Source organism: Pseudoalteromonas sp. (genome assembly GCF_018402495.1).
Classification (GTDB): domain Bacteria; phylum Pseudomonadota; class Gammaproteobacteria; order Enterobacterales; family Alteromonadaceae; genus Pseudoalteromonas.
Genome location: NZ_JAGYIU010000003.1, coordinates 115,343 through 173,013 on the forward strand (window position 1 = coordinate 115,343; position 57,671 = coordinate 173,013).

A 57,671-nucleotide genomic window follows, 5' to 3' on the forward strand; every position below is an offset into this window, starting at 1 on the left:
TTCCCCCTCCGGCTATTGTTGAGCTAGGTACAGCAAATGGCTTTAATATGTTTTTGCAAGACCGTGTAGGTTTAGGTCATGATGAGTTATTAAAAGCACGCAATCAATTATTAGGTATGGCGAGTCAAAGCCCAATTTTGGCAGGTGTTCGTCCTAATGGTCAAGAAGACATGCCTGAATTACAGCTTGATATTGATCTTGCAAAAGCAGAAGCACTCGGCTTATCGCAAGGTGATATTAATAATACGCTTTCAACGGCGTGGGGTAGTAGCTACGTTAATGATTTTATCGACCGTGGTCGCGTTAAAAAGGTGTACCTGCAAGGTCAAGCCGATGCGCGTATGGTGCCTGAGGACTTAAATAAATGGTATGTGCGTAATAAAAACGGCGATATGGTGCCATTCTCTGCATTTGCCAGCTCTCACTGGTCTTATGGTTCGCCTCGTTTAGAGCGTTATAATGGGTTTTCAGCAATGGAAATTCAAGGCAGTGCGGCGCCTGGTTACAGCACAGGCCAGGCTATGGATGAAATGGAGCGATTAGTTAGTCAGTTACCACCAGGGTTTGCCTCTGAATGGACTGGTATTTCATATCAAGAGCGTTCAAGTGGTGGCCAAGCACCTATGCTATATGGGCTATCCCTTTTATTTGTATTTTTATGTTTAGCTGCGCTTTATGAAAGTTGGTCAATACCCTTTGCGGTAATGATGATTGTTCCGCTGGGTATTTTAGGTGCAGTTTTAGCCGCTTTTATGGGGGGGTTATCAAACGATATTTACTTGCAAGTAGGGTTATTAACCACCATTGGATTAGCGTCTAAAAATGCTATTTTAATTGTTGAATTTGCCAATCATAAAATTGATGAGGGCTTAAGCTTAGCTGACTCGGCTATTGCGGCGGTACGTCTTCGCCTACGCCCTATTTTAATGACCTCAATGGCCTTTGTGTGTGGTGTACTGCCATTAGCCATTGCTTCAAGTGCAGGCTCAGGCGCACAAAATGCTTTAGGTATTTCAATTATTGGTGGAACACTTGCTGCTTCGTCACTGGTGGTTATTTTTGTTCCGTTATTTTTTGTTTTAGTACGCAGACTCTTTTCGGGTAAACGTAAAACGGCCTCGCAGGAGCAAGTGTAATGAGTTTAAAAGCAATCAGTCTTAGTGCCTTAACGTTAGTCATTTTATCTGGATGCCAATTAGCACCTAAACAAGAAACGCTTAATTTACCTGTCCCTGATGCGTATGCATCAGAGACAGGGGATGAGCAGGTATCCTCATTAAAGTGGCAGCAGTTTTTTAATGATGAAAAGCTCATAACACTGATATCACAAAGTCTTGAGCATAATAAAGATCTACAAATTGCCGCTTTAAATGTGCAGCGAGTGCGAGGCTTATATCAGATCGAAGATGCCGCGCTATATCCTTCACTCGATTTTAATGCATCAGGCAATCGTCAGCGTTTACCCGGTGATTTATCAGCAAGTGGTCAGCCCCAAATTAGTTCTCAATACAGTGCCACTGTAGGTATGACAGCTTATGAGCTAGATTTATGGGGAAAAGTGCGTAATCAGTCAGCGCAGGCTTTACAAACGCTTTACTCCACACAGCTTAGTCAATACAGCATGCAGGTATCGTTAATTTCTGAGCTTGCTAACGCGTGGCTAAATTATGCGACCGATCAGCAGCTACTGGCGTTGGCCAAAGAGACGTTATCTTCGCAACAGGCGTCTTTATCTTTAACACAAAAAAGTGTTGATTTGGGCGCTGCTTCGAAAATTACTCTCGAGCAATTAAAAAGCACCGTGGCAACGGCTAAAGTCGATATTGCTAAATATCAGCGTTTGCTCAAGCGCGACAAAAATGCGCTTGATTTATTAGTAGGTACAACGGTTAGTAATGAGTTGCTGCCGTCAGTAAAGTTAAATACCCTGCTTGACTTACCTGAGGTTCCAGTTGGTTTGCCTTCTGATTTACTAACACAGCGACCTGATATAAAAGCTGCTGAGCATCAATTATTAGCCGCAAATGCCAACATCGGTATTGCACGTGCTGCTTTTTATCCAAGTATTAGTTTAACTGCCAATGCGGGTACTGCATCAAATGATTTAAATAATTTATTTGATGCAGGCTCTGGCACATGGAGCTTTATGCCATCAGTAAATTTACCTATTTTTAATATGGGTCGAAATCAAGCGAATTTAGATGTAGCTAATGCTCAGCGGCAAGTTGCAGTTGCAACTTATGAGCAAAAAATTCAGCAAGCATTTCGTGAAGTAGCTGATGTACTCGCTAATAGAAAAGGGTATAACGCACAGTTAATGGCTCTTGAGGAGTTATTACAAAGTCGAAAGACAACCTTTGAATTATCGCAAGCGCGTTACGATAAAGGGGTTGATAGCTTTTTACAAGTGCTCGACGCTCAGCGAACTTGGTATAGTGCACAGCAACAATTGATTACGGGTCAACAAGCATTGCTTGCAAGCCAAATCAACTTATATAAAGCCGTTGGTGGTGGCTGGGAAGCTACAAACACAAATATTGAGTAAAGTAGTCTGATAAGGCTTGTTGGCTATGGCAGGTTTTATGCGAGTAAAGTAATGCTGTTTAACGTTTAGCTTTGTTACTACAAGATAAACGTTAAACATTTCGAGTTAAGTAGCTCGGTGGTGGAGTTTTAAATGAGTCCTAAAGGTAAAAAGCACCTTGATCCGGTGCAAGCACAAGCGCGTCGTGATCAAGTATTAACGGCTGCGGCTGATTGTTTTCGCCGTAAAGGCTATCATGGTGCGGGCATGGCAGAGATAGCCCGAACAGCAGGGATGAGCGCCGGTCATATATACAATTACTTTGATAGTAAAGAAGCGATTATTGAAAGTATTATTGAAAAAGACATGCAAGAGATGTTTTCAATATTTCAAGAGTTTGAAGATCAACCCGGTGATATTTTAACGGTATTACTTGATGGTTTGCATCATGGTGTAGAGCGCCACATGGATACAGGTGCTTGCGTTGTTGACCTAGACATGATGGCAGAGGCAAGTCGAAATAAGAAAGTTGCTTTATTACTGCGTGAGGCTGACACACAAGCACGTAACAGAATGCGTGATTTATTAGTCAGCGAAAGTAGTTTAATTAAATCACATTCAGAGCAAGAACTAGAAAGCCGTATTAATGTGATTTTTTCGGTGATGGCAGGGCTTTTATTACGCAAAATGCTGTTTCCTGAATTGACCGAAGAAACAGTTTTGATTGCGCTGCGACCGGCAATGAAAACATTATTGATGCCATTTAATAACCAATGAGACAGCTCATTAGTATGAATATTTGACTGATCTTGTTGTAAATATGAAAGAGTTACCGTGTTTTAAAACGGGTTTAATTTAAGCTTAATAAATAAAGCTAAGTGGGCTGCTGTAAAGAAAAGTACCTGCTTTTGCTGTTAAAAGCCTGTATTAACAAAGGCTTATTTTTAGTAATAGAGTACTAGCACCTTAGGCGTAACGACACCATGTAAGATAAGTTGCTTTTTTGGCGTATTACTTGCTAATTAGGGTTGGCGCTAATGTGGCGCTGCCAATACAAAGGAGAGCATATGTGGGCTGCAATCGGTTATCTTTTAACAGCATTGGTCTTTATAGCTATGGGGCTGGAAGTTAACTCTGTTTACTTCGCAGTGGCTTTTTTTTGGGCGGCTTTGTCGTTGCTTTTAGTCAGCGGTGCTTATTTTTTTAATGCCGGCAAAGTATTTAGAAAGCGTGAAAACGGCGTTATCCCTTTTTATATCCGCTGGGCATTTGTTCCTTTTTTACTCGGGGCGCAAATTTATAATGCATGGTCGCGTAAACACGATAAAGTACCACCTATACAGCAAATAAACGATAATTTATTTTTAGCCTGTCGTTTATTTCCCTCCGATATAGATACATTAAAAGAAAACGGCATTACCGCTGTTTTAGATGTAACCTGTGAATTTGACGGTCTAGAATGGACCTCTACCCAAGAAAATATTAACTATTTGAACATACCTGTACTTGATCATAGCGTCCCTACGCGTTCACAACTAAACCAAGCGATTAACTGGATCCATCATCATATAAAAAAAGACCGCCGTGTTGTGGTGCATTGTGCGCTTGGTCGTGGTCGTTCGGTTTTTGTGATGGCTGCGTATTTATTGAGTCAGAATAAGGAGGCTGATGTTCATGATATTCTTGCGCAAATCAAAGAAACACGCGAAACAGCCAATCTTAACAAACGCCAATTACGCCACTTGGTAAAACGCCATCGAAGCGGGGAGTTGCTGATAAAAAACAAAGCGTATTTAATTGCTAACCCAGTGTCGGGGACTAAGTTATGGTCTGAAAAAGAACATTTAATTGTGGCGCGTTTATCCGCTTATTATGATTTAACTGTTTTAAAAACGACACCTCAAAACAATGGTATTACACTGGCTAAACAGGCTATTGAGCACGAGCCTGATATTGTTATTGCCTGCGGTGGTGATGGAACCGTGACAGAGGTTGCAAGTGTATTAGTAAATACGTCATGTCATTTAGGAATTATACCGCTGGGTACTGCAAATGCATTGGCGCATGTACTGATGGGCATAAAATCTAAATTTATACCCGTAGAGCAAGCCTGCGATTTAATTATTGATGGTCAAACCAATCTAATTGATACCGCATATTGTAATGATGAGTTGATGTTATTGTTAATTGGTATCGGTTTTGAGCATGCAATGATTGAAAAAGCGGATAGAGAGTCGAAAAATAAATCGGGACAGCTAGCTTACATAAATGGTTTTTTACATTCATTTGGTGAAAATAAAGCGCAACAGTTGACAATTAAACTCGATGACAATGAGCCAAAAGCGATTAACACCAATAGTTTTATTGTGGCAAATGCAGCGCCATTCACAACCCTTTTAGCACAAGGGGGTGGTCAGCCGGATCACCGTGATGGTTTATTGGATGTAAACTGGTTAACACCGAATAAAGATAACGAAACCACTGTATTGAGTATCGCTGAGCTGCTGTTTAGTAGCATTACGCAAACACATTTAGCCATAGATTCACATTATACTAATGCAAAACGGGTCGAAATAAGCGCTGATGAAACACTTAAGTACGTAATTGACGGTGAGGTTAAATCTGCCGATAAAGTGGTGGTGAGCATTAACCCAGGGTCACTTAATGTTATATGCCAAGAGCAAAATTAAATCACTAAAAAGGCGTAAATGTTACGCCATTTGGCACTTATTTACTTTTTAATAGAAGGCCACACAAAACCCGATGCATCAGGTTGCGTGGGCTTAGCGTGTTTTAACTTATTTTTGGGCTTACGTAATGGTTTGTTGTTAATAGTATGAATATAAAGTGCTTCAACTTTATCTCTTGCCCATGGGGTTTTACGTAAAAACTTTAAGCTTGATTTTATGCTTGGCGAATCGGTAAAACATTTTATATTTACTTGCTCGCCCATTGTTTTAAAGCCTAAACGTTGCTCAAGCTCAACAAGTATTTGCTCTAGGGTTACCCCATGAAGCGGGTTTTTTGGTTGATTATTCATAGTTACACTGCTTTTTTAAACTGTGCACATTGTAACGTATCCCGCTACATCTTGATAGCTTGCAGGATCGTGCGCTAAAGTGACTAATTGTTAATCAAAATTAATTAACGGTAATGGTTGCAGGTTTCTTTGGGTAAATAAGGTTACCTTGCTTATCGAGCTTTAACCACATTAATTGACTGTTGTTATGCTGAGGGTGCTTAGTGGCGCATACTAGCGTAATTGAATGAACTTGCAGCAAAGCCCCTTCGCTGTAACGTTTATTATCATACCAGCACTCAGTATGAGTGCTAACAAGTTGGGTTGCATCAACGAATGGGCGTGTTTTTATTGTATTAGCGCTGCTTAAAGTTGAAAAACATAAGTATGCAGTACCAATAAAAAAATTGAAAAAATAACGCATGAATAACCTCAAGGTGTTTAAAATAAGCACACTTAGCAAAAAAAACATGCTAGGGTAATATAACAAGTAAAACACAGAACAATAAAAAGGTGAACACATATGCTATTTAATCAAACCATGATTGACGAATTTACACTCTTGGCAAAGTTTCCACGTGAAAGCAAAATGCAGGGAATTAAACTACATTCTGATGCTGAACCTGCTTTATTAAGCGCAGCACAACGATTATTCGAAAAGGGAATTATAGATAGCCCAGATGGTGGTTATTTAACTGATCTGGGCTTAGATTTAATTGATCACGTCACTGTTATACACAGTGCGTTAAAAAGTTAGTTTGCATCAGCTTGGTTCTCAGGCGCTGCATCAATAAAGGCTGATAATTCATTACAACGCTGATATACGGCTGTTATTTTAGGGAAAGCAGCCATATCAACGTTAAAACGAATGGCATTAAATACCTGCGGCACTAAACACACATCAGCTAAGCTTGGTGAGTCGCCTGCGCAAAATGTATTTTTGCTATCAAGCATACGCTCTATTTTTTCAAAGCCTACTTCAACCCAGTGTCGGTACCATTTATTTTTTGCATCATCATCAACATTAAGTTCACTGCTTAAATATTTAAGCACGCGCAAATTATCAATAGGGTGAATATCACACGCAATCGCGTAACTTAAATTGCGAATGTGCGCTTTTTGCCATGCATTACCTTGCAGTAATGGGACTTGTGGGTATTGATCTTCTAAGTATTCTAAAATAGCTAAAGATTGCCCTAATACGCCGTCTTCAGTTTCTAAAGCAGGTAACAGTCCTTGTGGGTTTTTCTGCAAATAATCTGCGCTTTGTTGCTCAGATTTTAATAAATTAACGGGTACTAATTGATGATCAATATTTTTTAGGTTTAATGCGATGCGCACACGATATGCTGCAGATGAGCGAAAATAAGTATAAAGCTTCATGGTTCAATTATCCTTGTGGGCCACTGTAGTGTTTTTTAATCGTACGCCAGCAGTCTGTGTAGTTTGGTTGGCGCTCTTTGCCATCTAGTGCGTATTTTGTTGGTGAAATAACGTAACGTGATTCAAACATAAATGCGAGGGTATTTTCATAGCGTTGCGGTTCAAGCTCAGCGTTAGAGGCCTTTTCAAATACATCCGCTTCAGGACCATGCGGCGACATACAATTATGTAAACTCATACCACCAGGTACAAACCCATGCTCTTTGGCATCGTACACACCTTCAATTAAGCCCATAAATTCACTCATAATATTACGGTGATAATAAGGCGGGCGGAAGGTGTTTTCAGCCACCATCCAGCGTGGTGGAAAAATAGCAAAATCTATATTAGCAACGCCTTCGGTGCCTGACGGCGAAGTGAGTACTGTAAAGATAGACGGATCGGGGTGATCAAAGCTCACTGTATTCATTACATTAAAGCGCGCTAAATCATATTTATATGGCGCACTGTTTCCTGTCCAAGCAACGACATCTAAAGGGGAGTGGCCAATATCACAGCGGAACATATTACCGTTGAACTTAGCAACCAGTTCAAAATCACCCTCAATATCTTCAAAGGCAGCTACCGGGTATTGAAAATCGCGGTCGTTAGCGTAGCCGTTGGCGCCCACCGGACCACGCTCAGCTAACACATAAGCATGACCATAGTTTTCACAAATATACCCACGCGCTGTATCACTTAATAATTGCACCTGAAACTTAATACCACGTGGAATAACTGCAATTTCACCGGCTTTAATACTTAAATGCCCAAGTTCTGTTCTCAGTAATAATTCCCCGTGTTGTGGTACAAATAACATTTCGCCATCGGCGTTATAAAAAAAGCGCTTATCCATCGATTTATTGGCAACATAAACATGAATGCCAATACCGGCTTGCCCATTGGCACTGCCGTTTGCAGCCATCGTTATTAAGCCATCAATAAAATCGGTTGGCGTAGTGGGAATATCAATGGGATCCCAGCGCAGCATGGTTGGTGGAGTCGGCACTTCAGTAATGGGAGCGGTTCTAATTAAGCCGTTGTCTATGGCTCTATAATCGCCTTGCACAACCGAGGGGCGAATACGATACATCCACGTGCGGCGGTTATCGGCGCGAGGAGCGGTAAATGCAGTGGTACTGAATTGCTCTGCGTATAAATCATATTTTACTTTTTGCGGACTAAATTGCCCAATCGGTAATGCACCAGGCAGCGCTTCGGTTTCAAATTCATTGCCAAAGCCGGTCATGTAGTTTAATTGTGTCGCCATTACTGACTCCTGTGAAAGTGGGGGAGTGTTATATTTTTGTTATTTACGCTAAGATACTCTCAAGTGAGAGTAATATCAAATATGCTGATCACGACCGTTGTAAATAAAAGTGAACAGATAAAAGTCGTATGTAAATAAATAAGTGATTCAATATGAAAATAGATTTAGCGAGGTTTTTACCTTATCAACTAACACACTTAGCAACACAGGTAAGTAATGACTTTGCTTGCGTTTATAATACTGAGTTTGGTCTAAGTGTTCCACAATGGCGAATACTGGCTAATTTAGCGCAATATGGGCAAAGTACCGCAAAGCAATTATGCAGCCAAGCAGATATGGATAAATCGACGGTCTCAAGAGCGGTAAGGGCGCTGAGTGAGAAAGGTTATATCCGCTGTAAAGTGAATGATGATGATAAGCGTGCCACACTTTTAGTACTTAGCAAAAATGGAGAAGCATTGTACGAAAAAATAACGCCACAGGCATTGCAATGGGAGCAAGCATTATTAAGCTGTCTGTCGAATGATGAACAACACCAGCTAATCGCTATTTTTGAAAAGTTAAAAAATAAATTACAGGCATAAAAAAGCCCACAATGTGGGCTTTTGAATACACTAATTTAATTAATCAAATTAGAAGGTGTAACGAACACCTACACGCATTTCCCATAATGACGCACCAGTTTGCACTGAAGTATTTGCGTTATTACCGTTAAAGCCTGAGTAAACGTAACGACCTTGGTCATCTAAAGATGTTGATATCATGCTTGCGCCAACGAAAGGACCTTTCTTAAGTACGCCCCAGTCATCATTTAGCATATTTGTAAGGTTGTCGATTACGAAGAATGCTTCACCTTTATGGCCTTCCATAAAGCCTGGTAATTCTTGTGTAATCTTAAAGTTAAACTTAACAAACCAATCTGAATTTTGTTGGTTACGGCCTGCAATTTCACCGCGTTTAAGCCCTTCAGAAGCAATGAAGTCGTTAAACTCATTGATTTCATCAGCCGACATGTCGTAAACAACGTTTGGATCGTTTTCAAGTGGAACGTAAAGTAATTGACGGCTACCATTCCAGCTATCATCACCCCAGACACTGTCACTTCTATTATATGTAAAGCTGTAAGGTAGGCCTTTATATGCTTCACCGTAAAGGTTAAAGCGTGTTTCAAAGCCGTCTACAAACTCATGCTTGTAACCAAGCGTCATAGTAAAACGATGCGGAATTTCATAATCTGAAGATGCAACACCAGGGTTACCAGGGTTTGAAAGCGCGATGTTACCGTAGTTAGAACCTGCGGTAGAGCTAGTCATTGGATTTACATCGTCTGCATCAGTGTATGCATAACCAAAGCTAAAGTTAATACCATTGTCATACATTTTACTGATTGCAGCAGAGATAACTGAAGCATCACCACTGTTACCACTTACGTTGGTAAGTAGTAAATCACCACTGCGACCATCGATTTCTTCATAAATAGGGCGGCCATCAAAAGTGGTCTCGCCGCTATCTTGAAGTGAAATATCACGCATTACTGCAGCATCTTTTTTCTTTGAGTATAAGTAATCTAAAGAGATTACGTACTCGTCTTCAGTTGTGTATGTAGCACCAAGTGAGTATTTCCACTCTGAAGGAATTTCGAAATCAGGGTCTACAGCATTAACTGTTGCATCGCCTACGCCAATTTCAGTATTTGCAACAATATCGAACATTTCTTGAGGTACGTCAAAACCAGGGGTACCGCCATTTACGTTAGCTGTATTAAATAAATCTACACCACGAAGCTGTGTACTAATATTTGTAATACCGTCGTTAGAGTATGAGTTAGATAGCCAAACGTTAGGGTTACCACCAGAGAACAAGCCTAGACCAGCACGCACTTCAAGTTCATCTGTTGCATACCACTGAAAACCAACACGTGGTTGCAGTAAGTCAATACCATCAAATGTTGCTTGGTTACTGTAACCGTAGCGGTTAGTGAAGTTTTGGTTAAAATTAGGAACATCGTCGCTTGTGTACTTATCATAACGTAGACCAAACTGAATTGTTGCGTCTAAGTCAGAGAATGCGTATTCATCTTGAACGTAGAAAGTATGCTGAGCATATGAAAAACTAGCCGCTGCATCATTTGGATCATTTGTACCAGCCGCATTGTTGTAGTAAATACGGTCAGCTATACCAGCTTCAAAAGCATCGATACCACTAGTGCCTGCATCATTGTCATTGAAGAAGCGCCATTCACCTTGCGTATGCTGAACAAATAAGTTGAATACAGAAAGTTCCTCAAACTCATAGCCAGCAGTAATAGTGTGTTGGTCTAAGTAGTAAGTACCAGCAACTTTAAATGTAGTTGTGTCGTAATCTAAATCGTTTGATTGACGAGAATCATCTGGGCCAATGAATACAGTACCACCTTTAGGCGTACTAATTTGCATTTCACCAAAACTACTTGCAGCGTCTAATGATTGAACAGTGGCATCTAGTTCTGATTTACCTAAACGAACTTCAGTAGAAAAATCATCTGACCAATCAGAATATACAGAACCAATAATTGAGGTAAACTCTGCGCTTTGATCATAGAAGTGGTTTGATAATGAAACGCGGCTAGAACCTGTGTCCGACTGAGAAATTGTATTACCGTCGTTGTAGTTATAAATTAAGTTTGCACGGTGATTTTCGTTGATGTTCCAATCTAGTTTTACTAAGATTTTTTCATCTTCAACAGGCATACTAGAAGGCATACCACCTACATCGTAACCGTATAGAGATTGGGCAATATCCGTAATACGAGTAATATCGTCAGCTGTTACGCTGCCAGTGTTTAAACCGTCGTAGTTAAACTGGCGGACACCTTCAAACTTTTCGTAAGAAGTAAATAGGAATAATGTGTCTTCAACTAAAGGTAAGCCAACGTTGAAACCGTAACGTTTTTCAGTGTAGTCACCGTTATCAACGTCGTTGCCTTCAATCTTGTCGCCTTTCATTGAGTCGCTAGTGTAATCGTAGAATACGCCACCATGAATGTCGTTGCCACCAGACTTTGTTACAGCATTAATGTTACACGATGTAAAACCACCGTATTGCACGTCAAATGGAGCTAGTTCAGCTGAAACCTGTTCAATTGAATCAAAAGAGAATGGTGCGCGAATAGTAGGATAACCATTAGAGCTTAAGCCAAAGTTGTCGTTCATGCGAACGCCGTCAAGTGTTAAGCTGTTGTAACGAGGATTACCACCGCCACAGTTTATTGAACCACGGCTGTCATCAATTGTAATACGCGGGTCAATACGAATAATATCTTTTAAATCGCGGTTAATAGCGGGTTGATTTTCAAGATCGCTTAACGTAAATGTAGATGCAGGGCCTGTGCCGCCAGACATAGCACTAATTGGAGCACCTGTTACTACTATTTGTTCCATATTTGATTGCGGTTCAAGTGAAACATTTACAGGGTAGTCGCTACCAATGTTCAAAATAATATTATTGAACTCTTGGTCAGCGTAGATGTCTGAGTCTACGATTACTTTATAAGGGCCACCAACACGAAGACCTTTAGCAGTAAAGTAACCGGCGTCATTTACTTGTGTAGTTTTAACAGAACCTGAAGGAACGTGTAAAATAGTAATTTTAGTTCCTGCAGCGGGGTTACCGTTTGGTCCCATTATTTGACCTTTAATTGCAGAGGTAGTTTCGTTTGCAATTGCTGCACCACTTACACCAACACATGCTGCAATAGCAAGTGATAGTGCTGTTTTGCGAAGTTGAAATTTCATTTTATTTTCCCGTGTAATTAAATAAACTTTTAATAGCTTTTTATTTTAATTTTGAGTAAAGGGATCGAAAAATCCAATTAACCAAAATACTTACATAGTGTACCTCATTTGTTTGTTACAAATAAAATACAACTGTAATCATTTTATTATAAAATACTTTATTCGCTAGTTTTAGCGTCATATCTTTGCCTTAATATTTTATTTATAGATAGTAAGTAGATTTTATGACAAACATATGAAAAGTTGTTTTTTTTTTATAAAAAAGCCATTACATGCATGCAATGGCTTTTTTAATTTTATGAGTTTTTGATGTATAGGCTATGTATTAAAACTTATAGCTAACACCAATTTTAGCTTGCCAAGCTGATGAACTAGTTTGATATTGGCTATAGTTGCGAACGTCAGCCCCATTATATCTACCGTTGATGATGTATCGTCCATCGTCATCTAACCCAGCAAGGTCATAAACCGCTTGATCAGAGAAACCCAAACGTTTTTCAACACCCCAATCACTGTTCAGTAAGTTTGCAAAGTTATCAATCATTAAGTAAACCTCACCGCTATGACCTTCTGCAAAACCTGGGATTTCTTGTTTAATGCTAATGTCCATACTGGTAACCCATGGTTGTGTACCTGAATTGCGATCTAGAATTTGACCACGTTCAGAAATACCCGCACGATTTAACAAGGTTTCAAGCTCTTCCCAAGATAATTCAGAACGATCCCAGTTTACGTTTGTATCATCTGGACCGGTAGGAATATACGCTAAGTAAGCTGAACTTGAGTTAAAGTCACGTGAGTCGCCTAAATCCCCATTTCTGAACATTCCCATGGTGTAGCTAAATGGACGACCAGAACGACGTTCAAAGTAAACATTAAACTTAGTTGCGTAGCCACTAAATAACTCAGTGTTATACGCTAAATTTACTTTAAAGCTATGTTCTACTTCATATGCACCACGGGCAGCAAAGTCTTCATTACGGCTCTTTGTAGTGTTGTATTGGTAGTTGCTTTGCGCACGTGATGATGAGCCTATAGATGCTTCTGTTACATCTTGGTGAGCATAACTTGCTGAAATATAAAGGCCATTTTCCCACTCTTTAGCAAGTGCTGTTGAAATAACTACAGAGCGACCGTCTTCAGCTGAGTTAGTCATTGCGATATCAAAGTTATCAGCTAAATCACCACTGTAAATACTTTCAAAGATAATACGTTCGCCATCAGCTGCTACACCTACAGGCTTAATAGCAGTGTTATGCCACACAGCCTCGTTTTCTTTTTTGTGATAAGCAATTTCTGCTTGCCATTTAAAGCCTTCACCTAGTAATTCAGAATCAAAGTCGTATTCAAAACCTAGTTGTGCACGAATGCTTGATGGTAGTTTAAAATTAGGGTCGACATAGTTTGTGCTACCTGCACCTTGAACTAAAGAGTCTTTTATAGCGCCCGGTACTTGAGTAATATCTGCTTGATTATTCGCATAATAATCGTCAATAGCACTTTGTGGTGCATCTACAAACGTAATGCCATCATTTTGGAATGAGTTATTGTACCAAACGTTCGGAATACCACCCTGGAAACGACCTACACCACCATTGACCGTTAATGCTTCAGTTGCGTAATACTTAAAGCCAATTCGCGGTAGAATGATATCTAAGCCATCTAGGTTTTCTTGGTTGCTAAAGCCATAGGTGCTTAAAAAGTTTTCATTTAATGTTGGTTTATCGTTGGATGATAAACGTTCATAACGAACACCCGCCGTTACCTCTAAATCGTCACCAACATAAAAAGTATCTTCGACGTATAGCGCTAACTGATTACGAGTTGCATCGTAAGCAGTATCGTTTGGGTTATTTGTATAAGCATTACTGTAACTAAAGTCATACTCGTCTCTGAAGTTGCCTACTTCACGGTTTTCAAAACCATTAAAGCTATCAAATTCCCATGAACCCAGTGAATTAGCAGCAAAAAGGTTGTATAAATTTAACGACTCATATTGCAAACCAAAGTTTATTTCATGCTCGTCCAATAAATAAGTGGCATCAAGAGAAAGTGTTAAATTTTCTGTCGCTGAGCTATTTGCATGGCGGAATTGGTCTGTTCCAAACTCATAAGAGGGACCCCGGAAGTATTCTTCAACTTTAACACTACCAATATCAGAATTAGTTAAGCTTCTTGATGATACATCTTTGTATGCAATACCGATTTTAGTTGAAAAATCTTCGTTCCAATCTGAGTATAATTTGGTAGCAAAGTTGTTAAACTTGGTGGCGTATGTATAACGACTTGATGCAAACTGAACTGAGTTGCCACCAGTTCCGAAGTTTGTTTCATCTTTGTCATCTTGCCATTGATAGGTAAAATCTAAACGATGATCATCAGTAATGTTCCAGCTTAACTTTACAAGTAATGTTTCGTTGGTATCTTTAGGGTCGCCACCAAGTGAGTCTGTTAAACCGTATTCGTCATTTAGAATGTTAAGAAAACGGTTATAGCTTTCTTCGCTTACATTATATTCGTTAGTGGCGCCTGAGCCTTCAAAGCCATAGTCCAAATCTAATTCACTTGACCACTTATTATAATTAACAAAGTAAAACAAAGTATCGTCAATAAGCGGGCCGCCAACATTAAAGCCATAGCGTTTTTCAGTTTGGTTAGGTTCTACTTGTTCAACAATATATGTACGGTGGCCATCGTCATCTAAAACAGGGCGGTTATCAGCAAATACTTGAGATATTCTGTCTACATCGCCTGCAATATCAGGAGTTGATGTTTCGTAAAAACCAGAAAATTTAAGTTCGTTAGTACCTGACTTAGTTACCGCGTTAATTGTACCACCACCAAAGTTACCTTTAGAGGCTGAGAACGGAGAAACGTCAACAGAGATCTGCTCAATTGCATCAAGGGCTACTGGAGGTTGCGAAGTAGGGTAGCCGCCAAAACTTAAACCAAAGTCATCATTTTGGCCAATACCATCTACGGTTAAACCATTCGTACGTGGGTTACTGCCAGCAAAAGTAAGTTCGCCATTACCGTTAATGCTTGCAAGCGGGTTTAAACGCGCAATGTCTTTAATGTCGCGGTTAAAGCTAGGCATGTTATTAATGGTATCTTCACCAAAGGTGCTACTAGAACCACCTGATTGTTGTACTATTTTATATCCAGATACTTCAATCTTTTCAATATTTAATGGTGCTAATTGTGACGTAAGTCGGTAAGTTTCACCTAGGTTTAAAAAGATATTTTCAACCGTAGTATCGTTAAACGTATCAGAATCGATGATTACCGTGTAAGGCCCACCTACACGTAAACCGTTAGCAATGAAGGTACCACTTTCATTAGTGGTTAGTTCACTGATTGTACCGGTTGGTAAATGAACGACTTTAATTTTAACATTTGCCGCATTTGCACCTGAAGGCGTTGTAATTTTACCACGCATTGCAGATGAAGTGTCAGCGGCCATAGCACTTGCAGAAACACCCAGCGCTAAAATTACAGCGCCAGTTAATTTCGAAAGGCGAAGCTTGGTCATAGTGTTGATTTCCCGTTTAGGTTATTTATGTTAGATACTGTGTTTATTTTGTTATTTTTAGTGTTAATGCTGTTTTTGACTGTTTGCTAGCAGGGTCAAATAATGTATTTAACAAGCCAGCTAAGCGAATTCCCGCTTGTTGCAAGCGCGTTTTCACAATAGGAGTGTTGTGGTAGATATAGCTGTAACTAATCTCTTGTTCGGTTGATTCATATATTTTTAAAGCCAGGTTATGTGACTCTTCAAGCCAGCTTGTTGGGGTACTTTGCAAATACTCACTAATTAGCTCGCTGTTGTTAGTATTTATAAATTGCGCGTATTCAGTAAACGATAAATTTTCGTTCTCTACTAACTTAGTATCCCATAGGCTATGAAGGTTGGTTTGTTGGTTAAAAAAAGAAACTTCAATGCGATTACCGCCTCTATCTTCCGCTTTGCCTGCATGAAATGGTTGGTGGCTGTCACCGACTAAATGCACCAAAAAACGTAAACTAAACTGTTTAGCTGCAAGGCTTGACTTTTCATCCTGTAACACTTGGATTGAATAGTGAATACCTTCTAATATGTTTGTTACTGATTCTTTGTGTTTAGTATGGTCATGGTTAAAACTAAAGGTCGCGTTTTCATCTGCATTAATATAGTGCCAACGAGATGATTTTTTTTGCCAAAACTCACCCGGTGCAGAGCGCATTTCATCAGGCCATGTTGAAATCTGAGCTAATGACTCGCCGTTAAGATAAGGAATTAACGCTGTTTTTGTGGTTTCGCTTATATGAGACTCGGCGATTTTACCGACTACACGATGCCCGTTTTGGCCCCACGCATTACAATCTGTGCTTGCAAATATTGCACTAATTAAAAGTGTGAAAGAAAGCGAATATTTTACATTTTTGTACATTGAAGCATCCTAGTTAGTGTGACATTTATTTTGTAAACGCTGATAAGGTCAATTGTCCTCATTTTTAGGTTGGGAGAAAGGACTCAATAAAATTCACATTTTCTTGTTTAAAAGCTATATTTATCAATGGTTTATTTTTAACAGGTAAAATTACCTATTGTAATAAGTAACTAAAATTGTTCAAATACACTATTACTTTAATTTTATCAGGTGTTTTTTGAATATTATTAGCTTAATGTTGCATAAAACAGCAATTGTTGCATTTGTGTTTATAGCGCTGTTACTTAGTTGGCTCGCAGGTCAAATAGTTGTGAGCGAAAAAGAGATAACATTCCCTGTGATGATAAAAACATCAACGACATGCCAAACAACGGCAACCGCTAATCAAAGTCAACTTATTGTATTTACACCTTCAAAATACGCGGCTCAATTACTCTCTGAAAGTCTGTGCGATGATAAGGTGGTAGCAAAGCAATATGGCTCAGTTATTGGTTATTGGGGATATAGAACCGTGGATAGCTTGGAGTTTGTAGGTAAAGGTATTGCGGATTTAATTTTAGCAAAAAATAACATTATGGACGCGTTTAGGGCTGAATCTACTTACAATTATCAGCCAGTGGTGGGGTTTTCTGATTACACGGCGTTTTTTATTTCTTCTAAGGAGAAACCTCAGATCACTAAGCAATACTTTTTAGATAAAAAAATAGCCTTGCTGGATTACCCAACTAGTCGTTCAGGGTATATTTTGCCTAAACAGACTTTTAAAGAGTTAGGCATTAACATTGCTCAGTTAGACATAACCTATGTAGGCTCACATAATGAGTTGAGGGCATTACTGGCAAACGGCAAGGTAGACCTAATCGCTTCTTTTTGGAGAGAAAGTGATAGTGAGCGTTTTTCAAAAAATTATATTACTCCTATCCGCAGTAATGTGGCAGGTACTCGTTGGTACTTAAAAATGCAGCATAACAATACCGATTTACTTTGTGCTGTTCAGTCTCATTTGTTGAGTATGTCTAAAGAGCAATCGTTTCGCTATTATCAAGATGTTGAGCCATTTTGGAACTGCGATAGCTACCCTGTTACTTTTAAAGGGGAGTTCTAATGAGCAGAACGGTTATAGGAATATGCTCTATTGTGTTGTTCCTAATTTTTTCATTAGTATTTTATTTTTCGACGATGCACAAACAAAAACAGGTAACTAAACTACAAATAATACAAATAGAAAAGCAAATAGCGTTAGATTTACCTTTGTTAGATTTATCAAATGAACTGCTCAAACATTCAGGTAATAAAACCGCACTACTTAATTATGTTCGAAAATTGAATACCTATATTGAAAAATCAGGTATTCAAGTTGTAACAATAGCGCCGCAGCATGAATTTAACTTATCTTTAAACCCCTCAGAGTTTATTCGAAAATTAACCAGTAATAATGGTGTTGTGGTTATTGTTTTAACTCTAAAACAACCTTATTTAACGCCCAGTGTAATGGCTATTCATTTTATGCTTTTTGTTCTTAGTGCATTACTTACGTATTTAATAAACCAAACGGTTATCACCCAAATTGACAAAAAACGGGTAATTCACGCGGAGTTAAATCCTATAGAGCCAAAATCATTAACATTGACGATTAATTTAATAAATAAAACGTTATCAAGTAGTTTTTCCCCGGATCAACAGGTTGCTTTAGCAAATAAGCCCTTATGTTTTTATTTGGCGCTTGTTGAGTACTGCACTAACAACCCAGAGATTAAACTAAATCACAATAAAAATGTGCCGGAGGAACTAATTGATCTCGCAAATAAATATTTTTATCGTTTAGTAGAGCTGGGTCATACCATTAGAAAGCGACCAAACTTTAATAACAGCTTAGAAAAAACCTTAAGTGAAATACGCGCAGCACTTGATGATGTGCTAAATGATTGTCCAGAGCAAAAGGCGTTATATTACCCACCTAAAGCATTTGGTGAGGGCTCACGTTCACGAATGCACAGTTATGGATTAGCAAATGTAAGCCAAGGTAATATAGAAATAATAGGAAAGTAATCTTACAGTATGGCATTAAAAGGGCGGGTGTTAGCGTGAGGTATGTTTGGTGTAATCTAACTTAAATTAGCGAGGCGATAAGGTGGCATTGATACATTAATGCCACCTTATAATTGTTTAGAACAGGTTAGTTTTTAGGAGTAAATTTACTTGCATCAACGGGACTATGCTCAGCAAAAAAACGTTTTAATGCTTGCGAGTCCGTTTCATCGGTACTGACAAACCCCTTCGTTTGTGTCAGCTTAGGGTAACTATCGCCACCGGATGCGTTATATTCATTAATACTCATGCGGTATGTTTTGTTTATATCAAGCGCTTTACCAGCGATCTGAACCTCAGTGACTTGGTCATCTTCAAGTTCAAAAGCTAGGTTGTGGTATTGCATATACGCACCAGAATCAGGTGGAAAGCGGGTGACAATATTTAAATAAGTTAAAATATCACTGCCTTTGAAATCGATATAGGCAATACGGTTTTTAAAAGGCTGCACTTTGAGTATATCTTTATAGCTCACATCACCTGCATTGATACTATCGCGAACACCGCCACCACTAATAATGCCAAAATCGGCACCTACGGTATTCATTTGTGCTTGAATAATCACGCGTGCTAGGTTGGTTTGTTCAAAGCGTACTTTATTTCGATCACCCTCAAGCCTCTCGTTAACAAACCCAATTTTCCCTTCAATTTGTTTTGCCCCTTTTTGCTGATATACGGCTAGAAAGCTCTGTAATTGAGGATCTGGTTTAATATAGTTATTTGCAAGCACAGATTTTACGCTGCCGTCTGACTGCTTTTTATCTACGTATAAATTGACAGGTAATAATTGATAATCGAGCAATGATAATTGACCGTTCTCTAATTTAAATTCAGCTTTACCGACATACTTACCCCATTCATGCGCTTGCATTATCCAGGTTCCATTTTGCTGATCAGGCTTACAGGCTAAACCCGGTTTAAAGTTTTCATCAGCTACATTTTCTTTTGCCATACACACGGGCTCTTGCGAATGGCCACCTATAATCATATCAAGGGTGTTTTTATCTAAAGAGCGAGCAAGCGTAACATCACCGGGCGCATTTATACCGTAATTGGCATCTTCAAAATGTCCCATATGGGTAACCGCAATAGTGATGTCTGGATTATATTTTGCTTGTATTGTTTGAGTAAGCGAGGCCGTTATTTCAACTGGATCCTTAAAATCTAAGTTGCCAATGTATTGCGGGTTACCAATTTTAGCGGTGTCTGTCGTTGTTAACCCAATTACAGCAATGGTTAAGCCGCCTTTGTTGAAAATTTTATAACGTTGAAAAATGGCTTTATTGGTTTGTTTGTCAAAAATATTAGCAGATAGAAGCGGAAAGTTAGCCCATTGCTGTTGCTGTTTTAATACACTTAATGGGTTATCAAACTCATGGTTTCCCAGTGCCATTGCATCGTAGCCAATTTTTGACATACCTTTAAAATCGGGCTCAGCAAATTGCAGGTCGGATTCAGGAATACCGGTATTAATATCACCGCCTGATAATAATAACACCTGGTGACCTTGCGCCGCTGCATCAGCTCTGAGTTGGTCAATGAGGGTTTTACGCGCGGCCATACCATATTCACCTTTTTCGTTATGCCAAAAACGGCCATGATTGTCATTGGTATGTAAAACGGTTAAATATTGCGCTGCAGGTTTGTTGACAGAATCGCTGGCACAGCCATATAAACTAAGAAAAAAAATAAACAGAAGAACAGTACGCATAAAATACCTATCAATTAAAAACTCAAAAATAGTAGCTCGCTAGTTTAAACTAGTTCTTTGCTAAAAAAACGCACTTCTTTAAGTTTTTTCAGACAGTGAAGCTTCACGTTGCTGCTCTACAACCTTTTTTCTGCGCATGAGTTCATCATGGGCAAACTGAGACTTTTGGTGGTTTACATCAATCATCCATTTCAAAAAGCTGACGGGAAGTTGAGTGTAAGGTTCACCTTTGTGTAGTCCAAAGTCACAAATAGTTGTGTTGTTAGTCATTATTATCTACTCCTACCTTAGTACCAAAAAGACGGCTGTAAATTCAACCTGAAAGGTCAACAGGCCCTAATTGATAATAACAAAAAAAGAGTTATTGATAAGGGACTTTTTAAATGCAGTATTACTAACGCGCTAAATCTAAGGTACTAACCTCGCACAAGATGATTAAAATAAAAATGTAAACAGGTGTAATCACAATGTAATTACTTTGATATGAATTGTAGTGTTACGTGTTTCAGTATCGATTTGTTATTTGATTATTATTACTCTATGACGCACAAAATATAAACTCCGATGATAATAAAAATAGGAATACTAATGAAGAAGCTTATCTTAGCGTCAATTTTAACTGCGGCGAGTTTTTCAAGCGCAGCAACCATAATAGAAATGCAAACGAGCCAAGGCACAATAGAAATTAATTTATTTGATCAACAAACACCTAAAACTGTAGAAAACTTTTTAAGTTATGTTGATGATGCAGCGTATAACCAAACTGTTATACACCGTTCGATTAATAAGTTTATCATTCAAGGAGGGGGTTTTACTTTTTCTGACAAAATGGATGCAATAACGACTAAGCCTGCCGTTGTAAATGAACCTGTTTTTTCAAATGTAAAAGGCACTATTGCAATGGCAAAGCAGGGAGGCAATGAAAACAGTGCCACCAGCCAGTGGTTTTTTAATATGAGTGATAACAGCCAAAACTTAGATCTACAAAATGGTGGGTTTACAGTTTTCGGGCAAATCACAGCACAAAGCCAAGCAACCTTAGATAAAATTGCTGCGTTAGTACACTGTTCAGAAGTACCATTGGTTGGTATTACCAAAGAGCAATGTTCAGATGAGAATTTGGTTATTAGCAATGAAAACTTAGTTTCAATACAAAATGTGGTTGTGCTTGATGATGATCCAAATTCAGCTCAAAATTTAGCACCGGCTGAAAATACCTTGATTGATAATGTAGACGTTACACCACCGAGCTCTGATTCCAGTGGTAGTATGGCGTGGTTATTGACAGCTCTATTGCTAGTAATACCTAGGTTAAAACGCGTAAAATAGCATTAAAAAATAACGGCGATTTTTACTTAAGTCGCCGTTGTTTTAGTTAGTTATAAAGTACGCTGAACAGTAACAGTATCCACATTACGAATACAGCCAAACAGCCTAATAAAAATACCCTAAAACGGGCTCTTAAATGATTACTACCAAGGTGAATGATACTGTGAACAATGCGTGTAGCTACAAATAAACAGGCTAATACTGCGATAGCTGTACTTGCCATATTAAGCTGTAAAGCAAGTAAACAACCCGCATAAAAAAGCACAGGTATTTCAAATTGGTTGGTAAAATTTCGATCGGCTACTCTGACATTATCCCCCGCCTTGTCGAGGCGCATTGCAGCAAAGTCAGCTAAGTGTATTTGTTTGTTTTTAGCCGCTGCAAAACGTCGTTTTCCCATTATTACCATCACAACTAATGAAAGTGTAACCTGAACGAACATGGCTATTATTATTATCTTTTCCATAACTTACCTTATTATTTCTTTTGAGTTTTGATTGCTATTCACAATGTGTTACATATTTGAATGCTTACTAGTAGCATTTTATTATTTGATAATGTTAATTTATGGCTGACTCAGTATTTTATATACGCTAATCCCATATTGTATAGTAATGGATAAAACTAAAATGAAACACATAATCGGCTTAAGTGCAATTGCATTGGCAATATTAACGGGTTGCTCTAACACAGCTACGCTTTCACAATCATCACTTTTATCAGACACGCTGATTGTTAGCCCTAACGATAAGCGTGAATATAAAACACTAACACTTGCCAATGATATTGAAGTGATCTTAGTCTCTGACCCAAGTGCTGAAAAATCGGCTGCCTCATTAAGTGTCGGTGTCGGCTTATTACACGACCCAATGAGCCAGCAAGGTATGGCGCATTATTTAGAACACATGTTGTTTTTAGGCACCGAGCGTTACCCTGACACAAAAGGGTATTCAGATTTTATGACTAAAAATGGTGGCGCGCACAATGCCTATACGTGGCTTGATATCACAAACTACATGTTCAAAATTAATAATGATGCGTTTGATGAAGGGCTAGACCGCTTTTCAGACTTTTTTAAAGCCCCTAAGCTTTACCCAGAATACACTGAAAAAGAAAAAAACGCAGTGAATGCTGAGTGGTCAATGCGACGTGAAATGGACTTTTTTGGTCAATTTAAACTGGCACGTAAAATGATGGGTGAACACCCGGCTAATCGTTTTTTAATTGGTAACCTTGAAACATTAGGCGACAAAGAAGGCAGCTCCCTACATAAAGAAACTGTTGATTTTTATAATAAATACTACTCTGCTAATATTATGAAAGTGGCGCTAATTTCTAATTTACCGATTGCCGAAATGCAGAAAAAGGCACAGAAATACTTTGCAGATATAGAAAATAAAAATATTGAAAAGCCTGAAGTATCAGCCAAATTAAATTTTGATAATGCCGGCGGAAAACGTGTTTTTTATTCACCAAACGAAGACGTTAAACAACTGCAGCTCGACTTCACAATTACTAATAACCAAAGTGAATTTGCGGTAAAACCTAATCGCTTTGTTGCCTATTTACTTAGTAACGAAATGCCTGGCAGCCCTGCACAAATACTCCGCGATAAGGGCTGGGTATCGCAGTTATCAGCTTCTGCTTCACCAAATCAATATGGTAACTATGGCTCTTTAAATGTGAACATAGAGCTGACTGATGAGGGCATGAAAAACCGCGAGTTAATTGTGGCGACTATTATGCAATACATTGACTTGATTAAGCGTGAGGGCGTTAATAGTAAATATTTTAATGAAATTCGCACATCGTTAAATAATCAGTTTACCTTTTTAGAAAAAGGCGATGAGTTTAATTACGTCAGTGCGCTAACTCAAAGTATGCAAGACTATCCGCTAAATCACGCAATTAACGCACCTTATTACTATGCTCAGTTTGATGCGGATGCGGTTAATAATGTACTAAAACAACTTAACGCAGATACCTTACGTGTTTGGTATATTTCGCAACAAGAAGACACTGATTCACAGTTACATTTTTATGATGGCAAATACCGCATTAGTGACATAAGTGCTGAAGAAATTGCAAGCTGGGATACGCCAAGTGAGTTTAATTTAGCCCTACCCAGTGTGAATAACTTACTACCAGAGAGTTTCGCCATTAAAACTCACGCTTTTAAAAAGCAAGCGCAACCCGAGCTTAGTTATGATAAGAATGGGGTGAAAATTTGGCGCCAAGCGAGTCAAAAGTTTGCAGAGCAACCTAAAGGTTTAGTTGAGGTATACATCAACACGCAAACAGGTTTGCAGGATATTAAATCAACAGTACTTTATTCTGTATGGGCTGATTTATATAACACCCAATTAAGTCAGTTACGAACGGAAGCAGCCGTAGCTGGTATGAACGTTAGCTTAAGTGCTAGCAATGGCCTAGTGCTATCGTTAAGCGGCTTTACTGATAAACAAGATATCCTCCTTAAACAAGCATTAGCTGGGTTTGATGATGAAATTTCAACGACGGCGTTTGATCAAGCGATTGATCGTTACCAACGTGATTTACTAAACAAGCAAAAACAATTTCCGTACGCACAAGCGTTTGGTGAATATTCAAAGCTGACCCGAACAGGTAGCTTTGATACTGACGCGCTTATTAAGGCAGCTCAATCACTGACACTTGCTGATTTACAAGCATTAAAGCAAAGTACGCTAGCAAATAATAACTTACGTGTATTTAGCTACGGTAACTACAATCAAACTGATATTGATTCAATTGCTGCTGAGTTAACAGCTATTTTACCAAGCAATCATATTCAAACTGAGTTTGCTCTTAGTAAAGCATGGTTACCACAACCTGGTGAAGCGCGCGTATTACACAAAGATATTGAGGTAGCCGACGTAGCGGTGGTAGACATGACTATTCACCCAACCCCAGGTTATAAACAAAAAGCACAGGCCGCAGTACTTCAAGGTCATTTTAGAACAATCGCGTTTGATAAAATGCGTACTGAAGAGCAATTAGCCTATGCAGTTGGTGCCTTGGCGCGTCCTATAGAAGATTACTCAGGTATTGGTTTATTTATTCAAACCCCGGTGAAAGGGCCAAAAGACATTCAAGCGCGTTTTGATCAGTTCAAAAAAGAGTACGCTTCTGAGCTTAATGCTATGAGTGAGGAAACATTTGCACAACTTAAAAACGCAACTTTGGTCTCACTAAAAGAGCAGCCAAAGAACTTGAGCGACGAGATGGGCCCATTGATTAACGATTGGTACCGTGAGAACTTTGCTTTTGATTCAAAACAAAAGTTAATTGCAGAGGTGGAAAAAGTTACTCTTGATGATATTAAAGATTATTACCAGCAAACCATGTTAAACCCAAATGCAGCACGTTTAAATGTGCAGTTGCGTGGCAGTAAGTTTAGTGATAGCGAGTTTGCTGATTTACCAAACCAAACTAAAGTGACAAGCTTAGATGCTTATTACAGCGATATAAAATTGCAAAAATAAGTCGAAATTAACCTGTAATTAGGCAAAACCCAGCTAACAATGGCTGGGTTTTGTTTTAACGGCGTCAAATGAGTGGTTAATTTTGGCTAGTCACGTTAAGCCATTAGTAAAAAGCCAATGATAGCAAAGCCTGCAGCAATGAGTGTATAAGGTAATTGAGTTACAGCATGACTGATTAAATTACATCCTGAGCCTTGAGCTGCCAGCACGGTTGAATCAGAGTAAAAACAGGCTTGGCTACCAAATGAAGACGCTGAGAGTAACGCGCCTATAACCAATGAAATATTCGCATCAACAGCACTAGCAAGTGGCATAACAATAGGGATAGACACTGCAAAAATACCCCAACTTGACCCCGTCGCAAACGCGAGTATCGACATGGCAATAAATACCACCGCAGGTAAATAGCCAGCGGTCATATACGGACTTAAGTTGCCAATTACAAATTGTGGTAAACTAATTAAGTCACATACGTCTTTAAATATAAAGGCGGCTATCACAGTCCCAATTGCCGGGATCATACTTTTAAAACCATCCAGCATAGCTCTATCATTTCGCTAAAGCTCATTAATTTTTGTAACGCGTAAAATGGTAACGTAACAGCCATTGTCGCTAAAAGGCCTTTGTATACGTCTATTTCAAAGTAAACAGTAAATGCCACTAACAAAATAATCGGCAATAAAAAGTTATATAACTTACCTTTGGGATCAGCATCTTTAAAGTGTTCTTCTGCTGCTTTAACTGCGTATTCATCCGCCGTTTGTACCTCAGTATAAAGCGCAGGCTCTAAAGATGGAGCTTGAGTAAGCGCAAGTTGTTCTGCTTTTTTCATAGGGCCAAAAGTCGGGATCACACCTGCAATAACAAGCACCACAGTCAGCACCGCAAACCATGCATAAAACATGTAAGGAATAGCCTGAATATAAACGGCAATGCCTTGGCCTTCCTCTGCAATACCGTTATCAACTAATAAGCCACCAAAAAATACAGCCCATGTTGATAGAGGGACGAGTACACAAATAGGCGCAGCTGTTGAGTCAATCACGTAGGCGAGCATTTCACGGCTTACTTTAAATTTATCGGTGATCCGTTTCATGGTTTCACCCACTGTTAGTGCATTGAGGTAGTCATCGATAAAAATAACCAAGCCTAAACAAAAAGTCATCAATAATGATGAGCGCTTGCCACGCGTATACTTTAACGCCAAAGTACCAAATGCAGAAGCGCCTCCTGTACGCACCAACAACGCAATTAGCGCGCCAAAACCACCACACACTAAAATAAGCCAACCAATGGTTTCGTCTGTCATTACTTTTAAAGAGGTATTCGCAAAACTGGTGAGTATTTGTTTAGGATCGGCTATTAACAGCCCAACTAAAGCACCAATCAGTAACGATAAAATAGGACGGCGTAATACCATAGCCAATACAACCACTACCGCAGGCGGCAGCAAACTTAACGCAAAAGGTTCAAGCATTTATAAGATCACAAAATTAAAAGCAAATTGCTTATACAAAAACAAAGAAAATGATAAGTTTGTTGTTAAATCATTTTCCAAGTCACTGCTTTTGCACGCGTGGAAGGCACTTAAACGGTTATGTTAAATTAATAGTTTGAGTGAAACGCGTTGGCTTTGGCGCCAGACGGAGCAAGGAATGCATGCCGCTATTGTTGTGCCTTTAAAAACATCGGCGCAAAAACAATCTTCTTTTTTATTTCAGTCAATAAAAAATATCGGATCGCTAAAAAGTTTTATCAGGTGCCACAGTGAACAGGGTGTTTAAGCGAATACTTTACACAAATAGCAGACGCGACCCAATGGCTTAATTTAATAAGGGATAGAAGGTTTTTGCGCAATTACATCAGTTGTCAACTTAGCGTTTCAAAAGGCATAAAATCGGGGGTCATTTAGGTAGGTAAAGCGGTCATCAATACCGGTAAAACCCCATTAATGCGTTTATTTATTATTAAGCCTTGTTTGCTCAAGTGTGTTAGCCACATTTGAATTTATCTCTAGCCACATTTTTTCAAGGGTAGAGACTAATGAATTGTAGCCATCTCCATCTATTGGCATAACATGTGAAAAATTATGTATACTTATTAAACGTCTACCTGATTCTGGATGGGTATAATACAGACGCCATAGCCCTGAAATATCTGCATTACCTTGCAGATCACCGTTAAAGTGGTGTAGTTCGTATTCTAATTCGTAAAATGTTTGTTGCTGTTGGTCGGTAATAACGGGTAAGCCTTTAATAACCATCCAGTTTGTCATGGTATTAAATAATGTTTGTTGTGCGCTGGCACTGAGCATGATATCTGGCGATTCCCCCCAAAGATGATAATTAGCGGCATGTATTTGGTTATTGTCAATTTTCATTGCAATACCACGGTTATTCAAAGCTCCTCTTAAGGTGACTGTTTGCACCCTGAGCTGTGCCTGTGTATCTTGCACATTTCGCGAAGAGTCATTAATGGGCTGCTCAAATTGGTAATATTGAGTTGCCGTTTGAATAGCAGAGCTGCAACCACTGATAAAGATCACACCCGTTAAAAGTAGAAATAGTGCTTTCATTATTGCTTCCTCGGTTGTGGATCGTTAGGTAGTGATTTGTCAAAAATGAGCATATTAGGTTGCTCGTTTAAGCCACGGGTAAGAGGCTGAAATTCTTCTGTTAAACGTTTAATTTGTAGCAGTGTTTGCTCAAGTTGGTAGTGCATTTGAGAGCCTGCTTGATAGCTTGCCATGGTTTTGTCAAACTGGCGCATGGTTATTTCAAATTGTTCCATGCTTTTAGTTATTTTTTCGAGATTACGATTAAAGTCGCCCGGTAAATTTTGTGTATCGGGCTTATTTAATAACGTGCGCATCTCACTGGCTAATGCCTGATATTCGCTAAAGGTCGTCTGCATTTGGGCTAAACTATCTTCAATTTTTAAGTTATTCACTTTATTAAGTACATCCGATACTTGATCGGCAAGTACCGTTATACCGCTCGATACACTAGGAAACACATCGTATTGAGCAAGTTTTTTAAGCTCGCTTTTTGGGGTGTCGGTATAAAAGTCAAAATCGACGTAAACTGCACCGGTTAGCAAATTACCCGGTTTAAGTGATGCCCTCATGCCATTTTCAATCCACTCGTTAACGCTTGTTTCCCAATACTCTTTTGCTACCGAGGTGATATGGTATAAACGACCATATTCCACTTTAATTAATACCGGTACTGCAGTGTTTTTAGCACGAAAATGAGCAGGTTTACCGTCTATTATTACGTTGGCGGGGGCTTCGACCACTGTGCCTACGCGTGTGCCGCGATACTCTACTGGCGCGCCAACACGGAGTCCTCTAATCGATTGTTCGAATTCAATAAGGTAATAATCAAAATCATAAAAACGTTCTTCTAAAGCTTTCTTATAACTTTGACTTAGTGAAAAATTATGGCCATCTTGTGCTAAATCGCCAGGGGCTTGCTGATCAGGTAAACCAACAGAAATACCGCCTTTTAATAATTTGCTTAGTGAACCGGTATTAATATTTATGCCATCAGCAGAAAGATCTATCTCAATACCTGAGTTAACCCAAAAAATAGAGTTTAAAGTGATCAAATTTTCATAGGGGGCTTTAATAAAAATACCGTATTGCATTGCTTGATTTTTCCAATCAAAGGTGGCGGTCTCTATTTGGCCTATTTTGTAGTTTTTAAAAAATATGCCCGTACTGACATCCAGTACTTCTGTATTATAACTGAGTAATTTAAAGCGCCTACCTTGAACATCTTTCCCAATGAGTGCAGGTTCTTCTTGAAGTGAAAATTGCTTTTTTAATTGCTTACTTTCACCAGGCGAAAACTCTAAATATACCCCTGAAAGTAATGTGTTCATACCACTAATACCGGTTTCATCAATGCGCGGTTTAACGACCCAAATTTTGGCATCATCAGTGAGCAAGTTATCATAATTTTTATCAATTTGTGCTCGTGCTATTACACTATCTTGACTGTCGGATAGGCGTACATGATCAATTTGTCCTATTTTAACACTGCGCACCTTAATTTCTGTTTTACCGGCAATAATACCTTCGGCTTGAGGCATGGTGATGTAAATTGTTTGTCCTTTATTTAATTGATACTGGTACAGCATCCAAATACCAACAAATAAGGCAATAACAGGAATGATCCAAATCGCAGAAATAGGTGTTTTTTGTGCTACGTTGGCTGTTTTAGTCATGCTTTATTCTCTGTGTTTTATTTTTGGTGAATCCCACAGTAAGCGAGGATCAAATGCGTGTGCGGCCATCATTTGGCATAATACCATAACAGTAAAGAAGACGATGCCTAAACCTGGAATGACCGACATTAAGTTTCCTAGTTGTACAAGTGCAACTAATATAGCTACAACAAAGACATCAATCATAGACCATTTGCCAATAAATTCAGTAAGTTGATATACTTTTGTGTAACCTTTTGTATGAAGGTTGGCGGGTTTTGTAACCATAAAGCACAAAAAACTTAAAATAAGTGCTTTTGCTAAAGGGACCACGACACTGGCAAAAAATATAATGATTGCAATCGGGTACGAGCCGCTATTCCATAGTGTAATAACACCCGAAATAAGCGTTGCAGGTGTTTCATCCCCAAGGCTAATCGTGTACATAATTGGCAGTACGTTTGCGGGGATATAGCAAATAAGTGAAGTAACTAGCCATGCAGCCGCTTTTTGAACACTGTAGGGGTTTCTTAAATAGGTTTTACTATGGCAACGAGAGCAGATTAAGTCAGTACTGAGCTGGTGGCAAACATGGCAGGCTTTAATATTGTTATCAATCGCCCGCTCTGCGCCTGTACTACTTTGGACGCGAGTCGTCGGGCTCACCTCAGACCAAAGCCGTGCACGATTTAATCGCGTTAACGCACTGACATAAAATATAACAAAACCGACATAAGCATAAAAACTAGTGCCAAAGCTGACCTCAGCCAACGACATTATTTTTACCATACTAACCAACACACCAATTAAAAATATCTCTGACATGATCCATGGCTCTAGTGTTAAGGTGAATTTTAATAGTCTTCTTGCAACTGCTTGCGGCAGGGCTTTGAGTGCGCCTAAATGCAAAGGGATCAAAATAATCAGCAAGCTCATGGGTAAAACAATAATGCTAATATCAATAAAGAGCCCGAGCAGATCACTATCATAATTAAATAGAATGCGGGCAGCATCGGGTAGGGTAATAGTTTGGGTAATGCCATTGCTACTAAAAGAAATAAAGGGATAAAACATACTACTGAGTAACATTAATAATGCGCTTAAGCTCAAGGCAACTATTTCAGTGTCATGATTTATATTAATACCGCGGACTTTATGGCCACAACGTGGACACAGCGCCACTTGTTTAGCGTTAATGTTAGGAACTTCAATGATAAGATCACAGCTTGGACAGGCAGTTTGCAAATTGATAGCTTATAATTAAATCAAGAGGTTAAATTTTGCTACAATTAATGCTTAAATACAAACACTATGGTTAAATTAATAACAAAAATAAAAACGGATTAGGAGATTATGTGAAAGCTGTATTTTCACTCATGTTAGTGTGTTTAAGTAGCAGCTGTTTTGCCTTTGCTAATAGTATAAAGCAGCAGTCAGTTATTATAGCAGCCAATCCAACCGTTGCACCTTATGTGATAAGGGAGCATGACTCAGGTATTCAACTTGAGATTGTAAAAGCGGCGCTTAGTAATCAAGCTATTAATCAGGTTGACGTACATTATATGTCTAATCAGCGAGCAGATGCTTCATTGAATCAAGGCCGTGTTGATATCGCTTTAAACTACTCCGGTCACTTAATCGCGGGTATTTACAAAAGCCAATCGGTAATTAGTTATGAAAATGTGGTAGTGAGTCTTAAAAAAAGTAACTTCGCTATTAATTCTATTTACGACTTGGCAACCAAAAGTGTTTTAGCATTTCAAAATGCGCCGGCTTATTTACCTAAAGAGTTTGGCTACAACTTAAGAAACTTAAGAGGCTACGAAGAGGTACTTAATCAAAATGCGCAAATACACCACTTAATGGTAGGGTGGGTAGATACCATTATTCTAGATAAGCGTATATTTCTTCATTATTTAAAAGAATATCAAAAAAACCACGCCATTGAAGACGTTGTTATCCATTCTATTTTTCCGCCTGCTAAAAGGCCTGCTTATTTTAACGATGATTCACTAAGACAACGTTTTGATATAGGGTTGAGTAATATAATTGAAAGTGGGGAATATGACACAATCATGCTTGATTTAGATAATCACTATACCCTGCGTGATATTAACCGCTTTTAAGGGATACTAACTGTGTAGATTAGGGGCAATTTAATCGCCCCAATATGTTAAACCAGCGTTCAGGTTAAATAGTCCCTAATTATTTTTAATCAAATAAGGCAACCGTTTGGCGGGTGAGTGCAATAAGCTCCCCCGACTGTGACCAAATACAACCATCTTCTAAACCATAACCATCTTTTGAATGGTGAGTGATTGCTTCAAACCCTAACCATTCATCAGGCGCTAAATTAGGCGCTTGTACAAACTCTAAATACCAAGACATGCTACTAGCCGGTGCTGGTTGTTTAAACATTTGCAGTAATGTAGGCGGCCATGCGTCGGTAAGCGCAATAACATGGGCTTCTGTAATCTCTTCAGGCGTGTGTTTAAATCGCATCCAACCACCTAGATGAGAGGTTTCTGCACTGCTAAACGGCATGGCTCCTTGTTGTGGGCATAAATCAACATGTTGAAAAAATTCTGGCATTTGCCCTGGCACAAACCCTAAGCAATGACGTTCGTTTACTGGGTGTAAGGTTAACGCTTTTGACACAGGCACATTAATGGACGAGTGACGGTTTTTTGCAAAACAGGCTTGTACAATAACGCATACTGCATCGTTTTGAATCGCTTTGGCGAGCACTTGGGTACTGCTTTTACCTTCACGTAATATTTCTACGGATAAAGAAAATGGTTTTTCAGCCAGTAAAGGCCCAACAAAGTTTGTACTTAAAGAAAGTAACCTTCTTGATGAATCTACTTTATTGCGCATCGCTTGATAAAGTAGTGCCGCTGAAAGCCCACCAAATGCTGTACGACCTTGGCACCAATTAGCGGGGAACTGCATTGTACTGGTTTCTTGGTTCGTTTGTTGACTAGCTTGAGCTGCTTGTTGTAATAATTGTTCAAAGTGCACAAATAATGTCCTTTTGATGTTATTTGCTAAATTTATATCACACACAAACTCATCAGACCAGACAATAAGATAAGCGACTAAATAACAAAAAACGAGCAATCCTTACTCTTTTTAGGGTTATTTAGTAAATAAATTTAAAAAAATGAATTTTTTTTCAATTTTACAGTTGAATTAAGTTTGTGGCATCCCTATTAACTAGTCATCGAACGTATTAACGAATTTAGAAGTTGGAGAAGATTCATGGGTAGAATTATTGGGATCGATTTAGGTACTACTAACTCTTGTGTTGCAGTACTTGATGGTGACAAAGCACGTGTTATTGAAAATGCGGAAGGCGATCGCACAACCCCGTCTATTATTGCTTACACGCAAGACGGTGAAACGTTAGTAGGTCAACCTGCAAAACGTCAAGCGGTAACTAACCCAACAAATACTTTGTTTGCAATTAAGCGTTTAATTGGTCGTCGTTTTGAAGACGAAGAAGTACAACGTGATATTGGCATCATGCCTTTTAAAATTATCAAAGCTGATAATGGCGATGCGTGGGTAGAAGCAGGTGGCGAAAAACGCGCTGCACCACAAATTTCTGCTGAAGTACTGAAAAAAATGAAAAAAACAGCTGAAGACTTCTTAGGTGAAGAAGTTACTGAAGCGGTAATCACAGTACCAGCATACTTTAACGATTCACAACGTCAAGCAACTAAAGATGCGGGTCGTATTGCGGGTCTTGAAGTAAAACGTATTATCAATGAGCCAACAGCTGCAGCGCTTGCATACGGTATGGATAAAAACCGTGGCGAAAACGTAGTAGCGGTATATGACTTAGGTGGTGGTACTTTCGATTTATCAATCATTGAAATTGATGAAGTGGAAGGCGAACACACATTTGAAGTACTTGCAACTAACGGTGACACTCACTTAGGTGGTGAAGATTTCGATAACCGTGTAATCAACTACTTAGTAGCTGAATTCAAGAAAGATCAAGGTATCGACTTACAAAATGATCCACTTGCAATGCAACGTGTTAAAGAAGCCGCAGAGAAAGCAAAAATTGAGCTTTCATCAGCACAATCTACAGAGGTTAACCTTCCGTATGTAACTGCTGATGCGTCAGGTCCTAAGCACATGAACGTGAAACTAACACGTGCTAAGCTTGAGTCTTTGGTTGAAGATTTAGTCACTAAGTCAATTGAACCGCTAAAACGTGCCCTTGCTGATGCAGACCTATCTGTGAACGATATCAACGATATTATTCTAGTGGGTGGTCAAACGCGTATGCCACTTGTACAAAAAACAGTAGCAGAGTTCTTCGGTAAAGAGCCACGTAAAGACGTTAACCCTGATGAAGCAGTTGCTGTGGGTGCTGCGATTCAAGGTGGTGTACTTGCTGGTGACGTGAAAGACGTATTATTACTAGACGTATCACCATTATCTCTAGGTATTGAGACGATGGGTTCAGTAATGACGCCGTTAATTGAGAAAAATACCACGATTCCGACAAAGAAATCGCAAACATTCTCAACAGCAGAAGATAACCAATCTGCAGTAACCATTCATGTGTTACAAGGTGAGCGTAAGCGTTCAAGCGATAACAAATCACTAGGTCAATTTAACCTAGAAGGTATTCGCCCAGCACAACGCGGTACTCCACAAATCGAAGTAACATTCGATGTTGATGCCGATGGTATCTTACATGTATCTGCAAAAGATAAAGATACAGGTAAAGAGCAAAAAATCACTATTCAAGCATCTTCTGGTTTAAGTGATGAAGAAGTTGAAAAGATGGTTCGTGATGCAGAAGCGCATGCTGAAGACGATAAAAAGTTTGAAGAGTTAGTAGCTGTACGTAACCAAGCTGACGCTCTTGTTCACGGTACACGTAAGCAAATTGAAGAAGCGGGTGATGCACTGCCAAGCGAAGACAAAGACGCGATTGAAGCGGCGGTTGTAGACCTAGAAGCAGCGATTAAGAGTGACGACAAAGCAGAGATTGAAGCGAAAACGCAAGCGCTTGCTGAAAAGTCTCAAAAGCTAATGGAAATTGCCCAAGCTAAAGCACAACAAACTAGTGGTGATGCGGGTGCAGAACAACAAAAGTCAGCTAAGCAAGACGACGATGTTGTTGATGCAGAGTTCGAAGAAGTTAAAGACGACAAGTAATTGTCACTAACGCTTCTCGCTAATTTAAAACACATGACCAAATGAAGTGTTTAAGTTAGGATGAACACCTGAGGCGCGTAGGCTAAAGCTTAACGCGCCTTTTGCATGTAAGAGAAGTAATACCAATTTTATTAAAAAATGATCATTTTAGCGTATTAAATAACTCGCTACTTGCGTTAAAAAATTATTCATATAGATCAACTATATATCATAATTTTCGCCTTGTTATCGACTTATTTCTCTGTCGCTATAATAGCCCACTAATTTAATGCAGTTGGTATGAACAAAACGCTTTAAAAATTCAATGATAAATCGATATGATTTATCGGTTTGTCCAGCAGCGAACGCTGCACATAGAAAAGAGTAGTGTGATAGATATGTCAAAACGCGATTATTACGAAATCCTCGGCGTAAGCAAAGATGCCAGTGAGCGAGACATAAAAAAAGCGTACAAACGCTTAGCGATGAAATATCATCCCGATCGTACCGCCGGTGATAAAGACCTTGAAACCAAATTTAAGGAAGTAAAGGAAGCTTACGAAATACTAACAGATCCACAGAAGCGTCAAATGTATGACCAATACGGTCATGCAGCCTTCGAGCAAGGCGGTGGCGGTGGTCACGGCGGCTTTGGTGGCGGACAAGGTGATTTTGGTGATATTTTTGGTGATGTGTTTGGTGATATTTTTGGCGGCGGTGGTGGCCGTCGTCAATCACGTCAACAACGAGGCTCTGATTTACGTTACAACATGGACTTAAGCTTAGAAGAAGCGGTTCGTGGTAAAGACGTTGAAATTAAAGTACCTACTTGGGTTAGTTGTGAACCATGTGATGGCAGTGGTGCTAAAGCGGGCTCTAAACCAAAAACATGTACAACCTGTCATGGTGCAGGCCAAGTACAAATGCGCCAAGGTTTTTTTGCTGTGCAGCAAACCTGTCCGACATGTCATGGCCAAGGTCAGATCATTTCAGATCCTTGTAATAAATGTCATGGACAAGGCCGTGTAGAAAAAACTAAAACGCTATCGGTTAAAATCCCGGCAGGCGTAGATACAGGCGATCGTATTCGCTTATCAGGTGAAGGCGAGGCAGGCATGCATGGTGCCCCAGCCGGTGACTTGTACGTACAGGTATCTGTTCGTGAACATAAAATATTTGTGCGTGAAGCCAATAACCTCTACTGTGAAGTACCAATAAGCTTTACCACCGCAGGCCTAGGTGGCGAAATTGAAGTGCCTACACTTGATGGCCGTGCAAAACTTAAAATACCGTCAGAAACACAAACGGGCAAAATGTTCCGTATGCGTGGCAAAGGTGTTAAGTCAGTACGCAGTGGCGCTCAAGGCGATTTAATTTGTAAGGTTGTGATTGAAACGCCAGTTAATTTAAACGAGCGTCAACGTGACTTACTTAAAGAATTAGATGAAAGTATGGGCAAAGACAGCTCAAAAAACCGCCCTAAAGAACAAGGATTTTTTGATGGGGTTAAAAAGTTTTTTGATGACTTAACTAAATAATTAGTCGGATCAATAGACACTAGTAAAAACGGCGCTTTTTTAAGCGCCGTTTTTTATGTTTAATGTGCTAAATTATTAGGGAGATTTATTTTGGGCTTTATCAGATGACCCCCGCTATAGAGCAGCTAAAAAAATGCGCTATTAAATTTGACATACTCAGCTACGAGCACGATATAAACAATACCAATTACGGCCTTGAAGCTGTTGAAAAGCTTAATCTTAATAGTGCGCAAGTATTTAAAACCTTAGTGCTAGAAACCTCAGAGCAACAGCTTATTGTAGCGGTGACTCCCGTTACTCAGCAGGTTAATTTGAAACAGCTTGCGAAGCTTTGCGCAGTAAAAAAAGTGATGATGGCAGACCCACAAAAAGTGCAGGCAAGTACGGGGTATATTTTAGGAGGGGTTAGCCCTTTTGGCCAAAAAAAACGGCTTAAAACATATATTCACTCAAGTGCGTTAGAGTTTAAAGCAATATACGTTAGTGCCGGAAAGCGAGGATTAGAAGTAACACTGACTACAGAAGATTTAGCGCGTTTAACGCAGGCTACGTTTGGCACGTTTTAAACGCTTTTTTTGAGCCGATTGTTAAAACTTATATAGTGTATATAAAACTGATTACTTGCCGCAACAGACATTATTAACTAATGTTGGTATCACTCATAACCGTTTTTGTTAATACCTTCTAGGACAGGCGCGTCGCCTTTACTTTGATTAATAAAGACTTGTTGTCATCCACGTTGGTAAATTATACGCATGAAAATTTTAGTTGTTGATGATATGCCGTTAATGCGTCATGTATTAATTAATATGTTAAGGAAGTTAGATTATAAAGATATTGTTGAAGCCACCGATGGACTTCAGGCATTAACAATACTAAAAAGTCAAACGATTGACTTGGTTATAACCGATCTCCATATGCCTAAAATGGATGGCATTACCTTACTTGATAATATTAGAAAAGATGCCGAATTGGCAAACCTTCCTGTACTTATGGTGACCTGTGAAGATAACACAGAGACGGTAAAAAAAGTAATTAGTGCTAAAGTGTCAGGCTTTATCATAAAACCCTTTAATATGAATGTATTATCAGCTCAATTAACGCGCTTATCGAAAAAAGGCTAAAGCCAACTGTTTATTAAATAGCAGTATTGCCTTAACATCGTTTCATCATTTTTGCCTGTGCTGTGATAGCATTAGGCTATAAATTATAAAGTAATCATAGAGGTAGTGTGGCTAAGCCCAATAAAAAAGGGCCGACAAAAACGGTCGATATATTCTGCTCTGCGTGTAAGGCGCCATTATTCAAATACCGAAAAGGTGGTAAAGGCGCGTTAGTAAAATGCTTTATAGAAAGAATAACGCAAGATCACACTCATACTGAATGTGTGTGCCCGGGTTGTAAGCGAGCCTTTGCCCGCCCTGCAATTATAAGAGGGGCTCCTGCCTATAAAATGATTGGGGGCAAAGTCACCTTTAAATAAAGCGGGAATTTAATCTGGGGCGGACATAAGCCCTTGTTTGCTTTTTTCCCACTGGTAAAATTTGCTGGTTTTGCTGTTTCAATGATTGAAAAAAACCCTCCCCATGGATTGGGCCAGTGTATTGGGTTCTACACGCATAGGATACGCACGTGGTTGGAATATTATTTGATATTATTGGTATGACGGGTACTTTTTTAGTGGTAGGCTCATTTTTTTTGCTGCAATTAAATAAAGTTTCACCTAAAAGTCTAGTTTATAACTTAATGAATTTAAGTGGCGCTATTTTGTTACTTATTAGCCTTTGTTATAACTTTAACTTAGCAAGTTTTGTGATTGAAATATTTTGGATTGCAGCCTCATTAATTGGTTTGTATAAGTATTTTAAAGACAAGCCTAGCGTTGTAAAAGCATAAGTTAAGCTAAAATAGCATCCCCTTAAAGATTATAAAACCGTGGAATGCCTCAGTTTCACGGTTTTTTAGTACAATTGTTAACAAAAAGTTTCTTCATCAAAGCACTATAACTCGATACAATAGTGGCTATTAATTATTATTGGCATCCTAGGTGTCATAGGCGTTTATGTTTTCCATCCCTAAAAAAGTTATTTTTGCTTGCATACTCTTGGTTCTATTATTGGTGGTTACATTTTCATTTGGCCGCGCTTATGATTTAGGTCAAGCTAAAATTCAAGCTGATCAACAAGTCATCCAACTAAATAATTATATTGATAATGAGCTGGCTCGGTTTGCTGCGATCCCCCAGTTGCTAACGAATAATAATTTATTGATTCGCTTTACTCATAATAAGTCTGAACACTTTAATGCAATTAATAATTATCTTGCTGATATTCAGCAAGCCAGTGGTGCGTCAGATGTATATATACTCGATACTTATGGCGATGTGATTGCTAGCAGTAATTGGCAAACTGATTATACATTTTTAGGTAGCAACTTTGCATTTAGGCCTTATTTTAAACAGGCTTTTGCGGGAGAAAAAGTTGCCTACTTTGCGCTTGGTCAACGCTCCAAAGAGCGTGGTATTTACTTCTCTCAAGCTATTTACTTAAACGGTAAAGCTATTGGTGTGGTGGTTTTAAAAATTAATGTGGCTAAATTTGAAAATGATCGTTCGTTATTAAATACCTCAAAAGGAAGCCATTTTTATTTGCAACTTGCCGATAATATTATTGCCATGTCGGATGAACCCGCATGGCGTTTAAATAGTTTTACAGAGCTTGATATTACCGCGCGTCGTGATATTAAGCAGCGCCGTGCTTACTTAGATCATCAACCGTTACAAATTAAACAACAGCGCTACAAAAGCCAAGGCATTGAGCAATTTAAAATTGCTAAAGATGAATACGTTGCCGCCTCAAGACCCTTAACTCACCTTAATGCCACTATGACGGTACTGGTTGATATTTCAAGTATTAATGCGATGCAGTTACCGAGGTTGTTATGGTTAGTGCTTTTTTATTGGGTGTTTATCTTTGTTGGGTATAGTTTATTGGCACGTTTTGCTGGATATAAAAAACTACTTTATTCTCGACACAGTTTAGAGCTTGAAGTGTTAGAGCGCACGCAAGCCTTGGAAAAAGCTCAAACGGCGTTGGTACAGTCAGCAAAATTAGCCACCATTGGACAATTGAGTGCGGGTATTAATCACGAAATCAATCAGCCGCTTAGTGCAATGAATAATTATTTGGCCAGCGCTAAAATTTTGCTCAAAAAAGGTAAGCTCAATGCCTTAAGTGAAAACTTAATCATAATCGAAAATTTAGTAGAACGAGTGCATAAAATAGTGGCACAGCTTAAACATTTCAGTAAACCCGCGACCATGCAACTGCGGCCTCATCCTTTGTCAGCATTATTAAACAATGCGCTGATGATCACTCATCCGCAACTTAAACAAGACAATGTTATCGTTAGTGCACCGCAGTTTTCGCAAGATATTATGGTGTGGGTAGATGCATTAAAATTTGAGCAAGTACTCGTTAATTTAATCACCAATGCATCACACGCAATGAAAGGTGAGCCCAAAAGAGAGCTTAGTTTTGATGTTGAGTGTTTTGAAGATCGCGTTAAGCTCTCTATATTAGATAGTGGTCCAGGTATTGAACATCACCTGTTAGGGTCTATTTTTGAGCCGTTTTATAGTACTAAGTCAAGTAACGGTTTAGGCTTGGGCTTATCGATATCAAAGCAAATTATTGATTCATTCAATGGTTATCTAACCGCCCATAACCGCCCTGAAGGCGGTGCGCAATTTATTATTAGTTTATCAAGCACAGAGACGCCAAAAAATGATTGAAGCCGTTGTTTGTAAGCAAGTTGTTGTTATTGACGATGAAGCGATGATCCGCGACTCGCTGAACCAATTACTCACTCTCGAAGGGTATGAGGTGCAGTGCTTTAGTGATGCGACGGTTGCTTTAAGTCGTTTAAATCGAAATTTTACTGGTGTTGTACTAAGCGATATAAATATGCCTACTATGGATGGTTTAACCTTTATCGAGCAAGTTAAAGCATTCGATAGCGAGCTTCCTGTGATATTTTTAACCGGTTATGCTGATGTTTCGGTTGCGGTAAAAGCGATGCAATTAGGCGCGTATGATTTATTTGAAAAACCACTTAACGAAAACTTATTAGATTGTATTGCCAGAGCATCAGATAAACGTGCTTTAGTGATGGAAAATAGAGCGCTTAAACGCGCGGTTGAAAAAACGTCGGCGCCCGGTGTGCGTATTTTAGGTGATACCCTCAAAATGCAGCACATGATGACCCTGCTCAATACAGTCATAGATACCCCTGCAGATGTGTTGATTGAAGGTGAAACCGGCACAGGTAAAGAATTAGTGGCTCGCTATTTACACGATCATAGCAACCGCTCAAGTTGTCAATTTGTGGCTATTAACTGTGGTGCAGTTCCTGAGCAATTAATAGAAAGCGAACTGTTTGGTGCAATTAGTGGAGCATTTACAGGTGCAACACACGATCGCAAGGGTAAATTTGAGTTTGCACAAGGCGGAACTGTTTTTTTAGATGAAATCGAAAGTACGCCCTTGTCGTTACAAGTTAAGTTACTGCGGGTGCTTGAAGAGCGTAAAGTAACTCCGGTTGGTGCTAATAAAGCGATAGATCTTGATATACGTATTGTTGCGGCAACCAAAGTAGATTTACTTTCGCTGGTAGAAAAAGGTGAGTTTAGAGCCGATTTATATTATCGACTGAGCTTAGTTAAAGTTAGTATTCCAGCGCTTAGAGACCGAAAAGCAGATATACCTTTGTTGTTTAAACATTTTAGCTCTATTGCTGCGACCCGCTTTCATAAACCGTTAGGGGCGCTTAATATTGAACTACAACAACGTTTACTAGCGCATGATTGGCCTGGCAATGTGCGGGAATTGAGAAATCAAGCAGAACGCGCGGTATTACTAGGCCCTGATCTAGCGTTTGGGCAAAGTGATGCGAGTAGTAGTGCGTTATCACTTGATTTGAGTTTAGCCGAAAAGGTGAGCTTTTATGAGCAGTCTCTTATTGAGGAAGCGTTAGAGCTTAATCACGGCAGTATAAAAAACACCATGGCAACGCTGCAAATTGCGCGCAAAACGCTCTACGATAAAATGAGTAAATATAATATTAATCGAGATATGTTTACCGATTAATGGGTGGAAAAGGTGATGTTGAATATTTTTTGTGTGTGGAAAACCGCACATTGTGGTGTGTGTTTTTTGTTCTTTTACACCTTAACCGCTTGAAATTAATTGTTAATTCTTAGTTGGTCATGTTCTTGCTGTGTAGTTACTGACAACAAGTAGCATTACATAATTAGGACACACAATGAGAAACAATTTATTCCAAGGTTCTGTATTTACTGTATTATGCAGTGCAGCCACCTTACCTTTAACAACATTGGCTGCAGATTACACTGTGTATGGTAAAGCCGAAGTACAAATTGCTAACACCGATACAGGCATAATGCGTTACGCTGACGAAGGCACGCAAATAGATGCCCCTTTTTCGCGTATTGGCATTAAAGGTGACCATAAATTAAATGCGTATTTCACCGCGGTATTTAAATACGAAGTGCAAGTAAAAGGGTTTGAGCACGACGACACCAATGAGCCTTTTACAGCACGCAATACTTACTTGGGCCTAAAAGGGGCTTTTGGTGAAATGGTGGTTGGGCGAAATGACACGCGCTTTAAATATTCAGAAGGTAAACTGGATAATTTTAACGAAACCCAAGCGGATATTTCACAAGTAATTGCAGGGCAAGACCGCTTAGGCGATACCATAACTTATACCTCTAAATATTGGCATAACGCCCAGTTTTCGTTTACCTATGCGCCAAAAGATGACAACAAAGATAACGAAGCAGGATTTGCAGCCACCCTTATCTATGGCGACCGTAATTTAAATAATACCCCATACTCTATTTCAATCAGCCATGTTGATTCGCTTAATAATATTAAAGCAAGTCGTATCGCAGGTGTTTATAAATTTGAAAAATTACAATTAGGGGCCTTGTACCAGCACTCAGAATCAATTGACGGCGCTAAATCTGGCAATGGGTATGTGCTAAGCGTCAGCTATAAGTTAGACCAATGGGTACCTAAAGTGCAATTTGCAAAAGATGATTCAAAATTACGTCAAACATCACAAGCCACCCAGTGGACTACGGGTGTAGACTATGTATTTGACAAGCAAACTACAGCGTACCTTTTATACACTGATCTCGACCTAGAAGAAAATGCTGATAGCAGTGTTGCACTTGGTCTTAAATATAAATTTTAAGGGCTGAACAAATGACAAAACGTATTTTAGATAATAACGCGAATAAAAAGCCATTTATGCAATGGCTGTTATTGTTACTTGGCCCATGTGTCATGCTACTTACTTGCTTAGTTGAACCGCCAGTAGGGATGTCGGCTGCAGCGTTTAAAACCGCAGGCTTAGCATTTTGGATGGCCTCGTGGTGGGTGAGTGAGGTAGTGCCTATTCCTGCTACTGCGTTACTCCCTTTAGTGATTTCGCCGATTGTTGAAATAGCCGCGATAAAAAATGTTGCAGCGCCTTATGCGCATCCACTCATATTTCTATTTTTAGGTGGCTTTTTAATTTCAATTGCGATGGAACGATGGGGGTTACATAAGCGAATTGCCTTAAAAACAATGCTTTATGCTGGTAAAAAGCCAAGCTTACAAATTTTAGCGATGATGCTAGTGACTGCATTTTTATCAATGTGGATGTCTAATACCGCCACCGCTGTAATGATGCTGCCTATTGCCTTGTCTGTTACGCATTTAGTTAAAAGCTCCGATCCAAGTAATGAAGGGTTTGGTAAAGCCCTTTTACTCTCTATTGCTTATGGCGCAAGTATTGGTGGTGTTGCTACTTTAATCGGTACTCCACCAAATGCATTAATGGCGGCGTACTTATCAGACAGCTATCAGATTGAGATTGGTTTTGCGCAGTGGATGATAGTGGGTGTGCCATTAGCACTTAGTATGCTGATGGTGAGTTGGATTTGGCTCACTAAATTCACGTATAAAGTTGATGCGAATGTTCAAGCGAACAAGCGTATTGATACTAAAGCGGTATTTTCATCACAACTAAAAGACTTAGGCCTCATGCAACGAGCTGAAAAAGGCGTGTTGTGTGTATTTGTGTTGGCGGCTGTTTGTTGGATATTTCGACCTTTATTAGGCGATGTTACTGGCCTTAAAATTTCAGATACGGGTATTGCAATTGCAGCCGCATTACTTTTATTTGTACTGCCTGCTAATAAAGGCAGTGGTGAGCGAATTTTAGAGTGGGAAAGTGCAGCCAAAGTGCCGTGGGGCGTGTTGCTTTTATTTGGTGGTGGGCTAACACTTGCCTCACAAATAAAATCATCAGGATTAGCTGATTACATTGCCAATATGATTGAAGGGGCGAGTACCATTCCATTAGTTATGAGTATTCTTGTTGTGGTTGCGCTGATCACGTTTTTAACTGAAATCACTAGTAATACGGCAACAGCCGCAGGGTTTTTACCCTTGTTAGGCCCTGTTGCTGAGTCAATCACAGGCAGCCCGTTAGTGTGGGTTATTCCAGCCGCCATTGCGTGTAGTTGTGCGTTTATGATGCCAGTAGCCACGCCACCGAATGCAATTGTGTTTGGCTCGGGTGAAATAAAAATGAAAGACATGATCCGTGCAGGTTTTGTGTTGAACATCGTTGCTATTGTTTTAATTACCTTAGTTACTATGACCATTGCAGCGCAGGTTTTTGGCTTTTAATAAAAAATTACCGATGCTCAATTTATTGGGCGTCGGATTTAGTTCCAACCAACCACGTTGAGTGGTTTTGTATTGCTTTTACTGTGCTGCAAAATCACTCTTTATTGCTCGAGAAATAGAACAAGGTTATAGTCGTTGTAACGTTATACTCGAGTAGCTAATTTTGAACACACATACTTCTTCTATTGATTCGATTTATTCGCAGTTTAGTTATTTAAAGCACGCCTTTTATGAAACGCCCTATTTACCAATAGAGCAACGTATTGCAGTGTTAAAAAAAGTGCGTTCGAATGTTGCTGCACTTGAGAATGAGCTAATAGCGGCGGTATCTAAAGACTTTGGCTATAGAACGGCGTTTGACACGCTAGTGGGTGATATTTTACCAACCATGCAGGGGCTTGCGCATACTATAAAAAAACTTCCTCAATGGGCTAAACCCAGTCAGCGAAGCGCAGGTTTGAGTTTATGGCCCTCAAAAGTGAGTGTGACCTATCAGCCAATTGGTGTGGTTGGTGTGATTGCACCATGGAACTACCCTATTCAACTTGCGATTGTACCTGTAATAACAGCACTTGCGGCAGGGAACAGGGTGATGTTAAAGCTCAGTGAATTTACCCCTAACACTAATGCTGTGCTTGAAAAAGTATTCGCTGGTGAATTAAGCCAACACTGCACAATTATTCAAGGTGACAGCGACGTAGCGAGGGAATTCTCATCATTGCCGTTTGCGCACATGCTGTTTACAGGTTCAACTGCTGTTGGCAAGTTAGTGATGAGTGCTGCCAGTAAAAATTTAACGCCAGTAACATTAGAACTCGGCGGAAAATCGCCCGTTATTGTGTTAGAAAAAGCTGATATCAATAAAGCCGCGCGTGCTTTATTATTTGGAAAAATGGCCAATGCAGGGCAGATATGTGTAGCGCCAGACTACGTGTTTGTCCCGCAGGCGTTAGAACATCAACTTATTAAAGCCTTGTGTACGCTTTATAAAAAACATTTTAAACAAGGCGTAGAAGGCAAAAATCTGACCTCGATTATAAGCTCTGCGCATTACCAACGATTGCTAGGTTATTTAGAGCAAGCACAAGCGCAAGGCGCTAAAATTACTAAACCGCTTGAACAAAACCAGCAAGATGGCGAAAAGCACCGCATGGGTCTGCATATAGTCACGCACGTAACAGATGAGATGACATTAATGCAAGAAGAGCTATTTGGTCCCATTTTACCCATTATGAGTTACGACAAATTAGAGGACGTGCTTAATTATATTCGATTACGCGACCACCCATTAGCCCTTTACATTTTAGGCCAAGACAAACAAGCGCAACAGTACATTATTAAGCAAACACATAGCGGAACGGTTGCTGTAAACGACACCTTAGTTCAAGTGGCAGCTGATGATGTGCCGTTTGGTGGTGTTGGGCATTCAGGCATGGGGCATTATCACGGCAAAGAAGGTTTTTTGACCTTTAGTCATGCAAAAAACACTTTAGTGTCTGGCTCGGTTAATCCGCGTATTGGATTATTGCTTAAACAAAATAAATTATTGATCAAGGTACTAAAGTGGTTGTATGTAAAATAGCCTGCAGGGCTTAAACAAAAAAGCTGAGTGAATGATTTCACTCAGCTCGTTAGTTTATTGGTTAATTTAAAACAATCGACCTTCGCCTGCATAGGTGCCAGCTAAGATCTTCTCATAAATTGCATCTGCTTTTTCTTTTGCTCGTTCAACTTCTTTTGGAAGCATGGAGCGCTCGTCAAGTTTACGGCTATGGCTTGCTTGCATGTTGCCGTTATATTCAGCAATGGTATTCCAGATATAGGACATTTCGAGGTTTTTAGGCATGCCCAGTCCCTCAAAATGCATAAGCGCTAAATTAAATTGTGCTAAGGTATAATTGTTAGCGGCTGCTTTTTCGTACCACTTTCTAGCGGTTTTGTAGTCTTGAGTTACGCCAGTGCCGTTTGCATACATTACGCCTAGGTTAAATTGTGCAGCAGGGAGGTTCTTCTTAGCTGCTTTTTCGTACAAAGAAAACGCCCTTTGTTTATCAAGTTTAACCCCTTTACCCTCATCGTATAATACCGCCAAGGCAAACATTGAATCAGCATGGTTTTTCTTTACACCTTGCTGATATAGCTCAGCTGCTTTGCGGTAATTGCGGGTAACACCATGGCCGCCTTCATATAACTTACCTAATTCGTAAATACCGGGGGCAAAACCTTTTTCAGCAAGGTAATTAAATTCTTTTAGCGCCTCGTCAAACTGACCTGCATTAGCGGCTCTTATTCCTTCTTCTAACCCCGCATGAGCGAAAGGAGTCGCAATGACAATACCTGCAAGTAACAGTGCTTTTAAATTAAACTTTGACATGAGTATGTCTCCAAATTAGTTGTCGTTTTATGTAAACATCATAAAAGTAAAACTTATCAAGTAATTTTATTAAAAATTATGAGCTAAATTAATAACGCCAACGTTTATAACTTAGGTATTAACATGTAGCCTAACTATAGCTCAAAAGTTCCAAACTTATGCATATAGTCACGATATATATTACGTTTGGCTACGATTCTATAGAAAAATAAAAAAAATAAAAGCGAGCAATAGCTTACATCATTATTTATGATTATTTTAAGCCGCTTAAGCATCACACAACTGGGTGGATTCATGTTAAATAACTTAAACAAATTAACACTAAGCAAAATGATTTTTATAATTAGTTTATTGTTTCTTGCCGGTTGTTCTACCTCATTTGCTTATAACAACCTTGGTTGGTTATCTTCGTTTTGGGTAGATGATTACATTGACCTAAATAAACACCAATCAACGCAGTTAAAAATGATCATTAATAACACCCGAGATTGGCACCGAGAGGTTGAGTTACCAAAATATAAAGCCGATTTACTTGACTTAAGACAGCTGCTTGATAAAGAAGCAGATACAGCACAGTTAATGGTAAAAATAACGCAGGTAAAGCAGCATTGGCGCAATTTACTTTTGTACGCGAGTGATCCCTTAATCGAGCTGGCAAAAACATTAACGCAACAGCAGCGCGACCAATTGGTCGATAACATTCGCAAGCAAATTAATGATGAGATACAAGAGCATCAGTCTTTAAGTGAGAGCGAATATAAAAAAGAGCGCTTAGATACTCAGTTAGCGTATTATAAAAAGTGGCTCGGAAAACTTAGCTCTGTGCAAGTAGAGTTGGTTAAGTATGGTAATGATGCGCATATAAGCACCGCTGACTTGTGGTATGATTATAAACTTACCCGGCTCGCTGCACTAGAACAGCTTTTTAATAGCCCGCAAATAAGCGATGCTTTATATGCCCAGCAATTGAAAACCATTATGACTGAACGAGAGCAGTATATGAGTGCAGAGCTCATCGCTGCTAACGAGATAAATTTAAAGGCATACGCACAGCTACTTGTTGAGTTAAATAAAACACTCACAACTAAACAGCAAAGCCACATAGATCAGCAATTTAATGAGTTGGTTGGTACTGTTAACAAGTTAATAGAACAATAGTTAATATTGAATTGGTACCTTTTTCGTATTTAAGATAAAGTTAATCCGCTCTGTTTGTGATTGTTAAGTATCAAGGGTAGAATTTAAATATTATACGTTATTTAAGTTTTGAATGGACATAGCAGCACTTAACAGCACTAAAACCATACGTAATCATGTACTCAAATGGATGTGTGTGTGCCTTGGTTTTTTGTCATTAATTTTTGCAGTATTTAATTTATCAATTAATAAATCCTACTTAGTTGGGGGGCTGGAGATTGCCTTTTCTGCTTTGTGTTTTTATATATTCAATCAATTGACCAAGCACTATCAAAAAGATTGGTATGGCGTTGCTTTATGTCTAACATTATCTTTTATTATTTTATTTGGCACATATTTAGCGCCATTTGAAAATGGTTTGTTTTTATGGTCTTTTGTTTTACCAATTTTGTATTATTTGCTACTTGGTAGGCGTTTGGGCTTTATTCTATCTGCAACTTTTTTAATGTTGCAGTCAATTTTACTAGTTTACAAATCGCCACTTCTGCCATTTGTCTCAGTTAACCTTATCCTTAATTTATTGTTTATTTATATTAGTTTATGGACTGTTTCACATATTTTTGAGGGTAACCGAGCGCAGTTTTCTAAGCGGTTAAAAAATTTAGCATTATTAGATCCTCTAACCGAAGCGGGTAATCGCCTTTCAATGAGCCATTACTTTGAAATTGAACTCAAAGATAAATCGAACCTTTATCTATTTTTACTCGATTTAGATTATTTTAAACAAGTGAATGATAAATATGGCCATGATATTGGTGATAAGGTATTAGTTGAGTTGACCTCGCTATTGAGAGACATTTTCCCCTCAGGCTATATTTTTAGAGTAGGTGGGGAGGAGTTTTCATTAATGGGCTCTTTTACTAGTGCTGAATCTGCACAAGCCATGGCTGACAAGCTCATTAAGGAAATTGCCAAAAAGCAAATTGAAATCATTGATGAAACAATTACCTTAACTGCAAGTATTGGGCTTGTGAATTATCAACAACATCAAAGCTTATCAGAATTTGTTAACCTTGCAGATAAAGAGCTTTATAAAGCAAAAGCGGCAGGCAGAAATTGCGTATTTACTAATATTAATTAGGGTCTGCTGACCTTTGCGAATTACAATTTGTTCAAACTAGGGTCGGTTTAATCGCCCCAAGAGGTTTGTAACCTAGTGGGCTAAAAACCGAGCAAAGCTTCCGTGTCCTGCTTACGCCCCTAGGCAGAACCCTTTGGGCAGCGCCTGTTTGGCATTGATGCTGCGTTATCGCCTATTTATAGGCTAGGCGCGCTTAATACATCTTATCGAAATCAGGGATACTGTTTTCCCAAATAGGGGTATCTTTACCTATGTATTCTCGCACCGCATCAAAGAATAACCGTGTTCTAACAGGTAAGTCGCGATGAGGATATACCGCATACATAGCACTGTACTCCATGAGTTTTATATCGGTGAGTAGGGGAATTAAGCGACCATCAATTACTTCTTTATCTAAAATAAATGCCGGCGCTAAAAAGTAGGTGGTGCCAGAGAGGGTTTTCATCAGTAATACTTCTGCATCGTTTGCTCTAAACACACTTTTTATTTTTTGCTCGCAGTGTTCGCCAGTGTGGTTGTAGTAATTTATGCCTTCTACCCGCAGTGAGTTGCTTGCATAGCTAGCCGCTGGCAGTTGTGCCAAATCAGAGATTGTTGTTGGCATACCGTATGTTTCTATAAACTCAGGCGCGGCTAATAGTAACAAACGATTACGGGCAATTTTACGAGCAATTAATGATGAGTCTTTGGGTTCACCCACTCTAAACGCTAAATCAAATCCCTCAGATACAATATCAACCAGTCGGTCATCTAAACGCAGTTCAATCTCAACTTGCGGAAAGCGTTTTTGGAAATCGTTGATCACTGGCTGTAAGTAGCGTCGACCTATTAAAGTAGATGCGGTCACTTTTAATACGCCGCGTGGCTCTTGGTGATAGTTTTCTGCCATACGCACGGTTTCGCCCAATAAACTTCTGAGTTCACTGGCCTTTTTAATCATTTCGGCACCCGCTGCAGTCAGTGAAAATGAGCGTGTTGTTCTATTTAACAGCCTTACCCCAAGTTCATCTTCTAAACGACTAATTTGTTTGGAAATCACTGAACGATCGATATTTCGCATTTCTGCAGCTTTGGCAAATGATCCTTGCTCAACGACTTCAAGCAGCATTAATAGTCGGCTGGTTGTATCCATTATTTCATCTCATAACGAGTATTGATGCCATTTTGGCACTAATGTATTTAGAAATCTATCATTTTTGTCCTCATGTTTGTTCCGTATTATGCAATGCTAAATTAAAAGGAGCGTCGTTATGAACAAACACTTTATTGCTGTTGCAATAGCTACTGCATTATTTACACTCTCTGGTTGTGCAGATGAAAAGACAGCGCAATCGGCATCTACGCAACAACATCAACCTATAGATGTGGCAGAGGTTTTAGTAAAGCCGGTACAAAATTGGCACACTTACACAACGCGATTAGAAGCGCCGCAAAACGTGGCTTTAATGCCTCGGGTGTCGGGTATTATTGAGCGTATTGAATTTAATGAGGGTGATAGCGTTAAGCAAGGCGATGTGTTATTTCGCTTAGACGATCGCTCATTTGCTGCCACGGTTGAAAGTTTGCAGGCTCAGGTCAACAGTGCTCAAGCGGCACTCGAGCAAGCAAAAAGCGAAGCATCCCGTGCGGTACGCTTAACTGAGCGAAAAGCCATATCAACTGAGCAAGCACAGGCGCGCACTTCAACACTGCGTCAACGTGAAGCGCAACTTGCCGCACTTAAAGCGCAGTTAAGCTCGGCGCAGCTTGATTTAGAGTTTACCTCAGTGGTGTCGCCAATAGATGGCGTGATTTCTCGCGCAAATATCACCAAAGGTAACAATGTACTTGCAGGGCAAAGTGTGCTTACTTCTATTGTTTCTAATGACCAAATATACGCGTACTTTGATGTAGATGAGCGTACTTGGAATAGCGCATTTGACGAAATAACCGCTGCAAGCAAACAGCCGGTTGTGATGCAAAAAGTAGGGCAAGACGATTTTAACTATCACGGCCATATTAACTTTATAGATAACCAAATTAATGCCTCTACTGGCACCTTACGAGTACGTGCGGTGTTTGACGATCCTAGTAATGAACTGCGCTCGGGCTCATTTGCACGCATTAAGTTAGCGGCCAATGCGGTACGTGAAACTGTCATTATTCCAGATAGAGCCATAGGCACAGATTTAAAAAACCGCTTTGTGTTAACGGTAGGCGATAACAATGTACTGCAGTATAAGCTGGTTACGGTCGGTGAGCGCTATGGAGCGTTACGCGCCATTACATCAGGGCTTGAGCAAGGCGATGTTATTGCTGTTAATGGCCCAGCTCGTGTAGGTCCTGGCATGCCAATATCACCCAATAAAGTGGCAATTAATACCCAAGGCATTGCATTTACGCTAAATGCTAACCCTGCGGATTTAGTTGCTAAGCAATAAGGTTATTAGATGAAATTTTCACACTTTTTTATACAGCGTCCGATTTTTGCGGCTATGCTGTCGTTGATTATTTTAATTGCCGGTAGCATTTCTTTATTTCAGCTGCCAGTTAGCGAATACCCCGAAGTCGTTCCACCAACCGTTGTTGTGACCGCCAGTTACCCAGGTGCTAACCCGACAGTTATTGCACAAACCGTGGCAACCCCGCTTGAGCAAGAAATAAACGGCACCGAAAACATGTTGTATATGTTTTCACAAGCAACCAGTGACGGGCGCATGACGCTCACGGTGACATTTGCGTTAGGCACTGATTTAGACCGTGCCCAAGTGCAAGTGCAAAACCGAGTTAATAGTGCGCTGCCGCGTTTGCCACAAGAAGTGCAACGTTTAGGGGTTGTTGCTGAAAAATCATCACCCGATTTAACCATGGTGGTGCATTTATACTCACCCCAAAACAGCCATGACACTGCGTATTTATCAAATTATGCCGATTTAAATATTAAAGATGAAATAGCGCGTTTACCTGGTGTGGGTGATATTCGTTTATTTGGTGGCGGTAAATATGCAATGCGGGTTTGGCTTAACCCAGATGCGCTAGCATCACGTGAGCTTACTGCAAGTGATGTGGTAAATGCACTGCGCTCTCAAAATCAGCAAGTTGCAGCGGGTAGTTTAGGTGCGCAACCAATTTCAAATGACAGCCAGTTCCAAATTTTATTAAACGTCAAAGGGCGTCTTAATAGCATTGAAGAGTTTAAACAAGTCATTATTAAAGTGGGGGAGCAAGGGCAACTTACGCGTTTGTCAGACGTGGCACGTGTAGATTTAGGCCAAGATTCTTATGCACTGCGTGCTGAGCTTGACAATCAACCTGCTTTAGCAATGCCAATATTTCAACGCCCAGGATCAAATGCTATTGAGCTTTCTGATCAGGTGCGTGAAACTATGGCACGCTTATCAAAAGACTTTCCTGCAGGTGTTGAATACGACATTGTTTATGATCCAACGGTATTTGTTCGTGGTTCAATTGATGCGGTGATCGCCACTTTACTCGAAGCCATTGTGCTGGTGGTGATTGTGGTTATCGTATTTTTACAAACCTGGCGTGCATCGATTATTCCACTTATTGCAGTGCCAGTATCGCTCATTGGTACGTTTGCAGTAATGCAGTGGCTTGGGGTGTCTATAAATACCTTATCGCTATTTGGTTTAGTACTGGCAATCGGTATCGTGGTTGATGATGCAATTGTCGTGGTGGAAAATGTTGAACGAAATATAGAAGATGGCTTATCACCGCTTGAAGCCACCCGCGTGGCAATGACTGAAGTAACCGGTCCTATTATTGCCATTGCATTGGTATTGTGTGCGGTATTTATTCCGACGGCTTTTATTACGGGGCTTTCTGGGCAGTTTTACAAGCAATTTGCATTAACCATTACTATTTCTACGGTTATTTCAGCGTTTAATTCATTAACGCTGTCGCCAGCACTGGCTGCTTTATTGTTAAAACCGCACGATGCTAAGCCTGATGCGTTTACTCGCTTACTTAATAAATTATTTGGCCGTTGGTTATTCCAACCCTTTAACCGCGTATTTGACCGTGGCGCTAAAGGGTATGAAAAGCTGGTACAAAAGCTGATTCGTATGAGCGTTGTGGTTATGGTTGCATACATTGCCTTAGTTGGCGGTACGATTAAATTATTTGATGCGGTACCGGGTGGCTTTATTCCACAACAAGATAAGCAATATTTAGTCGCCATTGCGCAGCTCCCTGACGCCGCCAGTTTAGACCGTACAGAAGCGGTGGTAAAACAAATGCAGCAAATAGCGCTAGAGATCCCTGGAGTTGCGAACACAGTAGCGTTCCCTGGTCTTTCAGTAAATGGTTTTACTAATAGCCCAAATAGCGGCATTGTGTTTACGCCATTGGCGCCTTTTGCAGAGCGAACCGATCCGAGTATGTCGGCTTCGGCCATTGCGGCGCAGTTAAACCAGCGTTTTGCAGCCATTGATGAAGCCTTTGTGGCTGTGTTTCCACCACCGCCTATTCAAGGCCTTGGCACCACAGGGGGGTTTAAACTGCAAATTCAAGACAGAGCCAATAAAGGCTTTGAAGCCCTATTTAACAGTTTGCAAGCAGTGATTGCTGCGGCGCAAAAAGATCCGGCGTTAATGGGGCTGTATTCAAGCTTTAGAATTCAAGTACCACAAATGGATATTGATATTGACCGCGAGCAAGCGCTTATTCAGGGCATTCCATTAGATGAAGTGTTTAACTCGTTGCAAATTTATTTAGGCTCAGTGTATGTAAACGACTTTAATTTATTTGGTCGTACTTACCAAGTTAATGCCCAAGCCGATGCTGATTTTAGAGTGGATCCCGAGCAAATTCTTAACTTAAAAGTGCGTAATCGTGCCGGTAATATGGTGCCGTTAGGCTCAGTATTAACGGTAACACCTACTATTGGCCCTGATCGTGTAATGCATTACAACGGCTACCCAAGTGCAGAGCTCAATGGCAGCCCAGCGCCCGGTTATAGTTCTGATCAAGCGCAACTGGCGATTGAAGCTGTACTAGCAAAAACATTGCCTACTGGCATTGAATATGAGTGGACTGAGGTAACGTACCAGCAAGTATTAGCCGGTAATACCATGGTGTATGTATTCCCGTTAGTGGTATTGCTGGTGTTTATGGTACTGGCCGCACAGTATGAAAGCTTACGTTTACCACTGGCCATTATTTTAATTGTACCTATGACCATTTTCTCGGCGTTATTAGGGGTGTGGTTTGTAGGCTCAGACAACAATATATTTACGCAAATCGCCTTGATTGTATTGGTGGCATTGGCTGCTAAAAATGCCATTCTTATGGTCGAATTTGCTAAAGATAAGCACGACACTGGGTTATCGCACCTTGAGGCGATGTTAGTGGCGTGTCGATTACGTTTACGCCCAATTTTAATGACCTCCATTGCGTTTACCGCAGGTGTTATACCGCTTGTATTGGCCACCGGTGCTGGAGCAGAAATGCGCCATGCCATGGGAAATGCGGTGTTCTCGGGTATGATTGGGGTCACTGTATTTGGACTATTATTTACACCGGTGTTTTATATGCTGGTGGTAAAAAAGCAGCGCGTTGAGGAGTCTTCACATGACTAAATTTAAGCCAAGCACCCTTAAATTATCGCCATGGTTAAGCTTTGTATTAACGGTTGCTGTGTTATCAGGTTGTGCGAGTAAAATTGACACAGCCGCTGGGCAACAACAGGTTAATGAGTTTGTTGCCAAGGCGCTATCTGCAGAGCAATTTATAGGTGAAGATGAGCAAAACTGGTGGCATAAGCTGGGCTCAGCGCAGCTAAACCAACTGGTGAGCAACGCACTTGCTAATAATTACGACTTAAAAACGAGTCAGCTGGTATTAAAAAGCGCTTTGGCGCGTATTGGCGAGCAACAAGCGCAATACTTACCGCAAGGCGGTATTGAGATTGGTGCAAAGCGAAGTGGACTAGGTGATATCAATAGCCGACAATCAAGTGCTAATGTAGCACTTGATTGGCAGCTCGACTTATTTGGCCGAATTACTGCGTTAGTCGATGCCGCGAATTCACAAGCAATGAGCCAAGCTGAGCAAGTTAGGTTATTGCAAATTGAAGTGGTGTCGGCTGTGGTTAAAGGGTTTGTGAGTTATCAAGGTAATCTGCAAAAGCAGCAAATTATTGAGATGCAAATAGACGCGCTTGCACAAAGCATTCAGGTGCTACAGGCTCAAGTTGATGAAGGTGTGGCTAATGAGCTCGACTTAAACCGCACTATGGCGCAACTTAGACAGCAGCAAGCCTTGGTGCCGGCCATTGAATATGCCAAGTACCGTGACTTATCTACTTTGGCCGTACTAAGTGCGCAAACCACGCAATCACTGAGCATTAATGATGAACGTACTATATTAACTAAGGCATTTGCGGTGTCATTGGCAAAGCCTAATGCTGCAATAGCACTGAGACCTGACATAAGTCGTGCTTTATTTGATTTTAGCCAAGCAAATAGCCTGAGTGTGGCAGCCAGCAAAGCTTTATTGCCAGATATCAGCTTAAGCGGCTTTGCAGGGGTGTTAAGTTTAGGAAGCAACGGTTTTAGTGACACTCAGCAGCAATGGCAAGGTGCGCCGCAATTGCAGTGGTCATTATTAAGTTACCCGGCACTTTTAGCACAACGCGATGCGCAGCAGTTTTTAAGCCAAGCGGCGTATACTGACTACCAGCAAGTGGTATTAAAAGCGATTAACGAGAGTGAACTTTCTCTGCAATATTTGGTCAATCAAGCACAGCAATCGCGCTTTGCTGAGCAGCGTTATCAATTTGCTAATAATGCATTTTTACAAGCACAAGCAATGTACGAAGAAGGGCACATTCCTTACTTAGCGTTGTTAGATGCGCGTCAGGATGTTTTAATAGCACAAGAAAATGCCGTTGATTCAACTATTTCATCGCTACTTGCCAAGGTAAATGCTTACCAGTCATTTAATGGGCGATGGAGTTACGCGTTAAGTAATACTAACTAGTAGAGTTTTTGATGCCTAATACTGCAGATACAAACCCAAATACTATTCCTACGTTAATGCGCTCTATTGTGTTAAATGAGCCTAATGAGGATATTAACTTATCGGATACTCAGTTACCTGTGCCTCAGTGCACAGGGAATGAGTTATTAGTAAAAGTAGAGTACGTTGGTTTAAACCCGGTGGATGCACAATTTGCCAAGTCTGGCTTTTGTTTGTGGCAATACCCGCATGTTTTAGGTTTAGATGCCGTGGGAACTGTGGTTAAAGCGGGTAAAGGTATTTTTCCGGGGGTAGGGGAGCGTGTTATGTGGCACGCCAGCGTAGGTGAGCAAGGGGTACTAAGCGAATACGCAAAAGTGCCTAATTATGCGGTGTCTATTATTCCTCAGCAATTAGCCAGTGACAAAGCTGCAACTTTACCCTGCGCCGGAATGGCGGCATTGATCAGCTTAGATAAATTATCAGTAACTGAGGGCGATACACTTTTTGTTGAAGGGGGTGCTGGCGCAGTAGGGCAATTTGCTATTCAGTTTGCCAAGCAGCGCGGTGCAGATGTATTTACCACCGCCTCTAAGCGCAATCATAAGTTAGTTAAGCAACTCGGCGCCGATGTGGTCTTTGATTACAACGATAAAGCCTTATGTAACAAAATTCGTCGAGAGTTAGGTCCACAAGGGTTTGACGCCGTTATTGATATTATGGGTGGGGAATCGACTATTCAAAATATCGAGCTAATGCGTTTTTGTGGTCGTATTGCCTGTTTAAATCCACTCCCTAACTTCGAACAGCAGCTAATGTATCGGCGCGCGCCTAATATTAGTATTGTCTCCTTAGGAGGTGCGTGGCTAGCTAACAGCTTATGTGCGCAGCAGCGCATGAGCTTTATGGGCAATTTGTTGCTTGAAACGGTAGCAAATGGAGAGATAACTCCCCCAGAAGTTTTAGCTGTTGATTTTAATGCAGACGCTGTTTCGGCTGCACTAAATAATCAGTTAGCAGGTGGTTTTACTGGCAAACAGGTGGTTAAAATTAGTTAGACTCGATTTAATCTCTCGCTTTTAAAAAAACGCAGCTTAATTTTAGGCTGCGTTTTTTTGTTTTTAGGTTCTTCTAAAACACCCATTGATTGCTTTAGTGGTCTGAATTATTAATTTTTTAACAAAAAAATTAATTTTCAGCGTACAAGTGTAAGGCTTTCTATTTCAACAGTTTACGTTCAGGTAAAGAAAATAAATTGCAAAAACTGTTAATTAATTGAATAGAGTAATTGATCTAAAGCGATTTTTATGACGTAATGTAGGTATTATTTATCTGGTCGGATGAGTTCGTTATGAGTTTACGTACAAAATTAAAAAAAGTATTACCAAGCATTTCAGTTACTGAGCAAGAAGCGCTAGACGCTGGCGATGTATGGCTAGAAGGGTCTATCTATCGAGGTAAACCAGATTTCAGCGCGCTACGCGACGTACCTGCGGCTAAATTAACCGCAGACGAGCAAGCGTTCTTAGATGGCCCAGTACAAGAATTACTTGGCATGATTGACGATTCAGTCATTCAAAATGGTATTCATTTACCAAACGACATTTTAGAGTTTTTGAAAAAAGAGCGTTTCTTCTCGCTGATAATCCCTAAATCGTTTGGCGGTTTAGAGTTCAGCCCATACGCTAACTCAACAATTGTAGGTACAATTGCTACTAAAAGTTCAGCGGTTGCGGTAACGGTAATGGTACCAAACTCGTTAGGCCCGGGTGAATTACTCCTTCACTTTGGTACTGAGAAGCAACAAGCACACTACTTACCGCGCTTAGCAAATGGTACAGACATTCCATGTTTTGCATTAACTAGCCCAGAAGCAGGCTCTGATGCAGGCGGTATTCCAGATGTAGGTACCGTAACTAAAGGTATGTACAAAGGCGAAGAAGTACTTGGTTTAGAAATTACGTGGGACAAACGCTACATTACTCTCGCACCTATTGCGACCGTACTTGGTTTAGCGTTTAAAGTAGTTGACCCAGATGGTCTACTAGGTGGTAAAGAAAACCTAGGTATTACCTGTGCACTTATTCCAAAAGAGCACCCAGGCGTAGAGCTTGGTAACCGTCATGATCCTATGGGTATCCGTTTTTACAACGGTACTACACGTGGTAACAAAGTATTTGTACCAATGGACTTTATTATCGGTGGTCAGAAGAACATCGGTCGCGGTTGGCAAATGCTAGTTAGCTGTTTAGGCGCAGGGCGTGGTATTTCATTACCAGCACTGGGCGTAAGTACTGCGCAAGTTGCATTTAAATCA

Annotated in this window: 45 protein-coding genes and 1 pseudogene (2 of these 46 running past the window's edge); 29 read left to right on the forward strand and 17 right to left on the reverse strand. The window is 39.9% G+C overall.

Annotated features, from left to right (window positions below):
• The 4 genes from KG708_RS10375 to KG708_RS10390 form a co-directional block, all read left to right on the forward strand.
• On the forward strand, positions 1 to 1,136 hold the final stretch of the coding sequence (locus KG708_RS10375) for an efflux RND transporter permease subunit (RefSeq protein WP_213609556.1). Its footprint begins 1,996 nt before the window's first position; only the last 1,136 of its 3,132 coding nucleotides appear in the window; its start codon lies off the left edge, out of view; the stop codon is at positions 1,134 to 1,136.
• A complete protein-coding gene (locus tag KG708_RS10380; RefSeq protein ID WP_213609558.1) occupies positions 1,136 to 2,545 on the forward strand; it encodes an efflux transporter outer membrane subunit in 1,410 nt (469 codons plus the stop codon). Before KG708_RS10375 ends, KG708_RS10380 begins: the two co-directional genes overlap by 1 nt.
• A gap of 132 nt (positions 2,546 to 2,677) precedes the next feature.
• Positions 2,678 to 3,301 (forward strand): TetR/AcrR family transcriptional regulator, encoded by a 624-nt coding sequence (locus tag KG708_RS10385; protein WP_213609560.1) that lies wholly within the window; start codon positions 2,678 to 2,680, stop codon positions 3,299 to 3,301.
• A 290-nt stretch (positions 3,302 to 3,591) separates the two neighbouring features.
• Complete coding sequence (locus KG708_RS10390; protein WP_213609562.1) at positions 3,592 to 5,214, forward strand: diacylglycerol kinase family protein; 1,623 nt, start codon at positions 3,592 to 3,594, stop codon at positions 5,212 to 5,214.
• Positions 5,215 to 5,255: 41 nt separating this feature from the next.
• Here the strand turns inward: KG708_RS10390 and KG708_RS10395 are convergent, their stop codons facing one another.
• Together KG708_RS10395 and KG708_RS10400 are read right to left on the reverse strand one after the other, a co-directional pair.
• The gene (locus tag KG708_RS10395) at positions 5,256 to 5,564 is read right to left on the reverse strand and encodes a VF530 family protein (protein WP_213609564.1); all 309 of its coding nucleotides are present in this window, start codon (positions 5,562 to 5,564) and stop codon (positions 5,256 to 5,258) included.
• Positions 5,565 to 5,664: 100 nt separating this feature from the next.
• A complete protein-coding gene (locus KG708_RS10400; protein WP_213609566.1) occupies positions 5,665 to 5,967 on the reverse strand; it encodes a DUF1496 domain-containing protein in 303 nt (100 codons plus the stop codon).
• Between the two features lie 99 nt (positions 5,968 to 6,066).
• On the opposite strand from KG708_RS10400, the gene KG708_RS10405 reads away from it, so the two are divergent.
• Entirely contained in the window at positions 6,067 to 6,300 is a 234-nt protein-coding gene (locus tag KG708_RS10405) for a TIGR02647 family protein (protein ID WP_213609568.1), read from the forward strand.
• Here the strand turns inward: KG708_RS10405 and maiA are convergent.
• Both maiA and hmgA read right to left on the reverse strand, forming a co-directional pair.
• Complete coding sequence (gene maiA, locus KG708_RS10410) at positions 6,297 to 6,926, reverse strand: maleylacetoacetate isomerase (RefSeq protein ID WP_213609570.1); 630 nt, start codon at positions 6,924 to 6,926, stop codon at positions 6,297 to 6,299. The two genes, KG708_RS10405 and maiA, sit on opposite strands and share 4 nt — an antisense overlap.
• Positions 6,927 to 6,933: 7 nt before the next feature.
• The gene (gene hmgA / locus KG708_RS10415) at positions 6,934 to 8,235 is read right to left on the reverse strand and encodes a homogentisate 1,2-dioxygenase (RefSeq protein ID WP_213609572.1); all 1,302 of its coding nucleotides are present in this window, start codon (positions 8,233 to 8,235) and stop codon (positions 6,934 to 6,936) included.
• A gap of 152 nt (positions 8,236 to 8,387) precedes the next feature.
• On the opposite strand from hmgA, the gene KG708_RS10420 reads away from it, so the two are divergent.
• The gene (locus KG708_RS10420) at positions 8,388 to 8,819 is read left to right on the forward strand and encodes a MarR family transcriptional regulator (RefSeq protein ID WP_213609574.1); all 432 of its coding nucleotides are present in this window, start codon (positions 8,388 to 8,390) and stop codon (positions 8,817 to 8,819) included.
• Between the two features lie 48 nt (positions 8,820 to 8,867).
• Here KG708_RS10420 and KG708_RS10425 read toward each other — a convergent pair whose 3' ends face one another.
• The 3 genes from KG708_RS10425 to KG708_RS10435 all read right to left on the reverse strand — a co-directional run bounded on the left by KG708_RS10425 (position 8,868) and on the right by KG708_RS10435 (position 16,438).
• Complete coding sequence (locus KG708_RS10425) at positions 8,868 to 12,008, reverse strand: TonB-dependent receptor (protein ID WP_213609576.1); 3,141 nt, start codon at positions 12,006 to 12,008, stop codon at positions 8,868 to 8,870.
• 325 nt (positions 12,009 to 12,333) lie between these two features.
• Complete coding sequence (locus tag KG708_RS10430) at positions 12,334 to 15,540, reverse strand: TonB-dependent receptor (protein ID WP_213609578.1); 3,207 nt, start codon at positions 15,538 to 15,540, stop codon at positions 12,334 to 12,336.
• A gap of 43 nt (positions 15,541 to 15,583) precedes the next feature.
• Positions 15,584 to 16,438: a S1/P1 nuclease gene (locus KG708_RS10435; RefSeq protein WP_213609580.1), complete on the reverse strand. Its 855-nt coding sequence runs from the start codon at positions 16,436 to 16,438 to the stop codon at positions 15,584 to 15,586.
• 235 nt (positions 16,439 to 16,673) lie between these two features.
• Between KG708_RS10435 and KG708_RS10440 the strand changes: the two genes are divergently transcribed.
• Both KG708_RS10440 and KG708_RS10445 read left to right on the forward strand, forming a co-directional pair.
• The gene (locus KG708_RS10440) at positions 16,674 to 17,543 is read left to right on the forward strand and encodes a PhnD/SsuA/transferrin family substrate-binding protein (RefSeq protein WP_213610200.1); all 870 of its coding nucleotides are present in this window, start codon (positions 16,674 to 16,676) and stop codon (positions 17,541 to 17,543) included.
• On the forward strand, positions 17,543 to 18,487 hold the full coding sequence (locus KG708_RS10445) for a hypothetical protein (RefSeq protein ID WP_213609582.1): 945 nt from the start codon (positions 17,543 to 17,545) through the stop codon (positions 18,485 to 18,487). The genes KG708_RS10440 and KG708_RS10445 overlap by 1 nt, the downstream gene beginning before the upstream one ends.
• Positions 18,488 to 18,614: 127 nt before the next feature.
• Here KG708_RS10445 and ushA read toward each other — a convergent pair whose 3' ends face one another.
• Together ushA and KG708_RS10455 are read right to left on the reverse strand one after the other, a co-directional pair.
• Positions 18,615 to 20,237 (reverse strand): bifunctional UDP-sugar hydrolase/5'-nucleotidase UshA, encoded by a 1,623-nt coding sequence (gene ushA / locus KG708_RS10450; RefSeq protein ID WP_213609584.1) that lies wholly within the window; start codon positions 20,235 to 20,237, stop codon positions 18,615 to 18,617.
• 78 nt (positions 20,238 to 20,315) lie between these two features.
• Positions 20,316 to 20,507 carry a hypothetical protein gene (locus tag KG708_RS10455; protein ID WP_213609585.1) on the reverse strand — a complete coding sequence of 64 codons (192 nt, stop codon included), beginning with the start codon at positions 20,505 to 20,507 and terminating at the stop codon, positions 20,316 to 20,318.
• 318 nt (positions 20,508 to 20,825) lie between these two features.
• On the opposite strand from KG708_RS10455, the gene KG708_RS10460 reads away from it, so the two are divergent.
• Entirely contained in the window at positions 20,826 to 21,566 is a 741-nt protein-coding gene (locus tag KG708_RS10460) for a peptidylprolyl isomerase (RefSeq protein ID WP_213609587.1), read from the forward strand.
• A 46-nt stretch (positions 21,567 to 21,612) separates the two neighbouring features.
• Here KG708_RS10460 and KG708_RS10465 read toward each other — a convergent pair whose 3' ends face one another.
• Entirely contained in the window at positions 21,613 to 22,032 is a 420-nt protein-coding gene (locus KG708_RS10465; protein ID WP_213609589.1) for an MAPEG family protein, read from the reverse strand.
• Positions 22,033 to 22,195: 163 nt separating this feature from the next.
• On the opposite strand from KG708_RS10465, the gene KG708_RS10470 reads away from it, so the two are divergent.
• Complete coding sequence (locus KG708_RS10470) at positions 22,196 to 25,069, forward strand: insulinase family protein (protein WP_213609591.1); 2,874 nt, start codon at positions 22,196 to 22,198, stop codon at positions 25,067 to 25,069.
• A 95-nt stretch (positions 25,070 to 25,164) separates the two neighbouring features.
• On the opposite strand, the pseudogene KG708_RS10475 reads toward KG708_RS10470, so the two are convergent.
• The 4 genes and pseudogenes from KG708_RS10475 to KG708_RS10490 all read right to left on the reverse strand — a co-directional run bounded on the left by KG708_RS10475 (position 25,165) and on the right by KG708_RS10490 (position 30,523).
• A pseudogene (locus tag KG708_RS10475) lies at positions 25,165 to 26,546 on the reverse strand (Na+/H+ antiporter NhaC family protein).
• Positions 26,547 to 27,026: 480 nt separating this feature from the next.
• Positions 27,027 to 27,644 (reverse strand): PqiC family protein, encoded by a 618-nt coding sequence (locus tag KG708_RS10480; protein ID WP_213609593.1) that lies wholly within the window; start codon positions 27,642 to 27,644, stop codon positions 27,027 to 27,029.
• Positions 27,644 to 29,299, reverse strand: a complete 1,656-nt coding sequence (pqiB, locus tag KG708_RS10485; protein WP_213609595.1) for an intermembrane transport protein PqiB — start codon at positions 29,297 to 29,299, stop codon at positions 27,644 to 27,646. Before pqiB ends, KG708_RS10480 begins: the two co-directional genes overlap by 1 nt.
• 3 nt (positions 29,300 to 29,302) lie before the next feature.
• Positions 29,303 to 30,523 (reverse strand): paraquat-inducible protein A, encoded by a 1,221-nt coding sequence (locus KG708_RS10490; RefSeq protein WP_213609597.1) that lies wholly within the window; start codon positions 30,521 to 30,523, stop codon positions 29,303 to 29,305.
• A 110-nt stretch (positions 30,524 to 30,633) separates the two neighbouring features.
• Between KG708_RS10490 and KG708_RS10495 the strand changes: the two genes are divergently transcribed.
• A complete protein-coding gene (locus tag KG708_RS10495) occupies positions 30,634 to 31,404 on the forward strand; it encodes a transporter substrate-binding domain-containing protein (RefSeq protein WP_213609599.1) in 771 nt (256 codons plus the stop codon).
• Between the two features lie 85 nt (positions 31,405 to 31,489).
• Here the strand turns inward: KG708_RS10495 and KG708_RS10500 are convergent, their stop codons facing one another.
• On the reverse strand, positions 31,490 to 32,299 hold the full coding sequence (locus KG708_RS10500; protein WP_213609601.1) for an acyl-CoA thioesterase domain-containing protein: 810 nt from the start codon (positions 32,297 to 32,299) through the stop codon (positions 31,490 to 31,492).
• A gap of 240 nt (positions 32,300 to 32,539) precedes the next feature.
• On the opposite strand from KG708_RS10500, the gene dnaK reads away from it, so the two are divergent.
• From dnaK to KG708_RS10560, 11 genes are all read left to right on the forward strand, one after another.
• Positions 32,540 to 34,459, forward strand: coding sequence for a molecular chaperone DnaK (gene dnaK, locus KG708_RS10505; protein ID WP_213609603.1), 1,920 nt, complete (start codon positions 32,540 to 32,542; stop codon positions 34,457 to 34,459).
• Positions 34,460 to 34,836: 377 nt separating this feature from the next.
• A complete protein-coding gene (gene dnaJ / locus KG708_RS10510) occupies positions 34,837 to 35,976 on the forward strand; it encodes a molecular chaperone DnaJ (protein ID WP_213610202.1) in 1,140 nt (379 codons plus the stop codon).
• A 104-nt stretch (positions 35,977 to 36,080) separates the two neighbouring features.
• Positions 36,081 to 36,542 (forward strand): Cys-tRNA(Pro) deacylase, encoded by a 462-nt coding sequence (ybaK, locus tag KG708_RS10515; protein WP_213609605.1) that lies wholly within the window; start codon positions 36,081 to 36,083, stop codon positions 36,540 to 36,542.
• 189 nt (positions 36,543 to 36,731) lie between these two features.
• Positions 36,732 to 37,100: a response regulator gene (locus tag KG708_RS10525; RefSeq protein WP_213609607.1), complete on the forward strand. Its 369-nt coding sequence runs from the start codon at positions 36,732 to 36,734 to the stop codon at positions 37,098 to 37,100.
• 107 nt (positions 37,101 to 37,207) lie between these two features.
• Positions 37,208 to 37,459 (forward strand): hypothetical protein, encoded by a 252-nt coding sequence (locus KG708_RS10530; RefSeq protein WP_213609609.1) that lies wholly within the window; start codon positions 37,208 to 37,210, stop codon positions 37,457 to 37,459.
• A gap of 149 nt (positions 37,460 to 37,608) precedes the next feature.
• The gene (locus tag KG708_RS10535; protein ID WP_213609611.1) at positions 37,609 to 37,872 is read left to right on the forward strand and encodes a hypothetical protein; all 264 of its coding nucleotides are present in this window, start codon (positions 37,609 to 37,611) and stop codon (positions 37,870 to 37,872) included.
• A 166-nt stretch (positions 37,873 to 38,038) separates the two neighbouring features.
• Positions 38,039 to 39,769: an ATP-binding protein gene (locus KG708_RS10540; protein ID WP_213609613.1), complete on the forward strand. Its 1,731-nt coding sequence runs from the start codon at positions 38,039 to 38,041 to the stop codon at positions 39,767 to 39,769.
• Complete coding sequence (locus tag KG708_RS10545; RefSeq protein ID WP_213609615.1) at positions 39,762 to 41,123, forward strand: sigma-54 dependent transcriptional regulator; 1,362 nt, start codon at positions 39,762 to 39,764, stop codon at positions 41,121 to 41,123. Before KG708_RS10540 ends, KG708_RS10545 begins: the two co-directional genes overlap by 8 nt.
• Positions 41,124 to 41,298: 175 nt before the next feature.
• On the forward strand, positions 41,299 to 42,255 hold the full coding sequence (locus tag KG708_RS10550; RefSeq protein WP_213609617.1) for a porin: 957 nt from the start codon (positions 41,299 to 41,301) through the stop codon (positions 42,253 to 42,255).
• Between the two features lie 11 nt (positions 42,256 to 42,266).
• A complete protein-coding gene (locus KG708_RS10555) occupies positions 42,267 to 43,742 on the forward strand; it encodes a DASS family sodium-coupled anion symporter (RefSeq protein WP_213609619.1) in 1,476 nt (491 codons plus the stop codon).
• Between the two features lie 163 nt (positions 43,743 to 43,905).
• Entirely contained in the window at positions 43,906 to 45,324 is a 1,419-nt protein-coding gene (locus KG708_RS10560) for a coniferyl aldehyde dehydrogenase (RefSeq protein ID WP_213609621.1), read from the forward strand.
• A 66-nt stretch (positions 45,325 to 45,390) separates the two neighbouring features.
• Here the strand turns inward: KG708_RS10560 and KG708_RS10565 are convergent, their stop codons facing one another.
• On the reverse strand, positions 45,391 to 46,116 hold the full coding sequence (locus KG708_RS10565) for a tetratricopeptide repeat protein (RefSeq protein ID WP_213609623.1): 726 nt from the start codon (positions 46,114 to 46,116) through the stop codon (positions 45,391 to 45,393).
• Positions 46,117 to 46,410: 294 nt separating this feature from the next.
• On the opposite strand from KG708_RS10565, the gene KG708_RS10570 reads away from it, so the two are divergent.
• Positions 46,411 to 47,274 (forward strand): DUF6279 family lipoprotein, encoded by an 864-nt coding sequence (locus tag KG708_RS10570; RefSeq protein WP_213609625.1) that lies wholly within the window; start codon positions 46,411 to 46,413, stop codon positions 47,272 to 47,274.
• A gap of 112 nt (positions 47,275 to 47,386) precedes the next feature.
• The gene (locus KG708_RS10575; RefSeq protein WP_213609627.1) at positions 47,387 to 48,394 is read left to right on the forward strand and encodes a GGDEF domain-containing protein; all 1,008 of its coding nucleotides are present in this window, start codon (positions 47,387 to 47,389) and stop codon (positions 48,392 to 48,394) included.
• A 193-nt stretch (positions 48,395 to 48,587) separates the two neighbouring features.
• Here KG708_RS10575 and KG708_RS10580 read toward each other — a convergent pair whose 3' ends face one another.
• Entirely contained in the window at positions 48,588 to 49,526 is a 939-nt protein-coding gene (locus KG708_RS10580) for a LysR family transcriptional regulator (protein ID WP_213609629.1), read from the reverse strand.
• 118 nt (positions 49,527 to 49,644) lie between these two features.
• On the opposite strand from KG708_RS10580, the gene KG708_RS10585 reads away from it, so the two are divergent.
• From KG708_RS10585 to KG708_RS10605, 5 genes are all read left to right on the forward strand, one after another.
• Positions 49,645 to 50,814 (forward strand): efflux RND transporter periplasmic adaptor subunit, encoded by a 1,170-nt coding sequence (locus tag KG708_RS10585; protein ID WP_213609631.1) that lies wholly within the window; start codon positions 49,645 to 49,647, stop codon positions 50,812 to 50,814.
• Between the two features lie 9 nt (positions 50,815 to 50,823).
• Complete coding sequence (locus KG708_RS10590; protein ID WP_213609633.1) at positions 50,824 to 53,973, forward strand: multidrug efflux RND transporter permease subunit; 3,150 nt, start codon at positions 50,824 to 50,826, stop codon at positions 53,971 to 53,973.
• A complete protein-coding gene (locus tag KG708_RS10595; protein WP_213609635.1) occupies positions 53,966 to 55,375 on the forward strand; it encodes a TolC family protein in 1,410 nt (469 codons plus the stop codon). Before KG708_RS10590 ends, KG708_RS10595 begins: the two co-directional genes overlap by 8 nt.
• 11 nt (positions 55,376 to 55,386) lie before the next feature.
• A complete protein-coding gene (locus tag KG708_RS10600) occupies positions 55,387 to 56,412 on the forward strand; it encodes a zinc-binding dehydrogenase (protein WP_213609637.1) in 1,026 nt (341 codons plus the stop codon).
• A gap of 293 nt (positions 56,413 to 56,705) precedes the next feature.
• Positions 56,706 to 57,671, forward strand: the beginning of a protein-coding gene (locus tag KG708_RS10605) for an acyl-CoA dehydrogenase (RefSeq protein WP_213609639.1). 1,290 nt of this gene lie beyond the right edge of the window; the window shows 966 of its 2,256 coding nt (coding positions 1–966); the start codon lies at positions 56,706 to 56,708; its stop codon lies off the right edge, out of view.

Excerpts from the sequence above, each read along its gene's own strand:
- KG708_RS10395 (WP_213609564.1), bottom strand. The coding sequence starts at position 5,564 with ATGAATAATCAACCAAAAAACCCGCTTCATGGGGTAACCCTAGAGCAA.
- hmgA (WP_213609572.1), bottom strand. The coding sequence starts at position 8,235 with ATGGCGACACAATTAAACTACATGACCGGCTTTGGCAATGAATTTGAA.
- KG708_RS10590 (WP_213609633.1), top strand. The coding sequence starts at position 50,824 with ATGAAATTTTCACACTTTTTTATACAGCGTCCGATTTTTGCGGCTATG.
- pqiB (WP_213609595.1), bottom strand. The coding sequence starts at position 29,299 with ATGACTAAAACAGCCAACGTAGCACAAAAAACACCTATTTCTGCGATT.
- KG708_RS10600 (WP_213609637.1), top strand. The coding sequence starts at position 55,387 with ATGCCTAATACTGCAGATACAAACCCAAATACTATTCCTACGTTAATG.
- KG708_RS10440 (WP_213610200.1), top strand. The coding sequence starts at position 16,674 with ATGTTGCATAAAACAGCAATTGTTGCATTTGTGTTTATAGCGCTGTTA.
- KG708_RS10470 (WP_213609591.1), top strand. The coding sequence starts at position 22,196 with ATGAAACACATAATCGGCTTAAGTGCAATTGCATTGGCAATATTAACG.
- dnaK (WP_213609603.1), top strand. The coding sequence starts at position 32,540 with ATGGGTAGAATTATTGGGATCGATTTAGGTACTACTAACTCTTGTGTT.
- KG708_RS10425 (WP_213609576.1), bottom strand. The coding sequence starts at position 12,008 with ATGAAATTTCAACTTCGCAAAACAGCACTATCACTTGCTATTGCAGCA.
- ybaK (WP_213609605.1), top strand. The coding sequence starts at position 36,081 with ATGACCCCCGCTATAGAGCAGCTAAAAAAATGCGCTATTAAATTTGAC.
- dnaJ (WP_213610202.1), top strand. The coding sequence starts at position 34,837 with ATGTCAAAACGCGATTATTACGAAATCCTCGGCGTAAGCAAAGATGCC.
- KG708_RS10580 (WP_213609629.1), bottom strand. The coding sequence starts at position 49,526 with ATGGATACAACCAGCCGACTATTAATGCTGCTTGAAGTCGTTGAGCAA.
- KG708_RS10575 (WP_213609627.1), top strand. The coding sequence starts at position 47,387 with ATGGACATAGCAGCACTTAACAGCACTAAAACCATACGTAATCATGTA.
- KG708_RS10390 (WP_213609562.1), top strand. The coding sequence starts at position 3,592 with ATGTGGGCTGCAATCGGTTATCTTTTAACAGCATTGGTCTTTATAGCT.
- KG708_RS10595 (WP_213609635.1), top strand. The coding sequence starts at position 53,966 with ATGACTAAATTTAAGCCAAGCACCCTTAAATTATCGCCATGGTTAAGC.
- KG708_RS10585 (WP_213609631.1), top strand. The coding sequence starts at position 49,645 with ATGAACAAACACTTTATTGCTGTTGCAATAGCTACTGCATTATTTACA.
- KG708_RS10445 (WP_213609582.1), top strand. The coding sequence starts at position 17,543 with ATGAGCAGAACGGTTATAGGAATATGCTCTATTGTGTTGTTCCTAATT.
- KG708_RS10380 (WP_213609558.1), top strand. The coding sequence starts at position 1,136 with ATGAGTTTAAAAGCAATCAGTCTTAGTGCCTTAACGTTAGTCATTTTA.
- KG708_RS10540 (WP_213609613.1), top strand. The coding sequence starts at position 38,039 with ATGTTTTCCATCCCTAAAAAAGTTATTTTTGCTTGCATACTCTTGGTT.
- KG708_RS10570 (WP_213609625.1), top strand. The coding sequence starts at position 46,411 with ATGTTAAATAACTTAAACAAATTAACACTAAGCAAAATGATTTTTATA.
- KG708_RS10405 (WP_213609568.1), top strand. The coding sequence starts at position 6,067 with ATGCTATTTAATCAAACCATGATTGACGAATTTACACTCTTGGCAAAG.
- KG708_RS10525 (WP_213609607.1), top strand. The coding sequence starts at position 36,732 with ATGAAAATTTTAGTTGTTGATGATATGCCGTTAATGCGTCATGTATTA.
- KG708_RS10455 (WP_213609585.1), bottom strand. The coding sequence starts at position 20,507 with ATGACTAACAACACAACTATTTGTGACTTTGGACTACACAAAGGTGAA.
- KG708_RS10565 (WP_213609623.1), bottom strand. The coding sequence starts at position 46,116 with ATGTCAAAGTTTAATTTAAAAGCACTGTTACTTGCAGGTATTGTCATT.
- KG708_RS10465 (WP_213609589.1), bottom strand. The coding sequence starts at position 22,032 with ATGGAAAAGATAATAATAATAGCCATGTTCGTTCAGGTTACACTTTCA.
- maiA (WP_213609570.1), bottom strand. The coding sequence starts at position 6,926 with ATGAAGCTTTATACTTATTTTCGCTCATCTGCAGCATATCGTGTGCGC.
- KG708_RS10545 (WP_213609615.1), top strand. The coding sequence starts at position 39,762 with ATGATTGAAGCCGTTGTTTGTAAGCAAGTTGTTGTTATTGACGATGAA.
- KG708_RS10400 (WP_213609566.1), bottom strand. The coding sequence starts at position 5,967 with ATGCGTTATTTTTTCAATTTTTTTATTGGTACTGCATACTTATGTTTT.
- KG708_RS10460 (WP_213609587.1), top strand. The coding sequence starts at position 20,826 with ATGAAGAAGCTTATCTTAGCGTCAATTTTAACTGCGGCGAGTTTTTCA.
- KG708_RS10435 (WP_213609580.1), bottom strand. The coding sequence starts at position 16,438 with ATGTACAAAAATGTAAAATATTCGCTTTCTTTCACACTTTTAATTAGT.
- KG708_RS10385 (WP_213609560.1), top strand. The coding sequence starts at position 2,678 with ATGAGTCCTAAAGGTAAAAAGCACCTTGATCCGGTGCAAGCACAAGCG.
- KG708_RS10430 (WP_213609578.1), bottom strand. The coding sequence starts at position 15,540 with ATGACCAAGCTTCGCCTTTCGAAATTAACTGGCGCTGTAATTTTAGCG.
- KG708_RS10555 (WP_213609619.1), top strand. The coding sequence starts at position 42,267 with ATGACAAAACGTATTTTAGATAATAACGCGAATAAAAAGCCATTTATG.
- KG708_RS10550 (WP_213609617.1), top strand. The coding sequence starts at position 41,299 with ATGAGAAACAATTTATTCCAAGGTTCTGTATTTACTGTATTATGCAGT.
- KG708_RS10420 (WP_213609574.1), top strand. The coding sequence starts at position 8,388 with ATGAAAATAGATTTAGCGAGGTTTTTACCTTATCAACTAACACACTTA.
- KG708_RS10480 (WP_213609593.1), bottom strand. The coding sequence starts at position 27,644 with ATGAAAGCACTATTTCTACTTTTAACGGGTGTGATCTTTATCAGTGGT.
- ushA (WP_213609584.1), bottom strand. The coding sequence starts at position 20,237 with ATGCGTACTGTTCTTCTGTTTATTTTTTTTCTTAGTTTATATGGCTGT.